This is a genomic window from Isoptericola croceus (genome assembly GCF_029382255.1).
GTDB classification, from domain to species: domain Bacteria; phylum Actinomycetota; class Actinomycetes; order Actinomycetales; family Cellulomonadaceae; genus Isoptericola; species Isoptericola croceus.
Genome location: NZ_JARLLG010000009.1, coordinates 56,665 through 113,225 on the forward strand (window position 1 = coordinate 56,665; position 56,561 = coordinate 113,225).

The window sequence follows — 56,561 nt, forward strand, 5'->3', positions numbered from 1 at the left end:
CACGATGGACGGGCAGCTTCCCAAGGAGGTCGTCCAGGAGCGTTTCGAGCGGCTCCTCGCCCTGCAGGAACGCATCAGCGGTGAGGAGTCGGCGCGCCAGGTCGGCCGGACGCTCGAGGTGCTGGTCGCCGAGGGGTCGGGCAAGAAGGACGGCACGACGCACCGCCTCAGCGGCCGGGCACGGGACAACAGGCTCGTGCACCTGGCCCTGCCGGCCGGTGTCCTGCCCGCGGGCGACGTCCTGGCCGACCAGCCCACCGGTCTCGACGACCCCCGGCTGGCCGACGCCGCAGACCTGGACCCACGCCTGCCTCGCCCCGGGGACATGGTCACCGTGGAGGTCACGCGCGCCGCACCCCACCACCTCATCGCGGACTCCGCAGCCCACGGCGGGACGTATGCCGTGCGCCGCACCCGTTCCGGTGACGCCTGGGTGCAGCGCGAGACCACGCGGCTCGGGGGCGGCGAGGGCGAGCACTCGCACGGTGCTCCGGCGCCGGGCGGGCCGGTCGTGCTCGGCATGCCGACGCTGCGCGGCTGACGGAGCTCGGGCCCTGCGAAGCCCGTCCCGTCCCGCCGCCGGGACGGCGTGCCCGGGTCAGGGGGACGCGGACGGGTCGGTGAGGGGGCCGACGCTGGCGAAGAACTGCGACGCCGTGACCAGTCCGCACGACACCGTCTCGGCGAGCTGGGTGTCCGTCGCCCCGTGCTCGAGGTCGACGGACACCTCGGTGTAGAGCGCCAGCCCGGCGTTCTCGGGCCGCGTGTAGACCTTCGGCCAGATGCGCTCGCGGTTCCAGTCGTTGCACGCCTGCAGCACGGCCGCGCGGGCAGAGTCGGGCACCGTGCCCGCCCAGCGGCCACGCACCTGCAGGATCTCCTCCTCCTCGCCCAGCAGGAGGAACCAGAACCGGTTGCCGTCCCAGGTGCCGGTGATGTCACCGTCGTCGTCGGTGCGGAACCGGTAGCCGCGGCGTGCGAGATCGTTCCCGACCCGGGCCAGGGACACGGGTGTCGGGAGCGCGGGAAGGACACCCGTCGACCCGCCGCGACCGCGGCGCCGTGCGGCCTGGATGACGGCGTCGGTGGCCCGCCGCAGCGGGCCGCTCACGGGGTGCTCCGCAGCGGGTCGGAGAAGACCTCATCGAGATGCTCGAAGAACATGGCGGCCGTCGACAGCCCGCACTGCAGGTGCTGGGCGAGCTGGTCGTCGTTCGCGCCGTGCTCGACGCTGACGGTGACCTCCGCGCAGACCACCACGGCGCCGTCGTCGCGGACCCGGGTGTACGTCTTGGGCCAGATCCGCTCGGCGTTCCACTCGTTGCACACCTCGAGGACCTCGCCGAGGCGTTCGATGGTCGCCTCGCGGTGCCACTGCCCGCGGACCTGGAGCACCTCCCCGTCCGAGCCCAGTGCGAGGAAGTAGAAGAGCCTGCCGTGCCACAGCCCGCCGAGATCGCCGTCCGTGTCGACGAAGTACGTGAACCCTGAGGCGTCGAGCCACGCGCTGATGCGTTCGCGGGAGACCGGGGCGGGAACGGCACCCACCGCCTCGCCGACGGGACCGGCGAGCAGGACGTCCTGGACGTCCGTGCGGAGCCGGTCCGGTTCACCGCCGTCCGACACCGGTGGGACGGACGACCTGGCGGCCCGACGTGATCCGAAGAACCTCACACCACCCACGCTACACGGCCGGTACCGTGGGACGGTGCCTGTCCGCGCCGTGGTCCTGCCCGCCACCGTCCTGCTCGTGCCGGGTGCCGCCGGACTCGCTCCGCCCCTGGAGCCCGTGCGAGCGGCTGTGCTGGCCGAGGTCGCGCGGTGCGTCGGGCCCGACGGCGGCGCACCCGCCCGGTGGGGCGTGCTCGCGGCTGCCGCGCGGGACTCGGTCGGCCGGTGCAGACCGTCGCTGGCGGGCGCGGGCATCGCCGACCGCTGGGTGCCCGGACTGGACGACGGCTGGCCGGCCGCCCGGGCCGCTGTGCTGTGCGGCGTGCCGGCATCGGTGGCGCTGCTGGTGCTGGCGGAGGCGGCCGGGAGGGCCGCCGCGGTGGAAGCGCTCGTCGTGGAGCTCGCACCGACCGCTGCCGAGGATCGGCTCGCCGCGGCGGTGGACGCACTGGCGGACTGTGACGCGGTCCTGGTCGCCGCGGGGGCCGCCCACCGGGCCGTGGCCGGCCCGTCCGCCGGTGATCCCGCCGTGACGGAGGTCCAGGAGCGGCTCGCCGAGCGCAGCGGCTGGGTGGCCACGAGGCGGCCGGTCCCCGCGGCCGGTCCGCACCTGCCCGGCCGGTACGACGTGGTGACGTGGGGGACCCCGGCGGGACCGTCCGGTCAGAACAGGGTCTCGGCGAACCAGTCCACCCCGGCGAGCAGCAGCCAGAACCGTGCTGCGCGACCGACCAGGACCGTCGGGACGTAGAGGGACAGCGGCACCCGCAGGGAACCGGCGACCACCGCGATGATCATCAGCGGCGGGAACCCGGCGAACGCCGAGGCGAGAAGGACGGCGGCCGAGACGACGGGGCGTCCGGAGACTCGGTCCCGCCAGCGCTCGAAGCCCCGGCGCCATCTCTCCTGGGCGAGCTTGCGCCGCAGCCAGGGCGTCTCCATGGAACGCGCCGCGACGAGGTACCAGACGACCTTCGCCAACGTCTGGCCGACACCCGCAACCAGCGCGAGCGCTGCACGCAGCGCCGGGGAGCCGGCCGCATCGGTGGCTGCTGCCACCCCGCCCAGGTACACCTCGATGCTGACGAACGGCACCAGGCCTGAGAGCAGGCTCACGGCGAAGGCGGTCAGCAGCAGCACCCGCGGAGCCTATCCCGGGAAGGCGCGAGGAGACCGGCATCGAGCCGACTACCGTGGGAGCGTGATCGTCGCCGTCGTAGGACCCACCGCCACCGGGAAGTCGGACCTGGCCCTGGACCTGGCCGAGGCCTTGTCGCGCCCGGACGCGCCCGCCGAGATCGTCAACGCGGACGCCTACCAGCTCTACCGGGGGATGGACGTCGGGACTGCCAAGGTGCCGCCGGCCGAGCGGCGGGGGATCGTCCACCACCAGCTCGACGTCCTCGACCCCGACCAGGACGCGTCGGTGGCTCGATACCAGTCCGCGGCACGTGCCGACCTCGACGCGATCGCCGAGCGCGGTGCGCGCGCGGTCGTCGTCGGAGGGTCTGGGCTCTACGTCCGCGCCCTGCTCGACCACCTGGATTTTCCCGGCACGGACCCCACGGTGCGCGCGCGACTGGAGCTGCGCGCCGAGTCCGAGGGTCGACGGGCGCTGCACGACGAGCTCGGGCGCCTGGACCCGGCGGCGGCGGAGTCGATCGGCCCGTCGAACACGCGTCGCATCGTGCGTGCGCTGGAGGTCATCGAGATCACCGGGCAGCCGTACACCGCGAACCTGCCCCGCCAGGAGTACGTGCGCCCCGCGGTGCAGATCGGGTTGGACTGCGACCGCGAGACGCTGGACGCCCGGGTGGCCGGTCGTGTGGACCGCATGTGGGCCGCCGGGCTCGTGGACGAGGTGCGGCGTCTCGCGTCGGCCGGCCAGGGCGGTACCGGGCCGGGCCTGGGCACCACGGCCGCCCGCGCCGTCGGCTACGCCGAGGTGCTGCGCTGGTTCGCCGGGCAGAGCACCGAGGACGAGGCGCGGGCCGCCGTCGTCGCGAACACCCGCCGCCTGGCCCGCAAGCAGATGGGCTGGTTCGGGCGCGACCCGCGCGTGCAGTGGCTCGACGCGGGCTCGCCGACGCTGCGAGACGACGCTCTCGCCGTCGTGCGGGCGGCCGAGACCGGAGAGCTGTCCGCCCCCGGCGCAGGCCTCGTACGCCGTAGTCTGGGCTCATGACCTTGCGCTTCACCAAGGGCCACGGGACCCACAACGACTTCGTCCTGGTCGCCGACACCCGGGGGGACCTCGACCTCACGCCGGCGCAGGTGCAACGGCTGGCGGACCGCCGCGGGGGGATCGGGGCCGACGGGGTCATCCGCCTGGCGCCCACGGCGGCTATCGCGCGGGCGGGGGAGCGGGCGGCCGACGCGGTGCTCGCCGAGGATCCGGACGCGATCTGGTTCATGGACTACCGCAACTCCGACGGCACGGTCGCCGAGATGTGCGGCAACGGCGTGCGGGTCTTCGCGGCCTTCGCGGAGCACCTCGGGCTCGTCGACCTGTCTGACGGCGCCGAGCTGGCCCTCGGCACCCGCGGCGGCGTCAAGCGGGTGCGCAAGGAGCCGGACGGCTGGTACGCCGTCGACATGGGGCCGTGGTCGTTCCCGGGCGGGGACGCCGCGGTCGAGGCCGGTGCGGACGCAGCCGTCATGGCTGCCGGGTGGGACGCGCCCCGCCCGGCGCTCAGCGTCGACCTCGGCAACCCGCACACCGTCGTCGCGCTGTCCCGGCCCGCCGAGCTCGACGCCCTCGACCTCACCCGCACACCCGCCGTCGACCCACCACCCGAGCACGGCACCAACGTCGAGCTGGTCGTGCCGCTCGGGGAGGAGACCACGCCCGACGGCGCCACGGTGGGCCGGGTGCGCATGCGGGTGCACGAGCGTGGCGTGGGCGAGACCCTGTCGTGCGGGACGGGTGCCTGCGCGGCGGCGCTCGCGGTCCGCGCCTGGGCCTCGCACGGCGCGACCGACCCCGACCAGGTCCCGACCACCTGGTTCGTCGAGGTACCTGGCGGCGAGGTCCGGGTGCGGCTCCTCGACGGAGGCCACGTCGAGCTCGCGGGTCCGGCCGAGCTCGTCTTCACCGGCGACGTCGAGCTGTAGCGGCGGTCCCCCTGCCGGTGGGCCGGCCGCGGTCGGCGCCGTCAGCGGGTCGTGTGCAGCACGCGGAACCCCTTGGACGACGTGACGCGCTCGGTCGGCAGGCCGAGGTCCGCCTCGATCCACCGGGCCAGGGAGTCCGACCCGAGGTTCTTCTGGACCACCATCCACGCGCCGCCCGGTGTGCCGCCCGGTGACAGCCGGGGCAGCCAGTGGCGGAGCATGTCGTGCAGCGCCGCCTTGCCGACCCGGATCGGCGGGTTCGACCAGAGCGCGGTGAACGTCACGCCGTCGGGCACCTCGTCCGGTGTGACGGCGCGCACCTGTTCCGCGACGCCGAGGCGGTCCGCGTTGCGGCGGACCAGGTCGAGCGCACGGAGGTTGACGTCCACGGCCCAGACCGTCGCCCCGGGATTCCGGAGCGCCATCGTCAGGGCGATCGGCCCCCAGCCGCAGCCGAGGTCCAGCACGTCGCCCGCCGGTGGCGCAGGCACCTCGTCGAGCAGCACCCTGGTGCCCTTGTCGATGCCGCCGGGCGAGAAGATCCCGCCGGCGACCTCGACCTCGGCCGCCCTGCCCGCGAGGTCGACGGCGACCAGCCGTCGTTCGGCGTCGGACGCCGGCTCGGACGTGAAGTAGTGGTCGCTCACGGTGGACATCGTAGAGTGCGCCGAAATTCGCTTCGGCCGGGACGAATCCGCGTGGGATCCTTGTTCTACCGACGTACCCCCCAGAGAGGACCATCTTGACCCACATCCCGACCGATCCCGAGAGCACCTCCGCAGCCACCGAGCCGAGCGCGTCGCGTGACGCGCAGTCGATCGCGAACGACGTCGTCGCGCGGGTGCTGGCGCGGGCCGGGACCGCACGGGCCGAGGGCACGACGGTCCACACCTCCCACGACGGCGAGCAGCTCGACCTCGCCGAGCGCGCCGCGCTGCGCCGCGTGGCCGGCCTGTCGACCGAGCTGGACGACGTCACCGAGGTCGAGTACCGCCAGCTCCGCCTCGAGAAGGTCGTGCTCGTCGGCCTCTTCCCGGGTGGCGAGGCCGCCGCGCGGGAGGCCGACGTCTCCTTGCGCGAGCTCGCGGCGCTGGCCGAGACGGCCGGCTCGCAGGTGCTGGACGGCCTGCTGCAGAAGCGCGCCAAGCCGGACCCCGGCACCTTCCTCGGGTCCGGCAAGGCAGCCGAGCTCGCCGAGATCGTCGCCGCCAGCGGTGCGGACACCGTCGTGGTCGACACCGAGCTCGCCCCGTCCCAGCGCCGCGCGCTGGAGGACATCGTCAAGGTCAAGGTGGTCGACCGCACCGCGCTGATCCTGGACATCTTCGCCCAGCACGCCAAGTCGCGGGAGGGCAAGGCACAGGTCGAGCTGGCGCAGCTCGAGTACCTCCTGCCACGCCTGCGCGGCTGGGGCGAGTCGATGTCCCGCCAGGCCGGCGGCCAGGTCGGTGGCGCGGGGGCAGGCATGGGCTCGCGCGGCCCCGGTGAGACCAAGATCGAGCTGGACCGGCGGCGCATCCGCAATCGGATGGCCAAGCTGCGCCGCGAGATCGCCGCCATGTCGCCCGCCCGCGAGACCAAGCGGCACGACCGCAAGCGGCACGCCATCCCCAACGTAGCGATCGCCGGGTACACGAACGCCGGCAAGTCGTCGCTGCTCAACGTCCTCACGGATGCCGGCGTCCTCGTGGAGAACGCCCTGTTCGCCACCCTCGACCCGACCGTGCGCCGGGCCCGGACCGAGGACGGCCGGGTCTTCACCTACGCCGACACCGTCGGGTTCGTGCGCCATCTGCCGCACCAGCTCGTCGAGGCCTTCCGGTCCACGCTCGAGGAGGTCGGTGACGCGGCCCTGCTGCTGCACGTCGTCGACGCCTCGCACCCGGACCCGGAAGGGCAGATCGACGCGGTGCGCGAGGTGCTCGCCGAGATCCCCGGCATGGACGACGTGCTCGAGGTGGTCGTGCTGAACAAGGCCGACGTGGCCGACCCGGCCGTCGTCGGGCGGGTGCAGCGGCGCGAGCGCCACACGGTCGTCGTCTCGGCTCACTCGGGGGAGGGGATCGCCGAGCTGCGGGCGCTGATCGCCGACGAGCTGCCGCGACCCGCCGTCGAGATCGACCTCGTCGTGCCGTACTCGCGCGGCGACCTCGTCCACCGTGTGCACGAGAACGGTGAGCTCTTCGCCGAGGATCACCTCGCCGACGGCACGCGGCTGCGTGGCCGGGTCGACGCGGCTCTCGCCGCGGAGCTGGAGAGCGTCGCGGTCTGAGCCGGCGCGCGGGCGGCGTCCTGTGAGCTGTGGACGCTGCACCCGACGGGGGCGGGGCGCCCGTAGGATCGTCCGGTGAACTCGTCCGCCGCGTCCGCCGACCCGCCCGAGAGCGTGCCCGAGGTCACCGAGCTGCTCGACCTCGCGGTAGCCGCCCTGGGCGGTTCGCGACGTGCGGGGCAGGACGAGATGGCCGAGGCCGTGACCGACGCGGTCGGGGCCGGCCGGCACCTGCTCGTGCAGGCGGGCACCGGCACCGGCAAGTCGCTGGGCTACCTCGTGCCCGCGGTGCGGCACGCCGTGACCGCTCAGGAGCGCGTGGTCGTCTCCACGGCCACGCTCGCGCTCCAGCGCCAGGTGATCACGCGCGATTTGCCCCTGGTGGCCGACGCCGTCGCGCCGCGCCTGCCGCGACCGCCCCGCGTGGCGCTGCTCAAGGGATGGCACAACTACCTGTGCCGGCACAAGGTCACCGGAGGCTACCCGGTCGACGGGGCGACGCTCTTCGACCTGCCGCCCGACCCCGGACCGGGTGAGGGCTCGTCCGCGGAGCAGCATCCGCCGTCGTCCCCACGGGGCCGGTCGGACGACGGCGCACGCCTCGCCGACCACGTGCGTCGCCTGCACTCCTGGGCCCAGGAGACGGACACCGGTGACCGCGACGACCTGGTGCCCGGCGTGCCGGACCGGGCCTGGCGGCAGGTCTCCGTGACGTCCCTGGAGTGCCTGGGACAGCGGTGCCCGCTCATCGACGAGTGCTTCGGCGAGCAGGCACGCAACACCGCTCGTGAGGCGGACGTCGTCGTGACCAACCACGCGATGCTGGGGATCGCGGCGTCCGGCAACCCGAACGTGCTGCCCGAGCACGACGTCCTGGTGGTCGACGAGGCGCACGAGCTCGTCGACCGCATCACCGCCGCCGCGACCGTCGACCTCTCCGGAGGAGCCGTGGAGCACGCGGCCCGCCTGGCACGCCAGCACGGCGGGATGCTCACCGACGACCTGGACGCCACCGCGGGGACGCTCGCGGAGATGCTCGCGCGCGTCCCGGCGGAGCGCTATCCCCAGGGACTGCCCGACGAGCTCCGGACGGCCGTCGCTGCGGTGCGGGACGCCGCGCGGTCGCTGCTCACCGACCTCAAGCCGGAGAAGGGCGCCGAGGCCGACGCGGGGCTGAAGATGGCGCAGTCCGCCGTCCTGCAGCTCTTCGAGGTCGCCGAGCGCATGGCGGCCGAGGACACCAGCGACGACGTGCTCTGGTGCTCGCGCCCGCCCGCCGACGCGTCGTGGGGGGACGGCGTCGGGAGGCTGCACGCCGCTCCGCTGGGTGTCGCCGGCCTCATCAGCAGCCAGCTGCTGGCCGAACGCACCGGCGTGCTGACCTCCGCCACCCTCGCGCTCGGCGGCACGTTCGACCCGGTGGCACGTTCGCTGGGTCTCGCGGCGTCCACGGGCGACGACGACACCGTCTGGCGCGGCCTGGACGTCGGGAGCCCGTTCGACTACCGCCGGCAGGGCATCTGCTACGTCGCCAAGCACCTGCCCGCACCGGGACGTGAGCCGACGACCACGGCACAGCTGGACGAGATCGCCGGCCTGATCGAGGCAGCCGGTGGGCGGACGCTCGGCCTGTTCTCCTCGCGTCGTGCTGCCACCTCCGCGGCGGAGGCGATGCGGGAGCGCCTGGACGTCCCGGTGCTCTGTCAGGGTGACGACCAGCTGCCTACGCTCGTGGAGCAGTTCGCCGCCGATCCGGAGACCTGTCTCTTCGGCACGTTGTCCCTGTGGCAGGGCGTGGACGTGCCGGGCGACGCCTGCCGGCTCGTCATCATCGACCGGGTGCCCTTCCCGCGCCCGGACGACCCGGTGAAGGCGGCGCGGGCACGTGCCGTCGAGCAGGCCGGTGGCAACGGGTTCATGCAGGTGGCCGCCACGCACGCGGCGCTCCTGCTCGCCCAGGGTGCGGGCCGCCTCATCCGATCGACGGCCGACCGGGGTGTCGTCGCGGTGCTCGACCCCCGCCTGGTCACGGCGCGGTACGGCACGTTCCTGACGCGGTCCATGCCGGACTTCTGGCGCACGACCGACACGGGCCTCGTCCGCTCCGCGCTCCGGCGGCTCGCCGAGGTGTGACGTTCATGGACGACCACGTCCAGCCCTGGCGCCCCAACAGCGCTCGCCCTAGCCTGGTCCCCGTGACCGCACCTCGCAGCACGACCAAGCTCGCCGTCGTCGGGGCCGGAGCAGTGGGCGCCACCCTCGCCTTCACCGCGCTGGCGCGTGGCACCGCCCGGACCGTGGCCCTGATGGACATCAACAAGGCCAAGGTCGACGCCGAGGTGCTCGACCTCCAGCACGGTGGGATGTTCGTCCCGCAGGCCGAGGTGATCGGCTCGGACGACATCGAGGTCTGCCGCGACGCCGACGTCGTGGTCGTCACGGCCGGGGCGAAGCAACGACCGGGACAGTCGCGGCTGGACCTCGCCGAGGCGACCATCGCGCTGACCCGCACGATCCTGCCCGGGCTCGTCGAGGTCGCCCCGCACGCCACGTTCCTGATGGTGACGAACCCGGTCGACGTGGTGACCTATGCGGCGCAGCAGATCTCGGGCCTGCCGGCCGAGCGCGTCTTCGGCTCGGGGACGGTGCTCGACTCGTCCCGCCTGCGTGCCGCGCTGGCGCAGCACTGCGGGGTCGCGACGGGAAACGTGCACGCCTACATCGCCGGAGAGCACGGCGACTCAGAGATCGTGCTCTGGAGCTCGGCGACGATCGCAGGCGTCCCGCTCCTGGAGTGGGAGGCGCTCCCGGGGCGCCCGCCCCTCGACGCGGCCGTCCGCAAGACGATCGCCCGCGACGTCGTCGAGTCGGCCTACCGTGTCATCGCGGGCAAGGGAGCCACCAACTACGCCGTCGGTCTCGCGGCGACCCGGATCGTCGAGGCCGTGCTGAACGACGAGCATCGCGTGATGCCTGTCTCCACGCGTATCGAGGGCTTCCACGGCATCGGGGACGTCTGTCTGTCGTTGCCGACCCTGGTCGACGCCCGCGGTGCAACGACCGTCGTCGACACGCCCCTGTCGGCGCAGGAGGAGGAGGGCCTGCGGTCGTCGGCCGCGAGCGTTCGTGCCGTGCAGCAGCGGTTCGGCCTGTAGGCCTGCTCGCTACAGGCTGCGCAGCACCGCCACCACCCGGCCGAGGACCTGTGCCTCGTCGCCGGCGATCGGGTCGTAGGCGGAGTTCTGCGGCATCAGCCACGTGTGTCCGCCGGTCTGCTTGAACGTCTTGACCGTGGCCTCCCCGTCGAGCATCGCGGCGACGATCTCGCCCTGCTCCGCGACGTTCTGGCGACGCACAACGACCCAGTCGCCGTCACAGATCGCGGCGTCGATCATCGAGTCGCCCGAGACCTTGAGCAGGAAGAGCTCTCCGTCGCCCACGACCTGGCGGGGCAGGGGGAAGACGTCCTCGACGACCTGCTCGGCCAGGATCGGGCCGCCGGCAGCGATGCGCCCGACGAGAGGGACGTACGACGGTGTCGGGGTCTCGCCGTCGGTACCGTCCGGGGTCGGCATGCTCAGGTGCGCCACCGAGGCCTTGGGCGCGGGGGCCGCGCCGGCCAACGGGTCGACGACCTCCATCGCGCGCGGCCTGTTGGGATCGCGGCGCAGGTAGCCCTTGCGCTCGAGCGTCGTGAGCTGGTGCTTCACCGACGACGGGCTGGCGAGTCCGACCGCCTCGCCGATCTCCCGCATGGTCGGTGGGTAGCCACGACTCTCGACCGACGCACGGATCGTCTCGAGGACGCGTCGCTGACGTGCCGTCAGGCGGTCAGGTCCAGGGGCGAGCTCTGAGACGGACGCGAGCGTGCCGTCGTGCGTGCCGGTCCCGGCGCCGTCGGTCCCGCGTGTCGTCGTCATGCGCTTCTCCCGTCAAGAACCAGACAAACCTGCCATCACTCCCGTCAGCGTAGGCCAGATCGCGGTCCACATCAAACATCTGTTCGAGATCTCTCGACGCGTGTCGGCGGTCCGTGGTACCAATGGGTACAGGTGTTCGACGAACGCATGTATGACGCACAGATGTTCGAGACGGCCAGGGTTGAAGACGGCTCGACGCTTGTCCGAGGGAGAGGGCGGAGCAATGGCATCGATCGCAGTGGTCCCCGGAGCAGCTCGGGGCACCCAGGGTCTGCACGGTTCGCCGGGCCCGCTGGGGCTCGGTGGACTCCGGCTGACGGTGCGCGGGCGCCGGGTGCTGGTCGCTCTGACCGTCCTCCTCCTGGCGGCCCCGACGCTGGCCTGGGGCGCCAGGGCTGTCGCCGATGCGCCGGACCAGGCCCTGGAGGTGCGGCTCCAGACCGTGGCCCCCGGCGAGACGCTGTGGCAGTACGCCGCCACCGTGGCGGAGCCGGGGGAGGACCTGCGCGACGTCGTCGCCGCGCTGCAGGATCTCAACGGGATGCGCAGCGCGGAGCTCCAGGTCGGGCAGGTCCTCGTCCTGCCGCGCGAATAGCGGCACGTGGTGTTGCACGGAGGCCGGGCTGGCGCATACTTTCGTCGGGCAGCCGGGCACGGGCCCGGCCTCGACCGCGGGAGACCCTGGATGCACTGCCCGTTCTGCCGACATGCCGACTCACGCGTCGTCGACTCGCGTACCGCCGACGACGGCTCGTCGATCCGGCGTCGTCGCCAGTGTCCTTCCTGCCAACGACGCTTCACCACCATCGAGACCGCGAGCCTCTCCGTCGTGAAGCGCTCCGGGGCCACGGAGCCGTTCAGCCGGGACAAGGTGGTCTCCGGTGTCCGCAAGGCGTGCCAGGGCCGGCCCGTGAGCGCTGACGACCTGGCACTGCTGGCGCAGCGTGTCGAGGAGACGCTACGGGGATCGGGCAGCGCGGAGATCGACGCCTACGAGATCGGGCTGGCGATCCTCGGGCCGCTCCGCGAGCTCGACGAGGTCGCTTACCTGCGGTTCGCCTCGGTCTACCAGTCGTTCGACTCGCTCGACGACTTCGATGCCGCCATCACGTCGCTGCGGATGGAGCGCGCGGAGCGGGAAGCCTCCGCAGGGCCGGCTGACACGTCGTGAGAGATATGTCCGCCCTTCCGGCTCCAAAACCCCTCGCATGTGCCGACAGGTGGGCGCATGCTTGTCCCATGACTGACGACAAGAGGACGACCGCACCCGGCGACGAGGCCAAGGCACGTTTCAAGGAGGCCCTCGAGAAGAAGAACGCCGCCCACCACCCCACGGCCGCGGGGGAGCGGAACACCGGATCGGTGCACGGCTCGGAGACGAGCGGTCCCGTGCAGCCGATGTTCCGGCGCAAGTCGGGCTGACGGCGCACCACCGGACGACGGAGGGCACGCACCATGACGGTGCGTGCCCTCCGTGTCGTCGGGGCCGGTCGGGCTCAGCCCGCGGCGGGACCGGGGGGAAACTCGGGGCGGTCGAACGCGTCGCGGATCCGCAGCCGCACCGTGGTGTCCATCGCCATGAGCTTCTTCGACGCACCGCGCTGGGTGACGTCCGAGATGTCGGTGACGACGTAGCCGAGCTCGCCGCGGGTGGCGAGCATCTGTGCCTCGATGTTGGCGCCGTGGTCGGCGAAGACCTGGTTGACGGCGGCGAGCACGCCCGGGACGTTGCGGTGCAGCAGGGCGATGCGTCCCACCCCGGTGTGCTCGAGCTGCAGGTTCGGCAGGTTCACCGAGAGCGTCGTCGAACCGGTCAGGAAGTAGTCGCGCAGCTTCTTGGCGACGAAGTGGCCGATCGACTCCTGTGCCTCGAGGGTCGAGCCGCCGACGTGCGGGGTGAGGATGACGTTGTCGAGCCCGCGCAGCGGCGAGTCGAAGTGGTCGCCACGCTTCTTGGGCTCGGTCGGGAAGACGTCGACGGCCGCGCCGGCGAGATGACCGGACAAGATGTGCTCGCGCAGGGACTCGACGTCGACCACGAAGCCGCGCGAGAGGTTGAGGAAGACGGCCCCCGGCTTCATCCGGGCGAACATGTCTCCGGTGAACAGCCCGGCGTTACCGGCCCGGCCGTCCACGTGGATCGTCACGGCGTCGGCGACTTCGAGCAGCTCGCCCAGCGTCTCGACGCGCCGGGCGTTGCCGAGGGCCAGCTTCTCGGCGGAGTCGTAGAACACGACCTTCATCCCGAGGTTCTCGGCGAGCACCGAGAGCTGGGAGCCGATGTTGCCGTACCCGATGATGCCGAGCGTGCGCCCGCGCACCTCGTGCGAACCCTCGGCCGTCTTGTCCCAGACCCCGTCGTGCAGGGCCTTGTCGCGCACGGAGAGGCGCCGGGTCAGCGCGATGATCTCCGCGACGGCCAGCTCGACGACGGAGCGGGTGTTGGAGAACGGGGCGTTGAAGACCGCGACACCGTGTGACGCGGCGGCGTCCAGGTCGATCTGGTTCGTCCCGATGGAGAACGTGCCGACGGCGAGCAGGCCGGGGACGGACTCCAGGACGTGTCGGGTGACCTGAGTCTTGGACCGGATGCCGAGGATGTGGAAGTCGGCGAGCGTCTCGATCAGCTCCGCCTCGTCGAGCGCGCCGGAGCGCGTCTCGACCTCGATCCCCGCATCACGGAGGATCTCGACGGCAGCAGGATGGACGTTCTCGAGGAGGAGGGCGCGCAGCACGGACCTATGGTGCGCCACCGGGCCCCGCGTCACAAACCCGTCTCACCCACCGTGCACGAAGCCGGTCGGCAGGTCTCTGGCGTGGAGGACGACGAGACGCTGCGTCGGGCGGGTCATCGCCACGTACAGGTCACCCCAGCGGCCCGGTCCGGCGGCGACGTCGACGGGCTCCACGAGCACGACGGCGTCGTACTCCAGGCCCTTCGCCTCGCGGGGCGACGTCACGACGACCTGGGCGTCCTCGGGACGCTGGCCGGCGAGCCGTGCCGACTCCGCCGGTCCGAGCACGTCGGTGATCGCCGCGGCCACCCGGGTGCGCAGCGCGGCGACCGTGTCCTGCGTGGCGATGATCGCCACGCGGCCGGACCCGTCGGCCGCCACGTACTCCCGGGCGAGGTCTGCCGCCCGCCGGGCAGCGGTGCCGACAGGATCGGCGACCCGGTCGATCTCGAGCGCGTCGGGCACGTCGCGTGCGGCGGTGAGCGGTGAGACGGGAAGCCCTGCCGCTGTTGCGACGCGCTGGGCGGCGTCGGCCACGGCCGCCGGCGTGCGGTAGCTGACGGTCAGCTCGCTCAGGCGCCAGCCGTCGCGCAGGACCGAGTCGAGAGCGTCGGGCCAGGAGCTCGCGCCGGCCGCCGACGAGGTCTGCGCGACGTCGCCCACGATCGTCAGGGAGCGCGAGGGCACGCGGCGCACGATCGCGTGCCACGCCATCGGGCTCAGCTCCTGCGCCTCGTCGACCACCACGTGACCGTAGGTCCACGACCGGTCCGACGCTGCGCGCTCGGCGGTGGTCAGGACGGGGCCGGACTCGGCGAACCGGGCAGCGAGCGTCTCGGCGTCGACCATCCCGCCCCCGGCGCCGGTGGACTCGAGCACGGAACGGGCGTACTCCAGCTCGGAGGCGCGCTGCGCCTCGGCGGCACGCGCCTCCGCCCGGGCCACCGAGTCGTCGACGCCGAGCAGCTCCGCCGCCTCGTCGAGCAGCGGGACGTCCGACTCGGTCCAGGGCGCGTCGGGGGAGCGGCGGAGCAGCCTGCGCTCCGCGGGGGTGAGCTCCGGCGCGGCCTCCGACAGGCGGTGCGGCTTGGCCCACAGGTCGGCCACGAGCTTCTCCGGTGTCAGGGGGAACCACGCCAGGTTGACGGCCACCCGGACGTCCCGGTCCGCCCGCAGGTCCTCGTTCAGCACCGCGACGTCGTGGTCGGACAGCTCGGAGTCGGTCCGTTCGCGGTACTGGTCGACGAGCCGGGCGAGCATCTCGCGCACGAACGTGGCGCGCGCCTCGTTGTGGGGCTTGTGCGTACGGCGAGCGCGGGAGATCGCCTCGCGCACGTCCCGCCGTCGGATCTCGAGGTCGACGCCGTCGACGCGCACCGGCACGTCCTGGGCCGGGACGCGCTCGCGCGCCCGGACGGCCCGGTGGATCGCCGAGCGCCACAGGAGCCGTCCCTTGATCTCCGCGACGGGGCCTTCGTCGACCCCGTCCGCCCGCAGGCCCGGCAGGAGCTCGGCCACGGTGGTCGAGACGACGCCGGTCTCGCCGAGCGACGGCAGCACCTGGTCGATGTAGCGCAGGAAGGCGCGGCTCGGTCCGACGAGCAGCACGCCGGACCGCTCCAGGACCCTGCGGTGCGCGTAGAGGAGGTAGGCCGCACGGTGCAGCGCGACGGCGGTCTTGCCGGTGCCTGGTCCGCCCTGGACCACGAGGGCACCCCCGAGGTCGTCGCGGACGATGCGGTCCTGCTCTCCCTGGATGGTCGCGACGATGTCGGCCATGCGGCCGGTGCGCCGGGTCGCCAACGAGGCGAGCAGCGCGCCCTCGCCGGAGAGCGAGGAGACCTCGATCCCGTCCGTCACGGCATCGAGGTCGAGCACCTCGTCCTCGAACCCGGTGACTGCTCGCCCGGTGGTGACCACGTGTCGACGACGGCGGACCCCGTCAGGGTGCAGCGCCGTCGCCCGGTAGAAGGCCTGGGCCGCGGGTGCCCGCCAGTCGGTGAGCAGCGTGCGGTGCTCGTCGTCGGCGAGACCGAGCCGGCCGACGTAGCGCACCTCGCCGCCGTCGAGGTCCAGCCGGCCGAAGGCCAGCCGGTCCTCGACGGCATCGAGCTGCGCGACGCGGTCTGCGTAGAGCGTCGCGAACGCGTCGCGCTCGCTCCGGTTCTGGGGCGAGCCGGACGGGCCCTCGCGACGTACCTCGGCGAGCCGCTCGCGTGTGGTGGCGCGCAGCTCGTCCAGGCGGTCGTACAGCCGCGTCACGACCACCTGCTCGCGCACCAGCTCATCCTGCCTGCCCGCCACGCGTCCTCCCGGTGCTGCTCGATGTGCGGCCGACCATCATTCCATGCGCAGCGGGTGGTGCGCGCCGCTGCCCACCAGGCGGTGCGCGACGCGCCGGGGTCGTGTGCGGTGACGCGGGCGAGCCCGACGACATAGGATCACGGGCATGATCAGCGGCGACGGGGGACCCGCCGGGTCCGGGTTCGACGCGTCGGCAGGGCCGGCCGTCGTGCTCCTCGTCGAGGACGACGACGGCGACGCGCTGCTGGTGACCGAGCTGCTCGCCGACGCCGAGATCGATATCGATGTGCGTCGTGCGACCTCGGTCGCCCAGGCCGCGGAAGAGCTCGACCGGACGGCGGTCGACTGCCTGATCATCGACCTCGGGCTGCCGGACGCGGTCGGTCTCACCGCAGTCGAACGCCTCCGCAGCTCGACCCAGCGGCACTCGGTCCCGCCTGCCCTCGTCGTGCTCACGGGACACGCCGGTATCGACCAGGGGGTGCGTGCCGTGGCGGCGGGTGCCGACGACTATCTCGTCAAGGGTGAGACGGGGCCCGACCTGCTGGGTCGGTCGCTGCGTTATGCCCTGCAGCGCCGGCAGTCGGCCGCCCAGCAGCGGGCGCTGTACCGCAGTGAGGTGCGTGCGGCGGAGACCGCCCGCCTCGAGCGGGCCCTGCTGCCGAAGCCGCTCGTCGAGGACACCGCGGTCTCCGTCATGGTCGGGTACCTGCCGGGCGGCAACGGCCTGCTCGGAGGTGACTTCTTCGACTCGGTGGAGATGTCCGACGGCACGGTGCTGTCGATGATCGGCGACGTCGCGGGTCACGGCCCGGACGAGGCCGCGCTCGGCGCGACGCTGCGTACGGCGTGGCGGACGCTCGTCCTCACCGGTACGCCGCCGGGCGACGTGCTCGGGCACCTGGAACGGGTCCTGGTCACGGAACGGGCCCAACCGGAGACGTTCGTGACGCTGTGCCAGGTGGCCGTGGCCGCCGATCGCCGGGGGATCGACGTCTACCTCGCGGGGCACCCGGCGCCGATGCTCCTGACGGGCCCGGTCGGTGGCGTCCGCTGCGACGAGGTGATGCCGACCGCCCGGGGGCGGGCGCTCGGCATCCCGGTCGAGGGTGGCTGGCGCCCGCAGCTCCTGGACGTCGACGGTCCCTTCGCCGTGCTGATGTACACGGACGGACTGGTGGAGGCCTCCGTCTCGGAGGCCTGTCGCGAGGCCCGCACGGCGGGGCGCGGAGCACCCCGCGTCGGGGTCGACGGCCTGCGCGGCCTCGTGCAGGACGAACTCGACGAGTCGGGCTTCGTGGGTGTCGTCGAGCGGGTCCTGCGGCGTGTGCGCGCGTTGCACGGCGGTCCGCTCGTCGACGACGCGGCCGTGCTCGTGGTCGGATGGACGGGAGCCCACGGTGTCGTGGGGGAGCGTTCGTCGACGTTGGCGGACTCGGCGGAGTGGGCACGCTCGTGAGCAGCGACCCCTCGGTGCTGAACGGCCTGCGCCGGCTGCTGCGCGGAGCCGGCCTCGTGCTCCTGCTGATCCTGGTCGTGGCCTTCGTCGCCATCCTCGTCTCGCTGCGGCTGCTGACGGCCGGGGCCGATGCCGAAGCCGTCGAGCTGGCGCACCGGTGGAACGAGGTCGTGCTGATCGTCGTCGGCGTGCTGGGCGTCGTCGCGGTGGTGCTCGGCTGGGTGGTCTGGCAGGCGGTGCAGCGCGGTGTGACCAAGCCGCTCGGCACGCTCGCGGCGGAGGTGCGCAAGGCCAGCACCGGAGAGCACGACCACGAGATACCGAGGGTCGGCACCGGTGAGGTGGCGGCGCTGAGCCGCGACGTCGAGGACATGCGCCGCGAGCTGGTCCAACAGGTCGCCGAGGCGCGGGAGGCGCACGCCGAGGCCGAGGACGCCCAGACGCGCCTGCGGGACCAGGCCCGTGAGCTGGAGCGGTCGAACCGTGACCTCGAGCAGTTCGCGTACGTCGCCTCGCACGACCTGCAGGAGCCGCTGCGCAAGGTCGCCAGCTTCACGCAGCTGCTGCAGAAGCGCTACGGCGACCAGCTCGACGAACGGGCCGACCAGTACATCGCGTTCGCCGTGGACGGTGCGCACCGCATGCAGCGCCTGATCCAGGACCTGCTGAGCTTCTCCCGCGTGGGACGGTCCGGCGAGAAGCAGGAGGACGTCGACCTGGAGGCGGCGATGCGCCAGGTGCTGGTCGACCTGTCGGAACGCATCGAGGAGGTGGCGGCGGAGGTCACCCATGACCCGCTGCCGGTGGTGCGCGGAGAGCGTGGACCGCTGACGATGCTGCTGCGCAACGTCGTCGGCAACGCGCTCAAGTTCCGGCACCCGGACCGTGCGCCCCGCGTCCACGTGTCGGTGGCCCCGAGCGCTGACAGCGCCACGGAGTGGGAGCTGTCCTGCAGCGACAACGGGATCGGTATCGACCCGCAGTACGCCGAACGCGTCTTCGTCATCTTCCAGCGGTTGCACCCGAAGGAGGTGTACAGCGGCACCGGCATCGGGCTCGCCCTGGTCAAACGGGTGGTCGAGCACCACGGTGGGCGCGTCTGGATCGACACCGCGGCCACGCAGGGGACGACGATCCGGTGGACGCTCATCCGGTCCGCTTAGGGTGGCGGCATGACGGAGCAGCAGGTTGGTATCGAGGTCCTCCTGGTCGAGGACGATCCCGGGGACGTCCTGATGACACGCGAGGCCTTCGCCGAGCACAAGGTTGCCAACCGGCTGTCGGTCGTGGCCGACGGAGTGAGCGCGATGGAGTTCCTGCGCCGCGAGGGCGCCTACGCGGAGGCCCCTCGTCCGGACCTCGTCCTGCTGGACCTCAACCTGCCCCGGATGGACGGCCGTGAGGTGCTCGCGTTGGTGAAGGAGGACCCGGTCCTGAAGCACATCCCCGTGGTCGTGCTGACGACGTCGGAGGCGGAGGAGGACGTGCTGCGCTCGTATGCCTTGCACGCCAACGCCTACGTGACCAAGCCCGTGGACTTCGAGCGGTTCATCGAGGTCGTGCAGCGGATCGACGAGTTCTTCGTGTCCGTGGTCCGGCTGCCGCGGCACTGACGGCGGGAAGATCCAGGGAGGTGCCCTGGTTGACACCCGTGTGACGCTGCTGCGTCGTGGGAGTCGAGACGAGGAGGCATGGTGCTGGACCCGCAGGGGATCTACGAGGTCGACGACGAGGCGCTCGCGCGGACGTTGGGCGACGAGCCGGCGACGAGCGCGGCGCCCGTCCTGGTGCACGCGCTGCAGGGCTTCGTCGATGCGGGCGCGGCCGGGGAGATCGCCGTCGCGCACCTGCTCGAGCGGTTCACGGTCACGCGGCTGGTCACCTTCGACGCCGACCAGCTCGTCGACTATCGGTCGCGTCGCCCACCGATGACGTTCGACGCGGACCGGTGGACGGAGTACGACGAGCCGTCGCTCGTCATGGACCACCTGATCGACGACGAGGGTGCGGGGTTCCTCCTGCTGCACGGTGTCGAGCCGGACGTCCAGTGGGAGCGTGTGGTTGCCGCTGTGCGTGAGCTCGTGGAGCGGTTCGGCGTCTCGCTGACGATCGGGATCCATGGGATCCCGATGGGCGTTCCGCACACGCGGCCGCTGTCGTTGACCGCTCACGGCACCCGCTCGGGCCTGGTGGAGGACTACACCTCGTTCTTCGGCCGGGTGCGCGTGCCGGGTTCGCTCGGCGCGTTGCTGGAGCTGCGTCTCGGTCAGACCGAGCACGACGCGCTCGGTGTGACGGTGCACGTTCCGCACTACCTGGCGCAGTCCCGCTATGTCCCTGCTGCCGTGGTCGCTCTGCAGCACCTGGAGAAGGCGACGGGCCTGGCGCTCGGCACCGAGGGTCTGTCCGAGGCCGCCGGGGAGGCACAGGTGGAGGTGGCCGAGCTCGTGTCCCAGAACGACGAGGTGGCCGCACTGGTGCATCAGCTCGAGGAGCAGTACGACGCCTTCACCCGGTCCGTCGGCCGGACGAACCTCCTCGCCGAGGACGCGTCCCTGCCGACGGCTGAGGAGCTCGGCGCGGAGTTCGAGAGGTTCCTCGCACAGCACGACGACGGCTGACGTCCAGGGCGTACTCCGTGCGCCCGGGAGTGCTCCGTGTCACACTGTTCGGCGTCGTGCCTGCTCGTCGGCGTAGGGACCGGTGCAGGGGGCGCGACGGCGGGTGCCCGTCCGGTGCACCCGTGCACCGGACGGAAGGTCGAAGGATCAGCATGGCGCAGGGTTCCGTGAAGTGGTTCAACTCCGAGAAGGGCTACGGGTTCATCGCCCAGGACGGCGGCGGCGCCGACGTCTTCGTCCACTACTCGGCGATCCAGACACAGGGGTACCGCACCCTCGACGAGGCCCAACGGGTCGAGTTCGAGATCACGCAGGGGCCGAAGGGCCCGCAGGCGGAGCAGGTCGTCCCGCTCTGACCCCTCCCTCTCGACGGGGGCCGCCGCCCGGGCCGGGTGGCGGCCCTCGCCGCGTCAGCCGGTCGACGCCTGAGCGAAGCGTGCGCGCCAGGCAGGAGCGGGATCCCCACCGCGCTCGGTCCAGTACTCGGTCCCGGCGATCACCTGCCCTCCTCGCACCGTCCAGAACGACGCGGCGCGGAACACGCCGACGCCGAGCTGGGGCACCTCGACCTCCGAGACCACGTCCTCCCCGGCGGCGATCACCCGCAGGACGCGGATGTGCCACCCCTCGGGGTACTCGCGGTTCACCGCGACCACGTTCCCGCGGCCGACGAACCGCTCGCCGGTGACCGGCCACTCGACGACGACGTCCGGGGCGAGAAGCTCGGCGAGTCCTTCCCAGTCGCGTCCCTCCATCCGCTCCCAGAGCGCCGTGACGACCTCCGCCGGGTTCTGGGGTTGCGCCGTCCGCGCTGCGTGTGTCATGCCGAGAGGTTGTCACGGCCCGCCGACACGGGCAGGCCTCAGCCCAGGCCGGCGAAGCGAGCGACCTCGCCGTCGGTCAGGAGCCGTGCGGGTACGGGAAGGCTGCGCAGGGCGCGGGCGAGGGACGCCTCGCGCAGGTCGACCCGTGCGCCCGGGCTGCCTTCCGAGCCGCCCGCGCGAACGGCGGCGAGCACGACGTTGCCGTACCGGCGGCCCTTGAGCACACCCGGCTCGGCGATCAGACCCAGCCGCCCCTGCGGTGCACAGCCCGGACCGAAGGTCTCGGCGAGCGCGACGGCCTCGCGGCGGGCGAGGTCCAGCGGTGGGCGGTCGGCACAGTTCGCCAGGAGCACGCCGCCGGGGCGCAGGACGCGCAGTGCGGCGGCGGCGAAGTCCTCGCCCACCAGGTGGTCGGGTGTCCGGTCGCCGTCGAACGCGTCCCTGACGACGACGTCGAAGGACCCGGCCGGCAGGCTCGCCAGTGCGCGGCCGCCGTCGTCGGCACGCAGGCGCAGCCGGGGGGAGCGGGGTAGGGAGAACCACTCGCGCACGAGCGTCAGCAGGCGGGCGTCGATGTCGACGCCGAGCTGACGCGACGCGGGTCGGACGTGCTCGATCTGGCGCGGGAGCGCGCACCCGGCGGCGCCGAGGTGGAGCGCGCGCACGGGACCCGCGGGCAGCAGGTCGACGACGGCGGCCATCTGCTGGAGGTACTCGAAGGCGAGGAAGCCGGGGTCGTCGAGGTCGAGGCACGAGCTCGGCACCCCGTTGACGTGCAGCGTCACCCGCGCGGCATGGTCGGGGTCCGGTTCGACGTGTGCGGTGCCGGTGTCGATCGGGACGGGACCGGTGGGGAGTGTCGGTGCCACGCGGGAGGATCGGTCCTGACGGATCGTGCGAGAGCGTCTGGCCATGTGAACATCCTCTCCCGCGCAGACGTCTTGACAGGATCGAACAGGCGTTCGAAGATGCGAGGGTGGGATGGTCCCCCAGTGGTCAGGAGGTGTGCGATGACAGCACGAGGTGGTGCACCCGTGCCGGACCGCGTGGACAGGCTGCTGGTGCGGGCGGACGCGGAGCTGGCCTCCGCGGTCCTGGCTACCGACCCGGGGGAGCGCTTCGTCCACGCTCATCTGGCGGCGCTGCGCTCCGCCGCTGCGGTCGTGGCGCTGCACGGCGACGCGCCGCGCGGGCGCGCCCGCGCCGTGTGGGACCTTCTGACCCGCGTCGAGCCCGAGCTGGCGGCGTGGAGCGTGTACTTCGCGTCCGGGGCGCGGCTGCGGGCCGCCGTGGACGCCGGGCACGGTGAGGACGTAACCCCGGCCCGCGCGGACGAGCTGCTCGCGTGCGCCGAGGACTTCCGCGACGAGGTCGGCCTCCGGCTGGACCCGGGCGCCGGGTTCTCCCTCCGGGCCTCGCGCGACGCCGTGACGGCGGCATCGTGAGCCGCGGCCCGCGGGCCTCGATGGTGCGACGCGACTGGGGCGACGACGAGGACGGGGCGTCGATCCTGCACGTGGACATGGATGCGTTCTTCGCGTCGGTCGAGCTGGCGAGAAGGCCGTCCTTGCGGGGGCTGCCGGTGATCGTGGGTGGCCGGGAACGCGGGGTCGTGCTCGCCGCCACCTACGAGGCACGGGCCTACGGCGTCCGTTCGGCGATGCCGATGGTCCATGCGCTGCGTCGGTGCCCGCAGGCGGTCGTGGTGGCGCCCGACCAGCGGCGCTATCGAGATGTGTCACGCTCGGTGATGGCGATGCTGAGTGACGTCACGGCGGTGGTCGAGCAGGTGTCGGTCGACGAGGCGTTCCTCGACGTGTCCGGTGCTCGGCGCCGCCTCGGTCGGGCGACGACGATCGGCGCAGCGCTGCGAGAGCGCGTGCAGGATGAGCACGGCATCACGTGCTCGGTGGGGATCGGACGGAACAAGCTCGTCGCGAAGCTGGCCTCGACCCACGCCAAGCCCGACGGCATGCTCCTGATCCCGGCGACAGCGACCGAGTCGTTCCTGCGCGCGCTGCCTGTCGGCGCGCTGTGGGGGGTCGGTGAGAAGACCGAGCAGGTCCTGGCTCGCTGGGGTATCACCACCGTCGCGGAGCTGGCGGACACGGACGTCGACGTCCTGCAGGCGGCCGTCGGCAGGGTCTCCGGAGCGCATCTGCACGATCTCGCCTGGGGGCGGGACTCTCGCCCTGTCGTGGCGGGTCGTGCCGAACGCAGCATCGGCGCCGAGTCCACGTTCGGCCAGGACGTGCGCGATCTCGACGAGGTGGCACGACGCCTGCACGAGCTGAGCGACCGGGTGGCCGGCCGGATGCGACGCCAGGGTGTCGTGGCGCGCACGGTGGCACTGAAGGTGCGTACCAGTGACTTTCGGACCATGTCGCGCTCTCGCACGCTCGAAGTCCCGACCGACGTGGCCCAGGAGATGTACGGGGTCGCCCGCGACCTGCTCGCGGGCGTCGATCTCCACGGGCTGCCGGTCCGCCTGGTCGGGGTCCGGGGGGAGAACCTCCGCGCCCGTACGGAGCTCACGTCACAGCCGACGCTCTTCGAGGAAGGTGACCCGCACACGGGCGCTCGCCGCGACGCCGAGCTGGCGGTGGATGCCGTCCGGGAGCGGTTCGGGTCGGCGGCGATCGCTCTCGGTGCGTCGCCGACTACCGTCCAGCGCCCAGCGGGCATATCCTAGGGGCAGGCCACGAAACTACAGCGAGATCGGGGGGCCCGATGCCTCTGTCCGAGTACGAGCAGCGCGTGCTGGAGCAGATGGAGCGCGCGCTCGAGAGCGACGACCCCCGGCTGGCCACCACGCTCCAGCGGTCCAGCCGTCGTTCGCCGCTGCGCTACGTACTCGCGGGGCTCTGCGTCGTGCTGGGTCTGGTCCTGCTCGTCATCGGTGTGGCGTCGTCACTGACGCTGCTGGGCGTGGCTGGATTCGTCCTGATGTTCACTGGCGTCGTCTACGCCTTCTCGGCGCCGCGCAAGAAGGGGCCGCAGGGCGTGGTCAACGCCGACGGTACCGTCGAGCCTTCCGGGCCGCACGCCAGGGCTGGTAAGCGGTCCACCGGTAGCGCTGCGCCGACGAAGGGCCCGGGGTTCTTGGCCCGTCTCGAGGAGCGGTGGGACCGACGGCGCGAGCAGGGTCGGTAGTCCTGCAGGTTCGGTAGTCCTGCCTTGTGGCGACCGAGCCGTCGTCACGTCCGGGCAGACAGCCTCTCCGTGACCCGCGCCGCGACATCGGCGAGGTCTGCCTCCGACCCGTCCTGCCCTCCGGGTTCGCTCGGCTCGTCCGGTCCCGCGTAGCGCGACCGTTCGACGGCCTCCGCCAGTGTCGTCAGGTCGTCGCGCACCTCACGGGGCGGTTCCGTGCCGCGTGCTCGGGCGACCGCGTCGACCACGGCCTGCGGTGCCTGTCGAGGCGTCGTGGGTGGGGGCAGCGTCACACCCTCGCGAGCGAGCGCGGTGATCACCCGCTGCCAGGCGCTCTCGGCGTCGACCGGGACGGCGTCGCGCCGGCGGCGCAGCAGGAAGAAGGCTGTGGAGCCGGCGCCGGCGAGGAGTGCTGTCACCACGACGACCCAGGCCCAGACAGGCAGCGTGCTCTCCGGCTCGGGCTCGACGGCGACGGCCGGCTCTGTCGGTTCTGCCGGTCGATCCGTCTGCTCGGGCTGCTCCGCGGCGGGCGTGGGTACCTCCCGCGGTTCCGCGGCGTCTGCCGGCGCGTCAACCACGTCGGTCGTGTACTCGGGCGCCGCTCCCGTCTGCGTCGCAGGAGTCGGCTCGAAGCGGACCCAGCCGACTCCCTCGAAGTACAGCTCCGGCCAGGCGTGCGACTCCTTGCCGGTCACCTGCCACCGGGTCTCGTCCGTGCGCGGGTTCTCGACGGCGTCGCCCGGGAGGAACCCCACCCCGAGCCGTGTGGGGATGTCCAGGGTGCGCGCCATGACGGACATGGTCGTCGCGAACTGGACGCAGTAGCCGGTGCGGTGCTGCAGGAAGTCCCACACCGGGTCGCCGGTGCCACCACGGGGGAGCTGGGTCGAGTAGGTGAACTCACCCGGGTCGCGGAGCCACTGCTGCAGCGCGACAGCCTGGTCGTAGGCGTTGCGCGAGCCGCCTGCGATCTCCGCGGCGAGCGAGGCCACGTCCTCGGAGTGCGCTGTCTCGGGCACCGTCAGGTAGGCGTCCTCGGCGATACCGGGGCCGGCGTCGCGCAGGATCTCAGGATCGAGGTCGCGGGGGCGCACGCCGAGCGTGTAGACGTCGCCGACGTCGGTCCGGTCGCCGACCACCTCGTCGCGCAGCGGGTCGTAGCCCCAGGTCCCGCCGACGTCGACGCGTCGGGGCTCCAGGCTGACGGGCAGCTGGTCGTCGCGCAGCGCGCCGACGGTGATCGACAGGTCCTGGCGCTCCCCGAGCCCACCGGTGTCCAGGTCGCCGGGCCAGAGCACCTCCTCCGGGGTGAACGGCTGGCCCGTGCGCTCGTCGCCGCGCTGCCACCGCCGGCCGTCGAACGCGGTGGCGGTGTAGGTGCGCAGCGGCCCGACGTGGTCCTCGACGCCCGTGTACGTGAGTACGACCTCGTCGGAGCGTTCCGTCAGGCTGCTCAGGACATCGAGGTCCTCCGCGAGCTGGATCGTGTCGCCGGTCGTCGTGAAGCTCTGGTACCAGGCGCCCGCGTACCCGGGCAGGTTGCTCGACACCGCGGCGACGAGCCCGGCGGCCAGCGCGACCACGACGGCCGCGGCGGTGGTGACGACGCTCCGCGCCCCCTCGGCACGTCGTACCGACGCCGGGGGGCGTTCGGGTCCCGGCCGCCTGCGGTCGGCACCCGCGACGGACAGCAGCAGGAGCAGCGCCGTGACCACGGCGACGAAGACGAAGGTGGGTACCTCGCCGACGAGCACGAGCGGGGGGCACCACAGGGCGAGCAGCGGCAGCCCGACCGCTGCGGGCCAGCGGAGCCCACCGGCCAGGGCGTCGGCCAGGAGCAGGACGGCGAGGGTGCCACCCACGGTCAGCAGCGCGATCGGCAAGGTGCCGGGAACGGGCGCGACCTCCGAACGGATGATCTCGCCGGCGTCTCCCAGGCGTTCCAGCACGCGGCCCGCACCGTCCGGACCGACGATGAGCTGGGCCTGGGACGTGGGTGCGCCGTAGCGGGACAGCACGTACCACGCTGCGACGGCGGTGCCCGCGAGCGTCGGGACGACCGATCCGCCGGCGGTGTCCTGGTACCGGCGTCCACGGCTGCGTCGCTCGAGCAGCGCGCGGGTGAGACCCGTGGCGCCGGCCACGAGAGCGATGCCGACGAGCCCGGTACGGACCCAGTCACCGGGGAGCACGAGCGCGGTGAGCGCGAGCATGGAGGCCGCCACGGCGACGGCGACCAGGACGGTCGTGGCGACGAGGCGAGCCGTCGGTCCGGCGTAGGCGGGGATCATGCGGCGCGCTCGGTCAGGGCGGACCAGGCTCGTTCCGCGGGGGTGTCCGGCGTGCAGGCCGCCACCCTCCACCCGGCGGCTCGCAGGTCGTCGGCCGTGGGGTCCACGTCGTGTCGCGCCCCGCTGGCCCGGGGGACCACCAGCAGCGCCCAGGCGACGCCGTCGGCGCCGAGCGAGGCGACGGCATGCCGCTGTCCGGAGCCGAGCGGTCCGAGCACGGCGACGACGACCTCGGACCGGACGCGGTCGGCGCGCAACGCCCGGACGGTCGTGGTCAGGGCCTCGTCCGCCTCGCTGCCCCGCAGCCCGCTGAGGTCGACCGTCGCGTCGAGCAGCTGCGCGCGGCCGGTGCGGCGGCCGGCGGCGTGCTCGGTACGGACGGGTGTGGTGGTCGTGGCGATCAGACGTGTCGGGTGCCCGGCCTCGAGGAACGACGTCGCCACCGAGGCTGCCAGCTCGACCGCCCACTCGCCGTCGTCGACCACGGTGCGGGCGGGGGCGTGCGCGCCGGACCGTTCCTCGGGGGGTGGGGCGAGGAGCCGCCGGTCCAGCAGGACCGTCACGGGGCGCAGCCCGGCACTCTCGTCGGCGCGCACCATGAGGCGTCCCTGCCGGGCGGAACCCGCCCAGTGGACGCGGCGGGGGTCGTCACCGGGGACGTACTCTCGCAGCACCGAGTCGTCGCTGGAGGCGAGGCGGGCCCCGACGGCCGCGCGATCGATGTCTCCGAGCGCCGCGGTGCGAGCCGCCAGGAGGGTGGTCCGTGGCCACACGGAGACCCTCGTCGCTCGGCCCAGCGGCTGGGTGGTCCGGGCGAGCCCGAAGGCATCGGTGCGTGTGGTGAGCACCGGTCCCAAGGGCCAGCGCCCCCGCCGCACGGGGGACAGGGAGTACTCGACCGCGATGCGGTCCGGGTGCGCGCGCACGTGCGCGCGGATCCCGGACGGCCCGGCGAGCTCGTGGGCCGCCTGCTCCGACAGCCGCAGGCGGGCGAGCCGTTCGTAGGCGGCCCCGGTCCGGGCTCGGGCCCGGACCGTGAGGCGGGTCGTCGCCGGGCGGCCGGCGACGACCGGGTCCGGCTCGATGTCACGCTCGACGTCGAGCGCCCCTCGTCCGGCGTCGAGCCGCTGCCATCCCAGGGTGGCCCACGCGGCGGCCACGGCCAGGACCCCGGCGGCTCCGAGCCCGACGACGTCGGGCAGGTCGAGGACCACCCCGGTGGCGATCAGCACGGTACCGGCGCAGATCAGCGCCCCGCCACGTCCGGTCACGCGTACCCGCGCCAGGCGCCGCAGCGCCGACCCGGCTTGCTGTCGCGTCATGTCAGTGGCTCGGGTTCGCAGTCCTGCCGACCGTCGAGCGTCGTTGGATCGCTGCGGGTGACGTGACGCCGGCCGGCACGACGGTGCGGTCGACGACGTCGCGCACGATCTCCGCGGTGGTGACTCCGGCCAGCCGGGACTCCGTGGACAGGATGAGACGGTGCGCCAGGACGGGGACGGCGAGTGCCTGGACGTCGTCGGGCAGCACGTGCTGGCGACCCGCCATCGCCGCGTGGGCCTTGGCGACCCGCAGGAGCTGCAGGGACGCGCGCGGAGAGCCGCCGAGGCGCAGCCCGGCGTGGTCGCGTGTGCCGACCACAAGGTCGATGACGTACTGCTTGACGGCGGGTGCGGCGTGGACGGCGCGAGCCCAGGCCGCGTAGCGGGTCATGGCCTCGGCGGTGGTGACGGGTTTGAGGTGCGCGAACGGGTCGGTGGCCTGCTGGGAGTCCAGCATGTGCATCTCGGCGTCGTTGTCGGGGTACCCGACCGCGAGCCGGGCCATGAAGCGGTCGCGCTGCGCCTCCGGCAGCGGGTAGGTGCCCTCCATCTCGACGGGGTTCTGTGTCGCCACGACGAGGAAGGGGCGCGGCAGCGTGTACGTCGTGCCGTCGACGGTGGTCTGGCCCTCCTCCATGCACTCGAGCAGGGCGGACTGCGTCTTCGGCGAGGCGCGGTTGATCTCGTCGCCGATGACGACGTTGTTGAACACCGGGCCGGGGCGGAACTCGAACTCGCCGGTCGACGAGCGGTAGATGTTCACCCCGGTCAGGTCGCTCGGCAGGAGGTCCGGTGTGAACTGCACCCGACCGACCCGGCAGTCGATGGTCCGGGCGAGTGCCTTGGCCAGGGTGGTCTTGCCGACCCCGGGGACGTCCTCGACGAGCAGGTGGCCCTCGGCGAGGAGCACGGCGACGGTCAGGCGGGCGAGGTCGGGCCGCCCCGTCACCACGGACTCGACCGCCGCGCGGACCCGACCCGTGGCGGCGACCAGCTCGCCGAGCCCGGCGCGCAGGGCCTCGGGACCGGTGCCCGTGCGCGAGGTCGAGGCGCGACCGTCGCTGACGGCACTGGTGGCGTGGTCGGTCTGCACAGGGTGGCCTCCGGTCGTCCGTCAGGTACTGCGAGCAGCCTAGTCCGTTCGTGACCTTCACGTGACCTCGATCACGTGGCAGCTGCGAAGGTCCTCCACCACGCTCCACCGTGCGCCTGGTCCGTTGACCTGCACGGACGGTGTTCCGTGGGCGCGGATGGGGAGTTCTCCCCGTGTCCGGACGCGCTCGGTGGAGGAAAGTGGAGTAGCGTGGAGGGAGCGGGAGCCCGAGGGGAGGTGCGGACCGTGGCAGGAGCACTGGGGGACCAGTTCCCGGGAACGGGGCTGCTCCTCGGCACGTACACCCCTCGGCTCGACGAGAAGGGCCGGCTCATCCTTCCGGCGAAGTTCCGTGCCCGGCTCGCCGCAGGGCTCGTCATGACGCGGGGCCAGGAGCGATGCCTGTTCCTCCTGCCGATGGACGAGTTCTCCCGCATGTACGACCAGGTCCGGCAGGCGCCGGTCACCAGCCGGCAGGCACGCGACTACTTGCGCGTCTTCCTGTCGGGGGCGAGCGACGAGGTGCCGGACAAGCAGGGTCGCGTGGTGATCCCCGCGGCGCTGCGCGAGTACGCCGGCCTCGACCGGGACGTCGCCGTGATCGGTGCCGGCACCCGCGTCGAGGTGTGGGACGCCCAGGCGTGGGAGACCTACCTGGCCGAGCAGGAGTCGTCGTACTCCGACGTGGCCGAGGAGATCTTCCCCGACCTGCAGTTCTGACCGGCACCACAGCAGGACGACGACAGCAACGACAGCACACGGGCGGTCCGCACGACGAGGCCTCCTCCCGCGAGGGTCTGGCGCACTTCCCCGGCGCCAGAACGACGCGGAGGGAGACCTGGCCGGGCGGGTCTCCACGACCGAGGAGCTCCGAGGAGAGGGGGCAGCATGAGCACGTACGACGACGACGGGACACGTCCCGCGCAGGACCGGCACGTTCCCGTACTGCTCCAGCGCTGCGTCGACCTGCTCGCCCCGGCGCTCAGCGAGCCAGGCAGCGTGCTCGTGGACTGCACCCTCGGGATGGGCGGGCACACCGAGGCCGTGCTCGAGCAGCTCCCGGCCGTCCGAGTGGTGGGCATCGATCGCGACCGACAGGCTCTCGAGCTTGCGTCAGCCCGGCTGGCGCGGTTCGGCGACCGGTTCACGCCCGTGCACGCCGTCTACGACGAGATCGCCGACGTCGTCGACGCGCACGCGGGCGGCTCGGCCCAGGGCGTGCTCATGGACCTGGGCGTGTCGTCCCTCCAGCTCGACGAGGCCGACCGCGGCTTCGCCTACGCCCAGGACGCCCCGCTCGACATGCGGATGGACCAGTCGCGCGGGCTGACGGCCGCGGACGTGCTCAACACGTACGACGAGCGCGACCTGGCGCGGATCCTGCGCGTGTACGGCGAGGAGCGGTTCGCGCCGCGCGTCGCGCGTGCGCTGGTGCGCCGGCGTGAGCAACGGCCGTGGGAGCGGACGGCGGAGCTCGCCGAGGTCGTGCGCGAGTCCATCCCGGCAGCGGCGCGCCGGACCGGGGGCAACCCTTCCAAGCGGACGTTCCAGGCCCTGCGGATCGAGGTGAACGGCGAGCTGGAGGTGCTCGAGCGTGCTGTACCGGCTGCGATCGAGTCGCTCGCCGTCGACGGGCGGATCGTCGTGGAGTCCTACCACTCGCTCGAGGACCGGATCGTCAAGCGTGCGATCGCGCGCGGCATCACCTCGAGCGCACCTCCCGGGCTCCCGGTGGAGCCCGAGACGCACCGGCCGTACCTCGAGGCCCTGACGCGGGGCGCCGAGGCGGCCGACGAGGTCGAGCTCGAACGCAACCCGCGGTCGGCGTCCGTCCGGTTGCGGGCCGCCCGTCGGCTGCGCCCCACGCCGGACCACCTGATGAGCCCCACCCGGAAGGAGTCGCGATGAGCGCGCTGCGAGCACCCGCCACGCTGCCGGAGCGCCGCGGCGAGCCGACGCCGCGGCGCGCCCCGCTCACCGCCCTCGAGGGCGGTGCGGGCCGCCGCCTCGACGCCGTCCGTGCACCCCTGCAGGCGACCTCGGGGTTGCCGTTCATGGTGCTCTGCGCGCTGGTGCTCGTCACCGCCCTGCTCTCCGCCCTGCTGCTCAACACGACGATGGCTCGCGGGTCCTACGAGATGTCGCGGCTGCAGCGCGAGGTCGGTCTGGTCGCGCAGGACGTCCAGGAGGTCCAGGCGGAGCTGTGGGCGGCCGAGTCGTCCCTGGCGGAGCAGGCCAAGCGGCTGGGCATGGTCCCTGCCGCGGACATGACCATGCTCTCCGTGGTCGACGGTGAGATCGTCCCGGAGCCCGTGGAGGGACCCTGAGCACGACACGCCCGGCGAGGCCCCGCACCTCGGGCCCGGCCCGGGCGCAAGATCGAGGGGTGAGGAAGCAGCCCTCCGGACGCAGCCGGACCACCAGCAGCGGCTCGGCCGGTCGGGGATCCGGGAGCGGACGGGGGGCGCCGGCCGCGTCGGGCCGCGTCACGCGCCGACGTCGGGTCGCGCCGACGGCGAAGAAGCCGGCGAAGAGGCCGGCGCGTCGGGAACCGGGGGACCCGGCCCGCCGACAGCGGTGGCTCATCGTCCTGGCGGCGATCGTCGTGACCGTCTTCGTCGGACGGCTGATCCAGGTGCAGGTGGTGCAAGGCCCCGCGCTGGCCTCCGACGCTCTGCAGGCCCGGCTGGCGACCCAGGTCACCATGGCCCACCGCGGCGACATCCTCGACGTGAACGGCACGGTGCTGGCCACCTCCGTCGACCGGTACACGATCATCGCGAACCAGGACACGATCCAGACGTTCCGGGGCAACGGTCGGTACGACGCCGAGGGCGAGCCCGTCCAGGACGGTGCGCTCGGCATCGCCCAGCTCCTCGGTCCGGTGCTGGGCGAGTCGAAGGCGACGCTCGCGGCGCGTCTGAACGGCGAGAACCGCTACGTGAGGCTCAAGAAGGACGTGGTCCCCGAGGTGCAGCGGGCCGTCGCCGAGCTGGGCCTGCGGGCGTACGTGAGCAGCGAGCTGACCTCCGAGCGGACGTACCCGGCCGGGGCCGTCGCCGGGCCGCTGCTGGGTTTCGTCGACGTGGACCAGGACGGCCAGGGCGGCATCGAGGCGGCGTTCGACGACGTGCTGGCGGGGACCGACGGTACCCACACCTACGAGCGGGGCCGCGACGGGGTGCCGATCCCGGCGTCGGCGATCGAGTCCGTCGCCGCGGTGCCCGGTCAGGACGTCCGGCTGACCATCGACGGTGACGTGCAGTGGAAGGCGGAAGAGCTGCTCGACGACGCGGTGCGGGACACCGGTTCCGCCTACGGCATGGCCATCGTCCAGGACGTGCGCACCGGCGAGATCGTGGCCATGGCCGACTCGGGCGAGGTGGACCCGAACGACCGCTCCACGGCTGCCGTCGCGGACGGGTCGCGAGCCGTGAGCGTGGTCTTCGAGCCGGGGTCGACCGGCAAGGTCATCGCGCTGGCCGCCGCCCTCGAGGGCGGCTACTGGGAGCCGACCGACCAGTTCGAGGTGCCGGACACCTACACCGTCGACGGCGAGACCTTCCGAGACTCCCACTCGCACCCGGTCGAGAGGTGGACGCTCGCGGGCATCTTCGCGCAGTCGTCCAACACCGGCACGGTCATGATGGGCGAGAAGATCCCGTTCGCCGTCCGCTACGACTACCTGCGCAAGTTCGGGTTCGGCGAGCGCACGGCGCTCGGGCTGCCGGGGGAGAGCTCGGGCCTGCTGCCGGCGGAGAACATCAACGAGGTCGAGAACCGCACGCCCTACACGATCCTCTTCGGCCAGGGCGTGGCGGTCAGTGCGATCCAGGCCACCCAGGTCTTCTCGACCATCGCGAACGGTGGGGTGAGCATGCCCGCGGCGATCCTGGCCGGGACGCAGACGGCCGACGGCGTCGTGACCGATGCGGACGCGGGCGACGGCACGCGCGTGGTCTCCGAGGAGACGGCCGCCGACGTGCTGACCCTGATGGAGGCCGCCACCAGCGAGGAGGGCACCGGCTCGAAAGCCCAGGTGCCGGGCTATCGCGTCGCCGGCAAGACGGGGACGGCGCAGATGTTCGAGGGCGGCGGTACCACGTACATGGCCTCGTACATCGGTGTCGCGCCGGCGGACGACCCGCGCTACACGGTGTCCGTCTTCCTCAAGAGCCCGCGGTCGTCGATCTTCGGTGGCGTGGTCGCCGCGCCCGTCTTCAGCGAGCTCATGGGGTACACGCTGCGCAAGGAAGGCGTGCCGCCCTCGACGGAGCCGGTCGACCAGTTCCCGCTGACCTGGTGACCTGCCCGCAGCAGGTAGGTTCTACCCCGTGACATCCCCGACCGCTCGTCTCCGTCCCGCGGATCCCGTCCCGCGTCGGTTGGCCGACCTTTCCGTGGTGTTCGGTCTCACCGTCGCGACGCCGGTGCAGCCGGCCGACGTCGTCGTGACGGCCGTCGCCAGCGACAACCGGTCAGTGGTCCCCGGCGACCTGTTCGTCGCCCTGCCCGGTGCCCGCAGCCACGGTGCGGCCTTCGCGGGCGACGCCGTCCGGCGCGGTGCACCGGCCGTGCTCACCGACGCCGCTGGTGCCGCCGTGCTGACGGACCTCGAGGTGCCGGTGCTGGTCGCGGACGACCCGCGCACGGTGCTGGGGCCCGTCGCGGCCTGGGTGCACGGCGAGCCGGCCGACCACCTGACGACGTTCGGCGTGACCGGGACCAACGGCAAGACGACGACGACATACCAGGTGGACCATCTGCTGCGCGCCCTCGGGCACCGCGGCGGGCTCGTCGGCACCGTGGAGACGCGTGCCGGCGACCAGGTGCTGCCCAGCCGTCTGACGACCCCCGAGGCCGCCGACCTGCAGGCGCTGCTGGCCACCATGCGGGAGGTCGGCGTCGACGCTCTGACCATGGAGGTCTCCTCGCACGCGGTCACGATGCGACGGGTGGACGGCATCGTCTACGACGTGGCCGGGTTCACCAACCTCAGCCAGGACCACCTGGACTTCCACGGGGACCTGCCGACGTACTTCGCGGCGAAGGCCGAGCTGTTCACCCCCGAACGGTCGCGCCGCGGTGTCGTCGTCGTGGACGACGCCTGGGGGGAGCGCATGGCGGCGACCGCCAGCGTGCCGGTCGAGACCGTGCGCACCCTGCCGGCACAGGGCGACGTGCCGGCGGCCGACTGGACCGTGTCCGACGTCACCCCGCACGGGACGGGGTCAGCCTTCACGCTGAGGCACGTCGACGGTCGCGTGCTGCGGACCTCCACCTCGCTCCCCGGCGGGTTCAACGTGGCGAACGCAGCGCTCGCCGTCGTCATGGTGCTGGCCTCCGGCGCGGCCCTGGAGGACGTCGAGACGGCGCTCGCCGCCGCGGACGGGCTCTCCGCGCGGGTGCCGGGCCGCATGGAGGTGGTCGGGACGGGCGGCGACGGGCATCCGCGGGTGATCGTCGACTTCGCGCACAACACCGACGCCCTCGAGCTCGCGCTGGCAGCGTTGCGTCCGACGACGGCGGGTCGCCTCGTCGTGGTGTTCGGTGCCACCGGGGACCGTGACCCCGGCAAGCGGCCGGCGATGGGCGCCGCGGCCGTGGCGGGCGCCGACGTCGTCGTGCTGACGGACGACGACCCGCACGACGAGGACGCCGCCAAGGTTCGTGCCGAGGTGCTCGCGGGGGCGCAGGCCGCCCGTGCGACCGCCCGCACGGCGGGACGGGACGTGGCCGTGCACGAGGTCGCACCGCGCGACGACGCCATCCGCCGTGCCGTGCTGGAGGCCGGCCCGGCCGACACCGTGCTGGTCGCCGGGCGCGGCCACGAGACCATCCAGGAGGTCCGGGGCGTCGACGTCGTCCTGGACGACCGTGTCGAGGCACGCAACGCCCTGCGTGCCCGTGCAGAGAGGACCCCATCCGCATGATCGAGCTCACCGCCGCCGAGGTCGCCGCCGCGACGTCCGGGACGCTGCGGGCCGACGCCGGGACGCCCGTGACCGGGCCCGTGGTCGTCGACTCGCGCCTCGTGTCGCCGGGGGCGCTGTTCGTGGCGGTCGCGGGCGACCGTGTCGACGGTCACGACTTCGCTGCCGCCGCCGTCGAGGCCGGCGCTGCCCTGGTGCTGGCCACCCGGCCGGTCGACGGGGTGCCGTGCGTGGTCGTGGAGGATGCTCAGGTCGCTCTGGGCGAGCTCGGCCGGGTCGTGCTGGAGCGGTTGCGCGCCGCCGGTGAGGTGCGGGTCGTCGCCGTGACGGGTTCGGTCGGCAAGACGACGACCAAGGACCTGCTCGGGCAGCTCCTCGAGCCGGAGGTCGGGCCCGAGGCGATCGTGGTGCCCGCCGGGTCCTTCAACAACGAGATCGGCCTGCCGCTCACGGTCCTGCGGGCCACGCCCGCCACGCGCGTGCTGGTCCTGGAGATGGGCGCCGACGGACCGGGCAACATCGCCGAGCTGACCCGGGTCGCACCCCCCGACGTCGGCATCGTCCTCGCGGTCGGCACGGCGCACCTGGGGCGGTTCGGCGACGTCGAGACGATCGCCCGCACCAAGGGCGAGATGGTCGAGGGGGTGCGTCCTGGCGGCACGGTCGTGCTCAACGTCGACGACTCCCGCGTCGCGACGATGGCGGACCGGGCCGGCCCGTCCACCGACGTGGTCACCTTCGGGACGATCCCCGCCGCGGGCGTCCGGGCACGGGAGGTCACCGTGGACGGAGGACGCGCCCGCTTCGCGCTCGCCACCGCCGAGGGATCCGCCCAGGTCGCGCTGCGTCTCGTCGGCGCCCACCACGTCACCAACGCCCTGGCCGCCGCGGCGGCGGCCCTCGAGCTCGGTGTGACGCTCGAGGCCGTCGCGTCGCGGCTCTCGGCGGCCACGCCCTTGAGCCCGCACCGCATGGCGGTGACCGAGCGCGCCGACGGCGTGACGATCGTCGACGACTCGTACAACGCGAACCCCGACTCGATGCGAGCGGCGTTGCGTACGCTGGCGGTGATGGCGGGTCGCACCCGCCGGTCGGTCGCCGTCGTCGGTGAGATGCGCGAACTCGGCGACGTCGCGCGCGTCGAGCACGATGCGATCGGGCGGCTCGCGGTCCGGCTCAACGTCAAGCGCCTCGTCGTCGTCGGTGAGGGGGCGTACCACGTCCACGAGGGGGCCCAGCAGGAGGGCTCCTGGGGAGAGGAGTCGGTGTTCGTGCCCGATCTTGAGGCCGCACGAGAGGTGCTCGCCGCCGAGCTGACCGAGGGTGACGTCGTCCTCGTCAAGGCGTCCCAGGGCTCCGGCCTGTGGCGTCTCGCCGACCAGCTCGTGGAGGCCGACGCGTGATCGCGGTCCTCGCAGCCGCCGGCGTCTCGTTGCTGGTCGCGCTGCTCGGCACACCCCTGTTCATCAAGTTCCTGGTGCGGCGCAACTACGGTCAGTTCGTCCGCCAGGACGGCCCGACGGCCCACTTCACCAAGCGCGGCACGCCCACCATGGGCGGCGTGGTCATCATCGGTGCCACCCTCGTCGGTGTGGCGGCGTCGATGATCCTCGCCGGCCGGCCACCCAGCGCGTCGGCGCTGCTGGCGCTCTACCTCATGACGGGCCTCGGGCTCGTCGGCTTCCTGGACGACTTCACCAAGATCCGCAAGCAGCGGTCGCTCGGGCTGACGGCGCGCGCCAAGATCGCCGGCCAGGGGTTCGTGGGCATCTCGTTCGCGGTGCTGGCCCTGCAGTTCCCCAACGCGAACTCCAGGACACCTGCCTCGACGCGAATCTCGTTCCTGCGCGACACGAACCTGGACCTTGCCTTCGCCGGTGCGACGGTGGGCCTGATCCTCTTCGTGATCTGGGCGAACTTCCTCATCACGGCCTGGTCGAACGCCGTGAACCTCACCGACGGCCTCGACGGGCTGGCCACGGGCTCGTCGCTCATCGTCTTCGGTGCCTACGTGCTGGTCGGCATCTGGCAGCTCAACCAGTCGTGCCAGCGGGCCGCTGCTGCCGGGCCGGGCTGCTACGAGGTGCGCGACCCTCAGGACCTGGCGATCGTCGCCGCCGCGATCATGGGAGCCTGTGTCGGCTTCCTGTGGTGGAACGCGAGCCCCGCGAAGATCTTCATGGGCGACACCGGCTCGCTCGCCCTGGGCGGGGCGCTCGCCGGGCTGTCGATCCTGAGCCGCACGGAGATCCTCGCGGCGATCATCGGTGGCCTGTTCGTCATCATCGTGATGAGCGACATCATCCAGATCGGCTCGTTCAAGCTGACGGGCAAGCGCGTGTTCAAGATGGCACCGCTGCACCATCACTTCGAGCTGTCCGGGTGGGGCGAGGTGACGATCGTCATCCGCTTCTGGCTCATCGCAGGGTTCTTCGCGGCCCTCGGGATGGGTGTGTTCTACGCCGAGTGGGTCGTCAGTTGAACGAGCCCGTCCTCCGGTCGGCGGACGGCGCCCGCGTGGTGGTGGCCGGGCTGGGTGTGACGGGCCGCGCCGTCGTGGCAGCGCTGGTCGGCCGTGCCGCATCGGTGGTGACGGTGGACGCACGGGCCGCCGACGCCGACATCTCCGGGCCGGATGCGTCCGACGTCTCCGTCGCGGCCCGGCTCCTGGCCGCGACGGACCTCGTGGTGGTCTCCCCGGGGTGGCCGCCGTCGGCGCCCCTGCTCGCGACGGCCCGCGCTGCGGGCGTGCCCGTCTGGAGCGAGGTCGAGCTCGCCTGGCGGCTGCGTGCCGGGGCGCCCTGGCTGGCGGTGACCGGCACGAACGGCAAGACCACCACAGTCCAGATGCTGTCCTCGATCCTCGTCGCCGCTGGGCTGCGCACCGCCGCGGTGGGCAACGTGGGGACGCCCGTGCTGGCCGCGGCGCAGGACGCGAGCCTCGACGTGCTCGCCGTCGAGCTCTCCAGCTTCCAGCTGCACCACACCGTCTCGATGTCGGTCGAGGCCGGCGCCGTGCTCAACGTGGCGGCGGACCACCTCGACTGGCACGGATCGCTGGACGCGTACGCCGCGGCCAAGGGCCGCGTGTACCGGGGGGCGCAGGTGGCCTGCGTCTACAACGTGGCCGACCCCCGCACCGAGCAGCTGGTGCGGGACGCCGACGTCGCCGAAGGGGCCCGCGCCGTCGGCTTCACCCTGGGCGCGCCCGGCCCGGGACAGCTCGGCGTCGTCGAGGGCGTCCTGGTCGACCGCGCCTTCCACGCGCCCGTCGACGCCCGCGACAGGCTGCGGACCGCTGCAGAGCTGGGTACCCTGGACGACCTGGCCCACCTGGGGTCGGCCGGCGCGCCGCCGCACGTCGTGGCGGACGCCCTCGCCGCCGCGGCGCTCGCCCGTGCCCACGGGGTCGAGGCGCGTGCCGTGCGGGACGGTCTGCGGGCCTTCCGTCCGGATGCGCACCGTGCTGCCGCCGTGCGCACGCTCGACGGCGTCGCCTACGTCGACGACTCGAAGGCCACCAACGCCCACGCCGCCGCAGCGGCCCTGGCCGCGTGCGCGGCCGGGACCGCCGTGTGGGTCGCGGGAGGACTGGCCAAGGGAGCCTCCTTCGACGACCTGGTCGCGAGCCGCGCCGACCGGCTGCGCGCCGCCGTCGTCATCGGGACGGACCCGACCCCGTGGACCGACGCACTGGCCCGACACGCACCCGAGATCCCGCTCGTGGTGATCGATCCCGGCGACACTGGCACGGTGATGCTCCGGGCGGTGGAGGCCGCGCGGGCGCTCGCCGTCCCCGGCGACACCGTGCTGCTGGCTCCGGCGGGGGCGTCCATGGACCAGTTCTCGTCCTACGCCGAACGGGGTGACGCCTTCACCGCCGCGGTGCAGGGCCTGGCGTAGGGAGCAGGATGGCGGTCACCTCGGGGGTGCGACGAGCCACGGACCGGCCGTGGCTCGGGCAGTGGAACTCCGCCGCCACGAGCTACTACCTGCTCGTCGGTGCGACGGGGCTGCTGCTGGTCATCGGGCTGGTCATGGTGCTGTCGAGCACGACCGTCACCTCCATCGCCGCCGGGGACTCGCCGTACGCCGCTGGTCTGGTGCAGGCACGCTTCGCGTTGATCGGCATCCCGTTCATGGTGGTGGCCATGCGCCTGCCGGTGCGCTGGTACAAGCGGCTCGCCTGGCCGGGCCTCGTCGTCGCCGCCGGCCTGCAGTCCCTGACGCTGGTGCCGGCCTTCGGCCTCGGCCAGGGCGGCAACGTGGGCTGGGTCCACCTGGGTGGCGGTGTCGTCATGCAGCCCGCCGAGGTCAGCAAGCTGGCGCTGGCGGTGTGGCTCGGTGCCGTGCTCGGCCGCAAGCAGCACCTGCTGGGTTCGTGGGGGCACGCGTTCCTCCCGGCCGTACCTGGCGCGATCGTGCTGCTCGGTCTGGTCCTGGCCGGCCACGACCTGGGTACCGTGCTGGTGCTGGCGGGCCTCGTGGCCGGTGCCCTGTGGGTCTCGGGAGCGCCGTCCAAGATGCTGGCTCTCGGCGGCGCAGCCGCCGGGTTCGTCGTGGTGGCGTTCTTCGTGGTCGGCAACGAGAACCGCGTCGGTCGCATCATGACGACCTACGGCGGCTGCACGGACACCCAGGGGGCCTGCTACCAGTCGCTGCACGGCCAGTACGGGCTCGGCACGGGTGGCCTCTTCGGGGTCGGGCTCGGCGCGAGCCGGGAGAAGTGGCGGTACCTGCCCGAGGCGCACAACGACTTCATCTTCGCGATCATCGGTGAGGAGCTCGGGCTGCTCGGCACGCTGCTGGTGCTGGCCCTCTTCGCCGTCCTCGGCGTGGCGATGGCGCGCGTCGTGCGCCGGCACCCTGATCCGTTCGTGAAGATCGCCACGGCCGGGGTCGCCTGCTGGGTCGTGGGCCAGGCGCTGCTCAACATCGGCGTCGTCATCGGGTTGCTCCCCGTGATCGGGGTACCGCTGCCGCTGGTCTCCGCGGGCGGTTCCGCCCTGGTCACCACCATGGCCGCGCTCGGCATGGTGATCGGGTTCGCGCGGTCGGAACCGGGTGCGCCCGAGGCCTTCGCCGCCCGGGGCGGGGTGGTGCGGCGCTCGCTGACGGTGCTCGGGCTCGGTCGCCGCGCGGGCCGGTAGTGTCCGGCATGTGAATTCCTCCTCAGTGCGATCCGTCGTGCTGGCCGGCGGCGGGACCGCCGGCCACGTCAACCCCTTGCTGGCTGTCGCGGACGAGCTGCGGGCCCGCGAGCCCGAGGCGTCGTTCCTCGTCCTGGGCACCGCGGCCGGCCTCGAGGCCGACCTCGTCCCGGCCCGCGGCTACGAGCTGCGCGAGATCCCTCGTGTCCCGCTGCCGCGTCGCCCCAGCGTCGACCTGCTGCGCCTGCCGGGGCGGCTGGGCTCCGCCGTCCGGGCCGCCGAGGCAGCCATCGACGAGATCGGGGCGCAGGCCGTCGTCGGGTTCGGTGGCTACGTCTCGACCCCCGCCTATCTCGCGGCCCGCCGTCGCGGCGTGCCCGTGGTCATCCATGAGCAGAACGCGAGGCCGGGGCTGGCCAACCGCCTGGGTGCACGCTGGGCGGCCGCTGTCGGGACGACCTTCGCCGAGACCGCGCTGCCGGGCGCGACCCGCGTCGGGCTCCCGCTGCGGGCCGAGATCGCCGCACTGGTCGACGAGCGCGAGCAGGACGCCGTGGCCGCGCGGCTGCGCGCGGCGGACGTCCTCGGGCTCGACCCGACGCTGCCGACGCTCCTGGTCACCGGCGGGTCGTCGGGGGCCGTCCGGGTCAACGAGGCCGTCGCCGGGTCCGCCGAGGCCCTGCTCGGTGCCGGTGTGCAGGTCCTGCACCTGACCGGCCGTGGCAAGGATGCCGCGGTGCGGGACGTCGTCGACCGGGCGGTCGCCGCCGGCGGTCACGAGGCGGCGCGCTACCAGGTGCGCGAGTACCTCTCCGAGATGCACCTGGCGCTCGCGGCGTGCGACCTGGTCGTGGCGCGGTCCGGCGCCGGGACCGTGTGCGAGCTCACCGCGCTCGGCCTGCCTGCCGTCTACGTCCCGCTGCCGATCGGCAACGGTGAGCAGCGGCTCAATGCGGCCGACGTCGTAGAGGCGGGCGGTGGGCGGCTGGTGGACGACGCTCAGTTCGACGCGGCCTGGGTCGCGGGCCACGTGCCGGGCCTCCTGGGTGACCGGGGGCGGCTCGAGGCGATGGCGGCGGCGGCCGGCTCGGTCGGCGTGCGGGACGCCGCGGCCCGGATGGCGGATCTCGTCGCCCACGCCGTGGCCGGAGCGACGCGATGAGCCCGGCACCCCAGCGGCGTGCGCCGGTGCCGGTGGACGCCCTCGGCAGGGTGCACCTCGTGGGCATCGGCGGGGCGGGTGTCTCCGTGGTCGCCCGGCTGCTCGTGGCACGCGGCCTCGACGTGCAGGGTTCCGACGCGGCCGAGAGCCCTGCGCTCGCGGCGCTGCGGGCCGACGGCGTGCGGGTGTGGGTGGGCCACGACGCGGAGCACGTGGTGGACGCGGCGGGGACGCCTCACGTCGACACCCTCGTCGTCTCCTCCGCGGTGCGCGAGACCAACCCCGAGCTGGCGGCCGCACGGGCGGCCGGGCTGCGGGTCCTGCACCGCTCCGAGGCGTTGGCCTCGCTGATGGCCGGCCAGCGGGCCGTCGCGGTGGCCGGTGCGCACGGCAAGACCACCACGTCGGCGATGGTGGCGACCGTCCTGCGCGCCGGTGGGCTCGACCCGTCGTTCGCGATCGGCGGCACGGTGCGGGTCCGCGACTCCGACGGCGAGCACGCGGTGCCCGGCGGCCACGCGGGGGCGTCCGACGTGCTCGTGGCGGAGGCCGACGAGTCCGACGGCTCCTTCCTCAACTACGCACCGACCGTCGCCGTGGTGACGAACGTGGAGGCCGACCACCTCGACCACTACGGCTCGCAGGAGGCGTTCGAGCAGGCGTTCGTCGACTTCGCGGCCCGGATCACCCCGGACGGCTGGCTCGTGGCGTGCGCCGACGACCCCGGATCGGCGGAGCTCGCGGCCAGGCACCGGGAGGGTGGCCGGCGGGTGACGACCTACGGCACGACCGACGACGCCGACGTCGTCGTGGGCGACGTGGTGGTCGGCGCGGGGACGGTGCGAGCCACGGTGGGCGGGGGACCGCTCGGGGCGACACGCCACGTGCTCGACCTCGCCGTGCCCGGGGCGCACAACGTGCTGAACGCCACGGCCGCCGTCGTCGTCGCCGTGCTCCTCGGGGTGCCGGCGGCCGACGCCGTGCGCGGTGCCTCGAGCTTCGTGGGGACGGGACGTCGTTTCGAGCCCAAGGGTGAAGCCGACGGCGTGCGTGTCTTCGACAGCTACGACCATCACCCCACGGAGGTCGAGGCGCTGCTGCGTGCGGCCCGTCCTGTGGCCGGGGACGGCCGGGTCGTCGTGCTCTTCCAGCCGCACCTGTACTCGCGGACCCGTGCCTTCGCCGACCGGTTCGCGAGGGCGTTGGAGCTGGCGGACGAGGTCGTCGTCACCGGTGTGTACCGGGCTCGCGAGGACCCGGACCCGACGGTCACGGCGCGCACCGTCACCGACCTCTCCCGCGGCACGCTCTCGGGAGGCTCCCTGCGGCCGGTCGAGGACCGGCTCGCGGCGGCCCACGTCGCGGCGGACCTGGCGCGCCCGGGCGACCTGCTGCTCACGGTCGGCGCTGGTGACGTGACCGAGCTCGGGGGGGTGATCCTCGCCCGGCTCGCCGCGCGGCACGGCGTGGCGCGCCCGGGCGAGGGGGCCCACGGCGCGACCATGGGGTGATGCGTCCACCACCACGCCCCCGTACGCCTCAGCGCCCGTCGCCTCCTGCGTCGAGCGAGGGCTCGGTGGCGAGCCCGGAGCGGCCGACGAGGACGCCCGGACGGTCGCTCGAGCGCGCCGCGGGGAGGGCGCGGGGCGCGGCGAGCGCCGAGTCGCCCGCCCGGGTCTCCTCGACGATGGCCGACCGGCTCGCGGAGCGCTCGGCGATGCGGCGGCACCGCTCGTGGCGGACCGTGGTCGCGGTCGTGCTCGTCGCCGCCCTGGTGGGTGGTGCGGGGTGGGTCGTCGGCTGGTCCGACCTGCTTGCGCTCGAGAGCGGTGAGGTGACCGTCTCGGGGGAGGGCAGCACGGTGGACGCGGACGCGGTGCGCGCCCTGGTCGTGGCTGCGGCCGGCACACCGCTGCTGCGTGTCGACACGGCCGCGATGCAGAGCGAGATCCTCGCCCTGCGAGGCGTCAAGGACGTGACGGTGCAGCGGTCCTGGCCGCGGGGGATCGACGTCGTCCTGACCGCCCGTGAACCGGTGGCGGCGGTGCCGGACCGTGGCCGCTACGTGCTGCTCGACGCGGAGGGTGTCCGCGTGGGTACGCGCAAGGCGGCGCCGAACAGTCTGCCTGTCGTCTCGGTCCCGCTCGACGACGAGTCGGCCGGGAGCCTGCGCGCGGCGCTGGCGGTGGTCGCCGCGCTGCCGGCGGAGCTGGCGGTCGAGGTTGAGCAGGTCAGCGCCCAGACCCAGGACGACGTCGAGACCGTGCTGCGCGACGGCGTGAGCGTGCGCTGGGGCGGGCAGGGGAGCCTCGCCCTGAAGGTGGAGGTCGTCCAGACGTTGCGCGAGGTCGCCGAGGACGCCGGGGTGATCGACGTGTCGTCGCCCGAGCTGCCGGTCACCCGGTGAGTGCGAGCGCTCGCGACACGCCGGGCCACGTCCGGCGAGCGCTGGTCCGGGCGACCTACCGTCGTCACAGCAGCAACCTGACATAACGCTCACCTTCGACTATAACCTGAAGGTTGTGGCGGAGGCGGGGTCAGGACCCGGAACGACCCGAGAGGCAACGACGTGGCAACTCCGCAGAACTACCTGGCAGTGATCAAGGTGGTCGGCATCGGCGGTGGCGGCGTGAACGCCGTGAACCGCATGATCGAGGTCGGCCTCAAGGGCGTCGAGTTCATCGCCATCAACACGGACGCGCAGGCACTGCTGATGTCGGACGCCGACGTCAAGCTCGACGTGGGCCGCGAGCTCACCCGCGGCCTCGGTGCCGGTGCCGACCCCGAGGTCGGACGCAAGGCGGCCGAGGACCACGAGGAGGAGATCGAGGACGTCCTGCGTGGGGCGGACATGGTCTTCGTCACGGCGGGCGAGGGTGGTGGTACGGGCACCGGCGGTGCCCCCGTCGTGGCCCGCATCGCCCGTTCGCTGGGCGCGCTGACGGTCGGGGTGGTGACGCGGCCGTTCACCTTCGAGGGTCGACGCCGGTCGGTGCAGGCCGAGCAGGGGATCGAGGCGCTCCGCGAGGAGGTGGACACGCTCATCGTGATCCCCAACGACCGGCTCCTGTCCATGTCCGACAAGAGCGTCTCGGCGATCGCCGCGTTCCACTCGGCGGACCAGGTGCTGCACTCCGGCGTCCAGGGCATCACCGACCTCATCACCACGCCGGGCCTGATCAACCTCGACTTCGCCGACGTCAAGTCGGTGATGCAGGGCGCGGGCTCGGCGCTGATGGGCATCGGCTCGGCCCGCGGCGAGGACCGGGCGGTCCAGGCCGCGGAGCTGGCGATCTCCTCGCCGTTGCTCGAGGCCTCGATCGACGGCGCGCACGGCGTGCTGCTGTCGATCCAGGGCGGCAGCGACCTCGGCCTGTTCGAGGTGCACGAGGCCGCGCGCCTCGTCCAGGAGGCGGCGCACCCGGAGGCGAACATCATCTTCGGCACCGTGATCGACGACGCGCTCGGCGACGAGGTGCGTGTCACGGTGATCGCTGCCGGGTTCGACGGCGGCCTGCCGAAGGCCCGGGAGGACTCCCGTGCCCTGGGTCAGGTCGCGGGGGCGGGCACGGTCCCGAACCCCGGCGACAGCGCGCGCACGGCGCCGGCCGCCTCGGGAGCGTCGCCGGTCGGAGGGTCTCCGGCGACCGCGCCGGTACCTGCCGCGGAGCCGGCGCACGCCCGCCCCCGGCCCATCCCGGCGGATCCCGACGACGTCCCGGCGAGCCTTCAGCCGGTCGGCTCCGGCCAGGCGCGTCCCGCCTTCACCGTGGTCGAGAACGGTGAGGGCGTGACCGTGGAGCGTCCGGTCGAGGTCCCCCGGGTGGCCGAGAGGCCACGGCCGGAAGTGGAGCTCGACGTGCCCGACTTCCTCAAGTGACGTCGTCGGCCACCTGGGCCCAGGAGGCACTGTTGCCCGCGGACCTCGGGGCCGGGCTGCTGCGCACGGACCTCGGTCCGGGGGTCGTGGCCGGCTTCACCACGCGGCACGGCGGCGTCTCGCCCGCCCCGTGGTCCTCGCTCGACCTCGCGACGTCGACCGGGGACGAGGAGGCCCGGGTGCGCCGCAACCGCGAGCAGGTCTCGGCCTGGGTCGGGGCGCCCGTCGCCTTCGCCACCCAGGTGCACCGGGACGGCGTCCTGGTGCTCGGTGGTCCCGAGCGGGCCGCGTGGGACTCCCTGACGCCGCCGCTCACCGTCGGCGAGGCGGACGGGCTGGTCACGGCCGAGTCGGGGCTGGGCCTGGGCGTGCTGGTGGCGGACTGCGTCCCGGTGCTCCTCGCCGACCCGGTGGCGCGGGTCGCCGGCGTGGCGCACGCCGGTCGCCAGGGGGTGGTCGCCGGCGTGGTCGATCGCGTGGTCGAGACGATGTTCGCCCGCGGAGCGCGTCCGGAGGACCTGCGGGCAGCTGTCGGGCCGGCCGTGTGCGGGTCGTGCTACGAGGTGCCGGAGTCGCTGCGCGACGAGGTGGCCGCCGTCGTCCCCGAGACCTGGGCGACCACCGACGCCGGGACCCCGGCGCTGGACCTGCCCGCCGGGGTGCTCGCCCGGCTCGCCGCGCTCGGCGTGGCGGCGACCCGGCTGGAACGGTGCACCCGCACCGACCCCGACCTCTACTCGCACCGGCAGGCGACAGCCGCCGGACAGGTGACGGGCAGGCAGGCCGGGGTGGTCGTCCTCGCCTGAGTCCGGCGTGTGCCCGGCGTGTCGCACGCCGCCTACCGCGTGGCGCTGGTTACCGTCAAGTCACTGACCTACCGACGAAACGGAGCAGGGCGATGGGCGGAGCGCTTCGCAAGACGATGCTGTACCTGGGGCTGGCCGACGACCAGCGCCCCGACGGGGAGTACCTCGACGAGTATGACGAGGAGCTGGAGCCGGTGCGTGAGGACGACTACCAGGCCGAGGTCACGCCCCTGCACCGCGACGGGGCGCCGATGGGCGCGTTCGCCGGTGGGGACCTGCGCCGGATCACCACCATCCACCCCCGGTCGTACAACGACGCCCGGCTCATCGGCGAGGCCTTCCGTGGCGGTACGCCGGTCATCATGAACCTGTCCGACATGGACGACGCGGACGCCAAGCGGCTCGTCGACTTCTCGGCGGGTCTCATCTTCGGCCTGCACGGATCGATCGAGCGTGTGACGAACAAGGTCTTCCTGCTCTCGCCCGAGCACGTCGAGATCACCGGCGAGGAGCAGGTCGCCGAGAAGCCCGACCCCCGTGCCGGGGCCTTCTACAACCAGAGCTGACGACCTCCACGACGCGCGGCCCGGGAACGCCCCCCGGGTCGCGCGTCGTGCGTCCGGTAGGTTGCCCTCGTGAGTGTGATCTTCGGCGCCGTCTACTTCGCCCTGTTCCTGTTCCTCGTCTGCCTGATCGTCCGGCTCGTGTTCGACTGGGTCCAGGTGTTCGCCCGCGACTGGCGCCCGCGGGGCGTCGTCCTGATCCTCGCCGAGGCGGTGTACACGGTCACGGACCCGCCGCTGCGCGCGCTGCGCCGCGTCATCCCGCCCCTGACGCTGGGCAGCATCCGGCTCGACCTGGCGTTCCTCGTGCTCTTCTTCGCCACGTCGATCCTCATGCGCGTGGCCGGTGGGCTCGCGGTGCAGTTCTGAGGTGCCTGACCGGGCCGGCGACACGCGGGACCAAGTATCGCCGGACCTGTGAAGACACCGTGAGCGCGGTCCCCCCGGGGGGCCGTCGCAGCGGGTGTCGGCTACCGTGGTCATCCACGGACGCTCCGGGTCCGTGCACTGGACCGCGCTACGGCAACGAGGTGACGACACGATGGCACTGCTGACGGCAGAGGACATCCTCAACAAGAAGTTCTCGGCGACGAAGTTCCGCGAGGGCTACGACGTCGAAGAGGTCGACGACTTTCTCGACGAGGTCGTCCGCACTCTCACGTCCGTACAGGAGGAGAACGAGGACCTGCGCGCCAAGCTGGCCGCGGCCGAACGCCGCGTGGGTGAGCTGAGCCGCAGCGAGGCCGCGCAGCAGTCCACCGAGCAGCCGGACGTCGCGGCGCAGGTCCAGGCCGCGGCCGCCGTGGCCGCCGCGGCTCCCGCGGTCGGCGAGCAGCCGCACGCGGAGCCGGAGTCGGCGACCGGCATGCTTCAGCTGGCCCAGAAGCTGCACGACGACTACGTGCGCTCGGGCCAGGAGGAGGGCGACCGCCTGATCTCCGAGGCGAAGTCCGAGGGCAGCCGGATCGTCCGCGAGGCCGAGGAGACCAGCCACCGCACGCTCTCGCAGCTCGAGCAGGAGCGCTCGCTCCTGGAGCGCAAGATCGACGAGCTCCGACTGTTCGAGCGGGACTACCGCACCCGCCTCAAGAGCTTCCTGCAGAACCTGCTCGGCGACCTCGACGCACGCGGCTCGGCACTGCCGCCGCAGCGTCAGAACGCCGGCGGTGGTCGTCCGCAGGACCTCTGAGCGACACCCCGGAGCGGTCCTGGCGCGGACCGACCCCATCTCAGGACACGCCACGTCGGCGCGTGCTGTTGTGCGGGTCGGTCCGCGCACTTACGCTGCGGTGACCTCACGAACGGAAGGGCAGCGAATGGCCAAGCTCTCCACCTCCCAGCGGGCGACGATCCGCGAGGAGTTCCCGCACCTGGCGCGGGACGTCAAGACGTTCCCCGTCCGCGACGGGGAAGACCCCTGGACGCTCCAGGAGGTCTCCGAGCTCGCGTTGCTCCTCCTCGAGGACCGTGAGCGCTACACCCGCGAGCTGGCCGCCGCGGACGCCGAGCTGAGCGACCTGCTGCGCAACTCCGGCGACGGCGCCGGGGACGACCAGGCCGACTACGGTTCGAGCGCGCTGGAGCGCGAGCAGGAGCTGACGCTGGTGAACAACCTGCGCGACCTGCTGGCACAGACGTCCCACGCGCTCGGCCGGATCCGCAACGGGACGTATGCCACCTGCGAGATCACCGGGAGCCCGATCGGCAAGGCCCGCTTGCAGGCGTTCCCGAGGGCCACGCTCTCGGTCGAGGCGAAGGCGCGCGAGGAGCGGCGCTGACCGTAGACTCGGGCGCGATGTCCTCCACGCCTGCCGGCGCAGACCCGGCTTCCGAGCTGCCCCCTGACCGTCCGGACGACGGAGCCGTCTCCGACGTGCCTGCGACTGCCGCCGGTCCGCAGGTCGCCCGACGGCTGGGGATCTGGTCGCTCGGACTGGCCGCGCTGGTCCTGGCGATCGACCAGCTGACGAAGTGGTGGGCGCTCATGGCGCTCGCACCGGGTGTGCCGGTGCCGCTGCTGGGCGAGCTGCTGCAGCTCCGACTCGTCTTCAACCCGGGCGCCGCATTGTCGCTCGCCACGGGATACACCTGGGTCCTGACGATCGTGGTGGTGGCCGTCGTGGTCGTCATCCTGGCGGCGCTGCGCCGCCTCGGCTCGCGCGGCTGGGCACTGGCGCTCGGGCTGCTGCTGGGAGGTGCGCTCGGCAACCTGGTCGACCGGCTCGTCCGTGATCCCGGGTTCGCGCGCGGTCACGTGGTGGACATGATCGACTACGCCGGCTTCTTCGTCGGGAACGTGGCCGACATCGCGATCGTGGCCGCTGCTGCCCTCATCGTCGTGCTGTCCTTCCGTGGGATCGGGCTCGACGGACGTCGCCACGTCGCCGACGAGAAGGACGCCCCGAGCACGTCCGAGCCGTCCGGCCAGGACGGACGCTCCGAGGGCACCGCCTGATGGCGTCGCGCACCCTGCCGGTACCCGACGGTCTGGCCGGCGAGCGGGTCGATGTCGCCCTGGGGCGCATGCTGGGGTTCTCGCGCACCCAGGCCGCGGACCTCGCGGCCGCGGGAGCGGTGCGGCTCGACGGCCGGGAGGTCGGCAAGTCCGACCGCGTGACCCCGGGTGGCTGGCTGGAGGTCGACGTGCCCGAGCCGCCGTCGACGACTCCGGTCGTCGCGGAGCCGGTCGAGGGCATGGCGATCGCCTACGAGGACGACGACGTCGTCGTGGTCGACAAGCCGGTCGGCGTGGCGGCGCACCCCTCACCGGGGTGGACGGGGCCCACGGTGGTCGGCGCCCTGGCCGCGGCGGGCTACCGCGTGTCCACCTCCGGTCCTGCCGAGCGGCAGGGCATCGTGCACCGCCTGGACGTCGGCACCTCCGGGCTGATGGCCGTCGCCAAGAGCGAGGCGGCCTACACCGGGCTGAAGCGCGCGTTCAAGGAGCGCACCGTCGACAAGGTCTACCACGCGCTCGCCCAGGGGCACCCCGAGCCGACGACGGGGACGATCGACGCGCCGATCGGCCGGCACCCCCACCACGACTACCGGTTCGCGGTCGTGGCAGAGGGCAAGCCGTCCGTGACGCACTACGAGGTCCTCGAGATGCTGCCGGCGGCATCGCTGGTGGAGGTGCACCTGGAGACGGGACGCACGCACCAGATCCGCGTGCACTTCTCGGCGCTGCGACACCCGCTCGTCGGCGACCTCACCTACGGTGCGGATCCGGTGCTGGCGTCGAAGGTCGGTCTCGAGCGGCAGTGGCTGCACGCGATGCGGCTCGGGTTCGAGCACCCGTTGACCGGTGGTCGGGTCGAGGTGACCAGCGAGTACCCTGCCGACCTGCAGGCGGCGCTGGACCTCGTCCGCGGCGCCTACGCCTGACCTCCTCCTTGTCCCGTCTCACCGGGAAGGGCTACTCTCGCGACCACGGGTGACACGAGTCACTCGCGACCTCGACGAGGAGGACGCATGTCGACACCTCACGCACGGGTACGGACCTTACGACGGCGGCGCCGCCGGCTCGTGCCCACCGTCGCCGCAGGAGCTGCCCTCATGACCGCCATCGCCGGCCTGCCCGGCGCGCAGGCCGCGCAGCCCGACCGAGACCGCGTCGACCCGACCGACCCGGACTTCGGGCCGCAGGTGACGGTCTTCGGGCCGCACACGCCCCAGGACGAGATCCAGGCGACCATGGACGCCCTGCACGCGCAGCAGGTCGACGCCGAGATGGGTACCGACCGGCACGCCGTCTACTTCCTGCCGGGCACCTACGGCTCGGCCGAGGACCCCCTCCAGTTCGGCGTCGGGTACTACACCGAGGTCTCGGGGCTCGGCGCGTCACCGACCGACGTGACCGTGGAGGGCGCCATCGAGGTGCGCAACCGATGCCTCTCGGACGACCCCGCGAACCCGAACTGCATCGCGCTGGTCAACTTCTGGCGGACGATCTCGAACCTGTCGCTCGACGTGAACACCGCGGGCCAGGGCGGCTGCGAGGCCACGACCAACTTCTGGGCGGTCTCCCAGGCGGTCTCGATGCGTCGGCTGGACGTGCGCGGCCCGCTGTCGCTCATGGACTACTGCTCGGCCGGCCCGCAGTACGCCAGCGGCGGCTTCATCGCGGACTCCCGGTTCGACACCGAGGTCACCAACGGTTCGCAGCAGCAGTGGCTCACCCGCAACAGCGAGCTCGGAGGTGGCTGGTCCAACGCCGTGTGGAACCAGGTCTTCGCCGGGGTCGTGGGTGCGCCGTCCGAGGAGAATTTCCCGACGGAGCCCTACACCACGCTCGCCACGACGCCGGTGAGCCGGGAGAAGCCGTACCTGTTCGTCGACGACGCAGGCCGCTACCACGTGCGCGTCCCCGCCGCGCAGACCGAGACCAGCGGCATCTCGTGGGCCGACGGCGTCGCTCCCGGCCGGACGGTGCCGATCACGGACTTCTACATCGCGAAGCCAGGTGACTCCGTGGCGAGGATCAACGGCCAGCTGGCCCGCGGCAAGAACCTGCTGCTCACGCCCGGCGTCTACGACGTCGACCGGAGCATCGCCGTCAAGCGCGCCGGCACCGTCGTGCTGGGCATGGGCCACGCCACGCTGACCGCCGTGGAGGGATCCGTGCCGCTGACCGTGGCCGACACCTCCGGCGTCGTCGTGGCCGGGGTCTCCATCGACGCCGGTACCGAGGAGTCCCCGGCGCTGCTGCGGGTCGGCAAGAAGCACGGCAAGAACCACCGGTCGGACCCCACCGACCCGGTCACGCTGTCCGACGTGTACTTCCGGGTCGGCGGGCCGCACGTCGGCAAGGCGGACGTCGCCCTCGAGGTGAGCTCGCATGACGTGCTGGTGGACCACACGTGGGTGTGGCGCGGCGACCACGGCGTGGAGGGCTTCGCCACGGACGGCTCAGCGGGCGTCAACGGGGACACCGAGCGCTGGGCCACCAACACTGGCCGCAACGGCGTGGTGGTCGACGGCGACCGGGTCACCGCCACCGGGCTCTTCGTCGAGCACTTCCAGGAGCACAACACGATCTGGAACGGCGAGGACGGCACCGTCGTCCTCTACCAGAACGAGCTGCCCTACGACCCGCCGACCCAGGCGGACTGGACCCAGCCGGACGGCACCCTCGGCTGGGCCGGCTACAAGGTCGCCGACGACGTCGAGCGGCACCGGCTGTTCGGCGCGGGGGTGTACGTGTTCAACCAGAACAACCCGGAGATCGTCACCGAGGACGGGTTCTCGGTGCCGCGGGCACCGGGCGTGCGGTTGCACCACCTCATGACGGTCAACCTCAGCGCCGGGACGATCCAGCACGTCGTCAACGGCGTGGGCGACGCCGTGTCCCCGGAGACCTCCGGCACCCCGGAGTACGTGGTGGACTACCCGGCGCCCTGACCGACGCCGTGCCCTGCCGCACGGCCCCGCCCGCGTCCCGGTGCGGGGCCGTGCGTCGTCACGTGGAGGCGCGGACGACGACGCGGGCCGGGTCGTCCGGCCAGGGCGGCGCCTCGTGGCCGTCGAGCACGGCGAGCACGCTCGTCGCGAGATGCTCCGCCTGGGGTGTGACGGGCTGGGCCACCGTGGTCAGCGCGGGTGCCGCGACCCGGGCGGCCGGAGCGTCGTCGACGCCGACCACCGCCAGGTCGTCGGGCACGATCAGACCGGCCGCCCGTGCACCGGCGAGCACGGCGAGCGCCACCTCGTCGTTGTACGCGGCCACGGCGGTGACGCCCTGGGCGTGCCAGGACCGGACGGCCTCCGTGGCCGGCTCGTCGGCCCGGACCGGGACCTGCGGCGGTCCCGGCAGCCCTCGCGCGGCGCACGTGTCGCGGACGCCGGCGAACCGGGCGGCGCCGAACCGCCGCAGGCGGTCGTCCGTCGTCGTGGCGAAGGCCACGGAGCGGTGCCCGCGGGTCACCAGGTGGTCGACCTGGAGCACGGCTAGGTCGTGCTGGGAGCGGTCGAACGCGCTGCTGTCGGCGGACTCCGCCGTGCCCACGACCTCGATCCCGGCCTGCCGCATCGCCCGGACGTCCGCGGCGGGGAACGGGGCGAGGCCGACGACGGCGCGTGGCGTGACGGCTCGCCACAGGTCCGCCAGCGCCCGCGAGCCGCGGTGGTGGTGGACGAGCACGAACAGGCCCCGCTCGGCGAGCACGTCGGTGAGGTGGTCCAGGAGGGCGTCCACGACGGGGCCGGTCGGCCAGTCGGGCAGCACGCAGACGACCAGGTCGCTGCGGCCGCGTCGCAGCGTCCGCGCGGCCGCCGACGGCGCGTAGCCCAGCCGCGCGGCCGTCGTCCGGACGTGCTCGCGGGTCGCCTCGGAGACCGATGCTCCCGGGGTGTCGTTGAGGACGTAGCTGACGGTCGTGCGGGAGACCCCCGCAGCGCGGGCGACGTCGGCGCTCGTCACTGAGGCCACGGCTCCTCCTACTCCGGGCGGGCGTTGGGAGCACTGTACGCGGACGCCTGTGCGGGCCTCCGGCGGAGGGTCGTCGAGGTCCGCGCGGCTCGACCGGGATGTCACCGGCGGGACCTAGACTCGTGGCCATGTCGGACGTCGCTGCACCCACCGGACCTTCCACCACCGGCCAGAAGGCAGACGACTTCGTCCACCTCCACGTCCACACCGAGTACTCGATGCTCGACGGCGCGGCGCGGATGAACGACCTGTTCACCGAGGTCGCCCGGCTGGGGCAGAAGGCCATCGCGATCACGGACCACGGGTACCTGTTCGGGGCCTTCGACTTCTGGAGCACGGCGCAGAGGTTCGGGGTCAAGCCGATCATCGGCGTCGAGGCGTACGTGACCCCGGGCACGAGCCGGCACGACCGGACGAAGGTCCAGTGGGGCGAGCAGCACCAGCGGCGCGACGACGTCTCCGCGGGCGGCGCCTACACCCACATGACGCTCTGGGCGCGCGACAACGTCGGGATGCACAACCTGTTCAGGGCCTCCTCGCTGGCGTCGCTCGACGGCCAGATGGGCAAGTGGCCACGCATGGACCGCGAGCTGCTGGAGACCTACGCCGAGGGGTTGATGGCCACGACGGGCTGCCCGTCGGGTGAGGTGCAGACACGGTTGCGCCTGGGCCAGTGGGACGAGGCGGTCCGGGCGGCCGGTGAGCTGCAGGACCTCTTCGGCAAGGAGAACTACTTCGTCGAGCTCATGGACCACGGGATCGAGATCGAGTCCCGGACGTCCAAGGACCTGCTGCGACTGGCCGAGCACATCGGCGCACCCCTGGTGGCGACGAACGACCTGCACTACACGAAGCAGGAGGACTCCCACGCGCACGAGGTGCTCCTCGCGGTGAACTCCGGCTCCACCCTCGACGAACCCACGTATGACCAGGGAGGCAGCCGGTTCGCCTTCAGCGGGGACAGCTTCTACGTGCGATCGGGCGCTGAGATGCGGCGGCTGTTCGCCGAGATGCCGGAGGCCTGCGACAACACGTTGCTCATCGCGGAGCGGTGCGAGGTCTCCTTCGACACCGGCGCCAACTACATGCCGAACTTCCCGGTGCCGGACGGCGAGGACGAGATCTCCTGGTTCGTCAAGGAGGTCGAGCACGGCCTGCACCGGCGGTACCCGGCCGGGGTGCCGGACGAGGTGCGCAAGCAGGCGACGTACGAGACCGAGGTCATCATCCAGATGGGCTTCCCGGGCTACTTCCTCGTGGTCGCGGACTTCATCAACTGGGCCAAGGAGCAGGGGATCCGCGTGGGTCCGGGCCGCGGCTCGGCGGCAGGTTCGATGGTCTCCTACGTCATGGGCATCACGGAGCTCGACCCGCTGGAGCACGGCCTCATCTTCGAGCGGTTCCTCAACCCGGAGCGGGTCTCGATGCCCGACGTCGACGTCGACTTCGACGAGCGTCGGCGCTCCGAGGTCATCCGCTACGTGAGCGACAAGTACGGCGACGACAGGGTGGCGATGATCGTCACCTACGGGTCCATCAAGGCCAAGCAGGCGCTCAAGGACGCCTCACGCGTGCTGGGCTTCCCGTTCGCGATGGGGGAGAAGCTCACCAAGGCGATGCCGCCGCCCGTCATGGGCAAGGACATCCCGCTGTCGGGGATCTTCGACCCTGCGCACGACCGTTACTCCGAGGCCGCCGAGTTCCGCCAGGTGCACGACACCGACCCCGAGGCGCAGCGCGTCGTCGAGACGGCGCGCGGCATCGAGGGCCTCAAGCGGCAGTGGGGTGTGCACGCCGCCGGCGTGATCATGTCGAGCGAGCCGCTCATCGACGTCATCCCGATCATGCGGCGGCCGCAGGACGGCGCGGTCATCACGCAGTTCGACTACCCGACGTCCGAGGGCCTCGGCCTGATCAAGATGGACTTCCTCGGGCTGCGGAACCTGACGATCCTCGACGACGCGCTCGAGAACATCACGATGAACGGCAAGGAGGCCGTCGAGATCGAGCACGTGCCGCTCGACGACGTCGCCACCTACGCGCTGCTCGCCCGCGGGGAGACACTCGGGGTGTTCCAGCTCGACGGCGGCCCGATGCGGTCGTTGCTGCGTCAGATGCGCCCGGACAAGTTCGACGACCTCTCGGCCGTCATCGCGCTGTACCGCCCCGGGCCGATGGGCATGAACTCGCACGTGAACTACGCACTGCGCAAGAACGGCATGCAGAAGATCGAGCCCATCCACCGCGAGCTGGCCGAACCGCTGTCCGAGGTGCTCGACGAGACCTACGGCCTCATCGTCTACCAGGAGCAGGTGCAGCGCGCCGCCCAGATCCTCGCGGGCTACTCGTTGGGCCAGGCCGACCTGCTGCGCCGCGCCATGGGCAAGAAGAAGCCCGAGGTGCTCGCCAAGGAGTTCGTGAACTTCGAGGCCGGCTGCAAGGAGCGTGGCTACTCCGACGCCGCGATCAAGGCGGTCTGGGACGTCCTGGTGCCGTTCGCCGGGTACGCGTTCAACAAGGCGCACTCCGCCGGGTACGGGCTCGTCGCCTACTGGACGGCGTACCTCAAGGCGAAGTACCCCACGGAGTACATGGCAGGGCTGCTGCAGTCCGTGCGGGACGACAAGGACAAGATGGCGCTGTACCTCGGCGAGTGCCGCCGGATGCGCATCACGGTCCTGCCACCCGACGTCAACGAGTCGGCGGCGAAGTTCACGGCCGTCGGGGACGACATCCGGTTCGGTCTGACGGCGGTGCGCAACGTCGGTGCGAACGTGGTCTCGGCGATCATCGCCGCGCGCGAGGAGCACGGCGACTTCACGTCGTTCACCGATTTCCTGGACAAGGTGCCGGCCGTGGTGTGCAACAAGCGCACGATCGAGTCGCTGATCAAGGCCGGGGCCTTCGACTCGCTCGGACACCCGCGGCGCGCCCTGCTGGTGGTGCACGAGCAAGCCGTGGACTCCGTGATCTCCGTCAAGCGCGAGGAGGCGAAGGGGCAGTTCGACCTCTTCGCCGACCTGGGTGCCACGGACGAGAAGATGACCTTCAGCGTCGACGTGCCGGACCTGCCGGACTGGGACAAGAAGCAGCTGCTCGCGTTCGAGCGCGAGATGCTCGGTCTGTACGTCTCGGACCACCCTCTGTCCGGCATGGAGCACGTGCTGGCCCGCGCCGCCGACACCTCGATCGCGACCCTCATGGCCGACGAGGGGCGGGCGGACGGCTCGTCCGTCACGGTCGCCGGGCTGTTGACCTCCGTGCAGCGCAAGATGAGCAAGAACGGCAACCCCTGGGCCGCTGTCACCATCGAGGACCTGGAGGGCTCCGTCGAGGTGATGTTCTTCGGGGAGACCTACCTGGCCTACTCCACCGTGCTCGCCGAGGATCAGGTCGTCACGCTCAAGGGTCGCGTCCGCCGTCGTGACGAGCAGATGCAGCTGCAGGCACAGGAGGTCTCGCTGCCGGACACCTCGGCGGTGGCCGACGCACCGGTGCAGGTCACCGTGCCGCACACGCGGTGCGTCGAGCCCGTCATGGTGCGGCTGCGCGAGGTCCTCGCCTCGCACCCGGGGCCCGCCGAGGTCCATGTCCACGTGGCCGAGCCGGGCAAGACGACGGTGGTCCGGGCGGCAGGCCGGTTGCGGGTGGAGAAGTCGCCGGCACTGTTCGGTGACCTCAAGGCACTGCTCGGCCCGAGCTGTCTGTCATGAGCGCCGACTGGGACGACGGCAGCGCGGACCACCGGTTCCGCGTGGTGCCCGCCGCCTATGTGCTGCTGCGCCGCGAGGGACAGGTCCTGCTGCAGCTGCGCGCCGGGACGGGGTTCATGGACGGGTACTGGGCCGCCGGTGCGGC

The 56,561-nt window shown here is 72.8% G+C and carries 54 protein-coding genes (2 of these 54 only partly in view); 41 read left to right on the top strand and 13 right to left on the bottom strand.

Going from position 1 to position 56,561, the window contains the following annotated elements; translation table 11 throughout:
* Positions 1-541, top strand: partial view of a tRNA (N6-isopentenyl adenosine(37)-C2)-methylthiotransferase MiaB gene (miaB, locus tag PZC42_RS16930; protein WP_438802962.1) — the 3' end only. The gene continues 1,100 nt to the left of window position 1, outside the view; 541 of the gene's 1,641 nt are visible here — the last part of the coding sequence; the start codon falls outside the window, past its left edge; it ends in the stop codon at positions 539-541.
* 57 nt (positions 542-598) lie between these two features.
* On the opposite strand, the gene PZC42_RS16935 is transcribed toward miaB, so the two are convergent.
* Both PZC42_RS16935 and PZC42_RS16940 read right to left on the bottom strand, forming a co-directional pair.
* Positions 599-1,111 carry a type III secretion system chaperone family protein gene (locus tag PZC42_RS16935; RefSeq protein WP_438802963.1) on the bottom strand — a complete coding sequence of 171 codons (513 nt, stop codon included), beginning with the start codon at positions 1,109-1,111 and terminating at the stop codon, positions 599-601.
* A complete protein-coding gene (locus PZC42_RS16940) occupies positions 1,108-1,674 on the bottom strand; it encodes a type III secretion system chaperone family protein (RefSeq protein WP_308199847.1) in 567 nt (188 codons plus the stop codon). The genes PZC42_RS16935 and PZC42_RS16940 overlap by 4 nt, the downstream gene beginning before the upstream one ends.
* A 34-nt stretch (positions 1,675-1,708) precedes the next feature.
* On the opposite strand from PZC42_RS16940, the gene PZC42_RS16945 reads away from it, so the two are divergent.
* Complete coding sequence (locus PZC42_RS16945; protein ID WP_277212775.1) at positions 1,709-2,422, top strand: hypothetical protein; 714 nt, start codon at positions 1,709-1,711, stop codon at positions 2,420-2,422.
* Here the strand turns inward: PZC42_RS16945 and PZC42_RS16950 are convergent.
* A complete protein-coding gene (locus PZC42_RS16950) occupies positions 2,335-2,811 on the bottom strand; it encodes a YqaA family protein (protein WP_277212776.1) in 477 nt (158 codons plus the stop codon). The two genes, PZC42_RS16945 and PZC42_RS16950, sit on opposite strands and share 88 nt — an antisense overlap.
* Before the next feature lie 61 nt (positions 2,812-2,872).
* On the opposite strand from PZC42_RS16950, the gene miaA reads away from it, so the two are divergent.
* Together miaA and dapF are read left to right on the top strand one after the other, a co-directional pair.
* A complete protein-coding gene (miaA, locus tag PZC42_RS16955) occupies positions 2,873-3,856 on the top strand; it encodes a tRNA (adenosine(37)-N6)-dimethylallyltransferase MiaA (protein WP_277212777.1) in 984 nt (327 codons plus the stop codon).
* Positions 3,853-4,785 (top strand): diaminopimelate epimerase, encoded by a 933-nt coding sequence (dapF, locus tag PZC42_RS16960; protein ID WP_277212778.1) that lies wholly within the window; start codon positions 3,853-3,855, stop codon positions 4,783-4,785. Before miaA ends, dapF begins: the two co-directional genes overlap by 4 nt.
* Before the next feature lie 41 nt (positions 4,786-4,826).
* Here the strand turns inward: dapF and PZC42_RS16965 are convergent, their stop codons facing one another.
* Positions 4,827-5,441 (bottom strand): class I SAM-dependent methyltransferase, encoded by a 615-nt coding sequence (locus PZC42_RS16965; RefSeq protein ID WP_277212779.1) that lies wholly within the window; start codon positions 5,439-5,441, stop codon positions 4,827-4,829.
* Positions 5,442-5,527: 86 nt separating this feature from the next.
* Here PZC42_RS16965 and hflX point away from each other — a divergent pair, with 86 nt between their 5' ends.
* The 3 genes from hflX to PZC42_RS16980 all read left to right on the top strand — a co-directional run bounded on the left by hflX (position 5,528) and on the right by PZC42_RS16980 (position 10,212).
* Positions 5,528-7,057: a GTPase HflX gene (hflX, locus tag PZC42_RS16970; protein ID WP_277212780.1), complete on the top strand. Its 1,530-nt coding sequence runs from the start codon at positions 5,528-5,530 to the stop codon at positions 7,055-7,057.
* Between the two features lie 75 nt (positions 7,058-7,132).
* Entirely contained in the window at positions 7,133-9,190 is a 2,058-nt protein-coding gene (locus PZC42_RS16975; protein WP_277212781.1) for an ATP-dependent DNA helicase, read from the top strand.
* A 62-nt stretch (positions 9,191-9,252) separates the two neighbouring features.
* The gene (locus tag PZC42_RS16980; protein ID WP_277212782.1) at positions 9,253-10,212 is read left to right on the top strand and encodes an L-lactate dehydrogenase; all 960 of its coding nucleotides are present in this window, start codon (positions 9,253-9,255) and stop codon (positions 10,210-10,212) included.
* A 9-nt stretch (positions 10,213-10,221) separates the two neighbouring features.
* On the opposite strand, the gene lexA is transcribed toward PZC42_RS16980, so the two are convergent.
* Positions 10,222-10,977, bottom strand: a complete 756-nt coding sequence (gene lexA, locus PZC42_RS16985; protein ID WP_277212783.1) for a transcriptional repressor LexA — start codon at positions 10,975-10,977, stop codon at positions 10,222-10,224.
* 223 nt (positions 10,978-11,200) lie between these two features.
* Here lexA and PZC42_RS16990 point away from each other — a divergent pair, with 223 nt between their 5' ends.
* From PZC42_RS16990 to PZC42_RS17000, 3 genes are all read left to right on the top strand, one after another.
* Complete coding sequence (locus PZC42_RS16990; protein WP_277212784.1) at positions 11,201-11,572, top strand: LysM peptidoglycan-binding domain-containing protein; 372 nt, start codon at positions 11,201-11,203, stop codon at positions 11,570-11,572.
* Between the two features lie 90 nt (positions 11,573-11,662).
* Positions 11,663-12,148 (top strand): transcriptional regulator NrdR, encoded by a 486-nt coding sequence (gene nrdR, locus PZC42_RS16995; protein WP_277212785.1) that lies wholly within the window; start codon positions 11,663-11,665, stop codon positions 12,146-12,148.
* 68 nt (positions 12,149-12,216) lie between these two features.
* Entirely contained in the window at positions 12,217-12,399 is a 183-nt protein-coding gene (locus tag PZC42_RS17000; protein ID WP_277212786.1) for a DUF5302 domain-containing protein, read from the top strand.
* 74 nt (positions 12,400-12,473) lie between these two features.
* Here the strand turns inward: PZC42_RS17000 and serA are convergent, their stop codons facing one another.
* Complete coding sequence (gene serA, locus PZC42_RS17005) at positions 12,474-13,712, bottom strand: phosphoglycerate dehydrogenase (RefSeq protein WP_277212787.1); 1,239 nt, start codon at positions 13,710-13,712, stop codon at positions 12,474-12,476.
* A 42-nt stretch (positions 13,713-13,754) separates the two neighbouring features.
* On the bottom strand, positions 13,755-16,016 hold the full coding sequence (locus PZC42_RS17010) for a HelD family protein (protein WP_277212788.1): 2,262 nt from the start codon (positions 16,014-16,016) through the stop codon (positions 13,755-13,757).
* 145 nt (positions 16,017-16,161) lie between these two features.
* Between PZC42_RS17010 and PZC42_RS17015 the strand changes: the two genes are divergently transcribed.
* The 5 genes from PZC42_RS17015 to PZC42_RS17035 all read left to right on the top strand — a co-directional run bounded on the left by PZC42_RS17015 (position 16,162) and on the right by PZC42_RS17035 (position 20,452).
* Complete coding sequence (locus PZC42_RS17015) at positions 16,162-17,475, top strand: PP2C family protein-serine/threonine phosphatase (RefSeq protein ID WP_277212789.1); 1,314 nt, start codon at positions 16,162-16,164, stop codon at positions 17,473-17,475.
* Positions 17,472-18,638 (top strand): sensor histidine kinase, encoded by a 1,167-nt coding sequence (locus PZC42_RS17020; RefSeq protein ID WP_277212790.1) that lies wholly within the window; start codon positions 17,472-17,474, stop codon positions 18,636-18,638. Before PZC42_RS17015 ends, PZC42_RS17020 begins: the two co-directional genes overlap by 4 nt.
* Positions 18,639-18,647: 9 nt before the next feature.
* Positions 18,648-19,088: a response regulator gene (locus PZC42_RS17025; RefSeq protein WP_277212791.1), complete on the top strand. Its 441-nt coding sequence runs from the start codon at positions 18,648-18,650 to the stop codon at positions 19,086-19,088.
* Between the two features lie 81 nt (positions 19,089-19,169).
* Complete coding sequence (locus PZC42_RS17030; RefSeq protein ID WP_277212877.1) at positions 19,170-20,096, top strand: PAC2 family protein; 927 nt, start codon at positions 19,170-19,172, stop codon at positions 20,094-20,096.
* A gap of 152 nt (positions 20,097-20,248) precedes the next feature.
* On the top strand, positions 20,249-20,452 hold the full coding sequence (locus tag PZC42_RS17035; RefSeq protein ID WP_106267998.1) for a cold-shock protein: 204 nt from the start codon (positions 20,249-20,251) through the stop codon (positions 20,450-20,452).
* Positions 20,453-20,506: 54 nt separating this feature from the next.
* Here PZC42_RS17035 and PZC42_RS17040 read toward each other — a convergent pair whose 3' ends face one another.
* The gene (locus PZC42_RS17040) at positions 20,507-20,920 is read right to left on the bottom strand and encodes a nuclear transport factor 2 family protein (protein ID WP_277212792.1); all 414 of its coding nucleotides are present in this window, start codon (positions 20,918-20,920) and stop codon (positions 20,507-20,509) included.
* Between the two features lie 38 nt (positions 20,921-20,958).
* On the bottom strand, positions 20,959-21,834 hold the full coding sequence (locus tag PZC42_RS17045) for a spermidine synthase (RefSeq protein ID WP_277212793.1): 876 nt from the start codon (positions 21,832-21,834) through the stop codon (positions 20,959-20,961).
* Positions 21,835-21,930: 96 nt separating this feature from the next.
* Between PZC42_RS17045 and PZC42_RS17050 the strand changes: the two genes are divergently transcribed.
* From PZC42_RS17050 to PZC42_RS17060, 3 genes are read left to right on the top strand one after another with little or no spacing between them, the layout of a single operon-like run.
* On the top strand, positions 21,931-22,365 hold the full coding sequence (locus PZC42_RS17050; RefSeq protein WP_277212794.1) for an SAV_6107 family HEPN domain-containing protein: 435 nt from the start codon (positions 21,931-21,933) through the stop codon (positions 22,363-22,365).
* Positions 22,362-23,612: a DNA polymerase IV gene (locus tag PZC42_RS17055; protein ID WP_277212795.1), complete on the top strand. Its 1,251-nt coding sequence runs from the start codon at positions 22,362-22,364 to the stop codon at positions 23,610-23,612. Before PZC42_RS17050 ends, PZC42_RS17055 begins: the two co-directional genes overlap by 4 nt.
* 38 nt (positions 23,613-23,650) lie before the next feature.
* Positions 23,651-24,073 (top strand): SCO2097 family morphological protein, encoded by a 423-nt coding sequence (locus tag PZC42_RS17060; RefSeq protein ID WP_277212796.1) that lies wholly within the window; start codon positions 23,651-23,653, stop codon positions 24,071-24,073.
* 44 nt (positions 24,074-24,117) lie between these two features.
* On the opposite strand, the gene PZC42_RS17065 is transcribed toward PZC42_RS17060, so the two are convergent.
* From PZC42_RS17065 to PZC42_RS17075, 3 genes are read right to left on the bottom strand one after another with little or no spacing between them, the layout of a single operon-like run.
* Positions 24,118-26,367: a transglutaminase TgpA family protein gene (locus PZC42_RS17065; protein WP_277212797.1), complete on the bottom strand. Its 2,250-nt coding sequence runs from the start codon at positions 26,365-26,367 to the stop codon at positions 24,118-24,120.
* Entirely contained in the window at positions 26,364-27,689 is a 1,326-nt protein-coding gene (locus PZC42_RS17070; RefSeq protein ID WP_277212798.1) for a DUF58 domain-containing protein, read from the bottom strand. Before PZC42_RS17070 ends, PZC42_RS17065 begins: the two co-directional genes overlap by 4 nt.
* A 1-nt stretch (position 27,690) precedes the next feature.
* Positions 27,691-28,782 carry an AAA family ATPase gene (locus PZC42_RS17075; protein WP_438802964.1) on the bottom strand — a complete coding sequence of 364 codons (1,092 nt, stop codon included), beginning with the start codon at positions 28,780-28,782 and terminating at the stop codon, positions 27,691-27,693.
* Between the two features lie 285 nt (positions 28,783-29,067).
* On the opposite strand from PZC42_RS17075, the gene mraZ reads away from it, so the two are divergent.
* From mraZ to PZC42_RS17180, 21 genes are all read left to right on the top strand, one after another.
* Positions 29,068-29,502 (top strand): division/cell wall cluster transcriptional repressor MraZ, encoded by a 435-nt coding sequence (gene mraZ / locus PZC42_RS17080; protein WP_277212879.1) that lies wholly within the window; start codon positions 29,068-29,070, stop codon positions 29,500-29,502.
* Positions 29,503-29,670: 168 nt separating this feature from the next.
* Positions 29,671-30,690 carry a 16S rRNA (cytosine(1402)-N(4))-methyltransferase RsmH gene (gene rsmH / locus PZC42_RS17085; protein WP_277212799.1) on the top strand — a complete coding sequence of 340 codons (1,020 nt, stop codon included), beginning with the start codon at positions 29,671-29,673 and terminating at the stop codon, positions 30,688-30,690.
* On the top strand, positions 30,687-31,109 hold the full coding sequence (gene ftsL / locus PZC42_RS17090) for a cell division protein FtsL (RefSeq protein ID WP_277212800.1): 423 nt from the start codon (positions 30,687-30,689) through the stop codon (positions 31,107-31,109). Before rsmH ends, ftsL begins: the two co-directional genes overlap by 4 nt.
* A gap of 59 nt (positions 31,110-31,168) precedes the next feature.
* Positions 31,169-33,088, top strand: coding sequence for a peptidoglycan D,D-transpeptidase FtsI family protein (locus tag PZC42_RS17095; RefSeq protein ID WP_277212801.1), 1,920 nt, complete (start codon positions 31,169-31,171; stop codon positions 33,086-33,088).
* Positions 33,089-33,116: 28 nt separating this feature from the next.
* Positions 33,117-34,715, top strand: a complete 1,599-nt coding sequence (locus tag PZC42_RS17100) for a UDP-N-acetylmuramoyl-L-alanyl-D-glutamate--2,6-diaminopimelate ligase (RefSeq protein ID WP_277212802.1) — start codon at positions 33,117-33,119, stop codon at positions 34,713-34,715.
* Positions 34,712-36,118 carry a UDP-N-acetylmuramoyl-tripeptide--D-alanyl-D-alanine ligase gene (locus tag PZC42_RS17105; RefSeq protein WP_277212803.1) on the top strand — a complete coding sequence of 469 codons (1,407 nt, stop codon included), beginning with the start codon at positions 34,712-34,714 and terminating at the stop codon, positions 36,116-36,118. Before PZC42_RS17100 ends, PZC42_RS17105 begins: the two co-directional genes overlap by 4 nt.
* Complete coding sequence (gene mraY / locus PZC42_RS17110; RefSeq protein WP_277212804.1) at positions 36,115-37,197, top strand: phospho-N-acetylmuramoyl-pentapeptide-transferase; 1,083 nt, start codon at positions 36,115-36,117, stop codon at positions 37,195-37,197. Before PZC42_RS17105 ends, mraY begins: the two co-directional genes overlap by 4 nt.
* Positions 37,194-38,618 (top strand): UDP-N-acetylmuramoyl-L-alanine--D-glutamate ligase, encoded by a 1,425-nt coding sequence (gene murD / locus PZC42_RS17115; RefSeq protein WP_277212805.1) that lies wholly within the window; start codon positions 37,194-37,196, stop codon positions 38,616-38,618. The genes mraY and murD overlap by 4 nt, the downstream gene beginning before the upstream one ends.
* 8 nt (positions 38,619-38,626) lie before the next feature.
* Entirely contained in the window at positions 38,627-39,865 is a 1,239-nt protein-coding gene (locus tag PZC42_RS17120) for a peptidoglycan glycosyltransferase FtsW (RefSeq protein ID WP_277212806.1), read from the top strand.
* Positions 39,866-39,875: 10 nt separating this feature from the next.
* Positions 39,876-41,027 carry an undecaprenyldiphospho-muramoylpentapeptide beta-N-acetylglucosaminyltransferase gene (gene murG / locus PZC42_RS17125; RefSeq protein WP_277212807.1) on the top strand — a complete coding sequence of 384 codons (1,152 nt, stop codon included), beginning with the start codon at positions 39,876-39,878 and terminating at the stop codon, positions 41,025-41,027.
* Complete coding sequence (gene murC, locus PZC42_RS17130) at positions 41,024-42,538, top strand: UDP-N-acetylmuramate--L-alanine ligase (RefSeq protein ID WP_277212808.1); 1,515 nt, start codon at positions 41,024-41,026, stop codon at positions 42,536-42,538. The genes murG and murC overlap by 4 nt, the downstream gene beginning before the upstream one ends.
* A 65-nt stretch (positions 42,539-42,603) precedes the next feature.
* A complete protein-coding gene (locus tag PZC42_RS17135; RefSeq protein ID WP_277212809.1) occupies positions 42,604-43,434 on the top strand; it encodes a cell division protein FtsQ/DivIB in 831 nt (276 codons plus the stop codon).
* A gap of 162 nt (positions 43,435-43,596) precedes the next feature.
* Complete coding sequence (gene ftsZ / locus PZC42_RS17140; protein WP_277212810.1) at positions 43,597-44,907, top strand: cell division protein FtsZ; 1,311 nt, start codon at positions 43,597-43,599, stop codon at positions 44,905-44,907.
* Complete coding sequence (gene pgeF / locus PZC42_RS17145) at positions 44,904-45,713, top strand: peptidoglycan editing factor PgeF (RefSeq protein WP_277212811.1); 810 nt, start codon at positions 44,904-44,906, stop codon at positions 45,711-45,713. The genes ftsZ and pgeF overlap by 4 nt, the downstream gene beginning before the upstream one ends.
* Positions 45,714-45,805: 92 nt before the next feature.
* Positions 45,806-46,279 carry a cell division protein SepF gene (locus PZC42_RS17150; RefSeq protein WP_277212812.1) on the top strand — a complete coding sequence of 158 codons (474 nt, stop codon included), beginning with the start codon at positions 45,806-45,808 and terminating at the stop codon, positions 46,277-46,279.
* Positions 46,280-46,348: 69 nt separating this feature from the next.
* Complete coding sequence (locus PZC42_RS17155; RefSeq protein WP_277212813.1) at positions 46,349-46,645, top strand: YggT family protein; 297 nt, start codon at positions 46,349-46,351, stop codon at positions 46,643-46,645.
* A gap of 172 nt (positions 46,646-46,817) precedes the next feature.
* Positions 46,818-47,465, top strand: a complete 648-nt coding sequence (locus PZC42_RS17160; protein ID WP_277212814.1) for a DivIVA domain-containing protein — start codon at positions 46,818-46,820, stop codon at positions 47,463-47,465.
* A gap of 127 nt (positions 47,466-47,592) precedes the next feature.
* A complete protein-coding gene (locus tag PZC42_RS17165; RefSeq protein ID WP_277212815.1) occupies positions 47,593-48,054 on the top strand; it encodes a TraR/DksA family transcriptional regulator in 462 nt (153 codons plus the stop codon).
* 17 nt (positions 48,055-48,071) lie between these two features.
* Positions 48,072-48,731, top strand: a complete 660-nt coding sequence (lspA, locus tag PZC42_RS17170; protein ID WP_277212816.1) for a signal peptidase II — start codon at positions 48,072-48,074, stop codon at positions 48,729-48,731.
* On the top strand, positions 48,731-49,660 hold the full coding sequence (locus PZC42_RS17175) for an RluA family pseudouridine synthase (RefSeq protein ID WP_277212817.1): 930 nt from the start codon (positions 48,731-48,733) through the stop codon (positions 49,658-49,660). The genes lspA and PZC42_RS17175 overlap by 1 nt, the downstream gene beginning before the upstream one ends.
* A gap of 87 nt (positions 49,661-49,747) precedes the next feature.
* Complete coding sequence (locus PZC42_RS17180; protein WP_277212818.1) at positions 49,748-51,676, top strand: pectate lyase-like domain-containing protein; 1,929 nt, start codon at positions 49,748-49,750, stop codon at positions 51,674-51,676.
* Positions 51,677-51,734: 58 nt separating this feature from the next.
* Here the strand turns inward: PZC42_RS17180 and PZC42_RS22610 are convergent, their stop codons facing one another.
* Complete coding sequence (locus PZC42_RS22610; RefSeq protein WP_277212819.1) at positions 51,735-52,703, bottom strand: LacI family DNA-binding transcriptional regulator; 969 nt, start codon at positions 52,701-52,703, stop codon at positions 51,735-51,737.
* Between the two features lie 128 nt (positions 52,704-52,831).
* On the opposite strand from PZC42_RS22610, the gene dnaE reads away from it, so the two are divergent.
* Together dnaE and PZC42_RS17195 are read left to right on the top strand one after the other, a co-directional pair.
* Positions 52,832-56,416 (top strand): DNA polymerase III subunit alpha, encoded by a 3,585-nt coding sequence (gene dnaE, locus PZC42_RS17190; protein WP_277212820.1) that lies wholly within the window; start codon positions 52,832-52,834, stop codon positions 56,414-56,416.
* Positions 56,413-56,561, top strand: the beginning of a protein-coding gene (locus PZC42_RS17195; protein WP_277212821.1) for an NUDIX hydrolase. The gene runs 349 nt beyond the window's last position; only the first 149 of its 498 coding nucleotides appear in the window; the start codon lies at positions 56,413-56,415; the stop codon falls past the right edge of the window. The genes dnaE and PZC42_RS17195 overlap by 4 nt, the downstream gene beginning before the upstream one ends.

What these genes read in the sequence shown, in the direction of transcription:
- PZC42_RS17065 (WP_277212797.1), bottom strand. Translation starts at nt 26,367, where the DNA reads ATGATCCCCGCCTACGCCGGACCGACGGCTCGCCTCGTCGCCACGACC.
- PZC42_RS17150 (WP_277212812.1), top strand. Translation starts at nt 45,806, where the DNA reads ATGGGCGGAGCGCTTCGCAAGACGATGCTGTACCTGGGGCTGGCCGAC.
- PZC42_RS17045 (WP_277212793.1), bottom strand. Translation starts at nt 21,834, where the DNA reads ATGGCCAGACGCTCTCGCACGATCCGTCAGGACCGATCCTCCCGCGTG.
- dnaE (WP_277212820.1), top strand. Translation starts at nt 52,832, where the DNA reads ATGTCGGACGTCGCTGCACCCACCGGACCTTCCACCACCGGCCAGAAG.
- lexA (WP_277212783.1), bottom strand. Translation starts at nt 10,977, where the DNA reads ATGACGACGACACGCGGGACCGACGGCGCCGGGACCGGCACGCACGAC.
- dapF (WP_277212778.1), top strand. Translation starts at nt 3,853, where the DNA reads ATGACCTTGCGCTTCACCAAGGGCCACGGGACCCACAACGACTTCGTC.
- PZC42_RS17015 (WP_277212789.1), top strand. Translation starts at nt 16,162, where the DNA reads ATGATCAGCGGCGACGGGGGACCCGCCGGGTCCGGGTTCGACGCGTCG.
- murC (WP_277212808.1), top strand. Translation starts at nt 41,024, where the DNA reads ATGAGCCCGGCACCCCAGCGGCGTGCGCCGGTGCCGGTGGACGCCCTC.
- PZC42_RS17025 (WP_277212791.1), top strand. Translation starts at nt 18,648, where the DNA reads ATGACGGAGCAGCAGGTTGGTATCGAGGTCCTCCTGGTCGAGGACGAT.
- PZC42_RS17035 (WP_106267998.1), top strand. Translation starts at nt 20,249, where the DNA reads ATGGCGCAGGGTTCCGTGAAGTGGTTCAACTCCGAGAAGGGCTACGGG.
- lspA (WP_277212816.1), top strand. Translation starts at nt 48,072, where the DNA reads ATGTCCTCCACGCCTGCCGGCGCAGACCCGGCTTCCGAGCTGCCCCCT.
- PZC42_RS17165 (WP_277212815.1), top strand. Translation starts at nt 47,593, where the DNA reads ATGGCCAAGCTCTCCACCTCCCAGCGGGCGACGATCCGCGAGGAGTTC.
- PZC42_RS17175 (WP_277212817.1), top strand. Translation starts at nt 48,731, where the DNA reads ATGGCGTCGCGCACCCTGCCGGTACCCGACGGTCTGGCCGGCGAGCGG.
- PZC42_RS17070 (WP_277212798.1), bottom strand. Translation starts at nt 27,689, where the DNA reads ATGACGCGACAGCAAGCCGGGTCGGCGCTGCGGCGCCTGGCGCGGGTA.
- PZC42_RS17000 (WP_277212786.1), top strand. Translation starts at nt 12,217, where the DNA reads ATGACTGACGACAAGAGGACGACCGCACCCGGCGACGAGGCCAAGGCA.
- PZC42_RS17040 (WP_277212792.1), bottom strand. Translation starts at nt 20,920, where the DNA reads ATGACACACGCAGCGCGGACGGCGCAACCCCAGAACCCGGCGGAGGTC.
- nrdR (WP_277212785.1), top strand. Translation starts at nt 11,663, where the DNA reads ATGCACTGCCCGTTCTGCCGACATGCCGACTCACGCGTCGTCGACTCG.
- PZC42_RS17050 (WP_277212794.1), top strand. Translation starts at nt 21,931, where the DNA reads ATGACAGCACGAGGTGGTGCACCCGTGCCGGACCGCGTGGACAGGCTG.
- PZC42_RS17160 (WP_277212814.1), top strand. Translation starts at nt 46,818, where the DNA reads ATGGCACTGCTGACGGCAGAGGACATCCTCAACAAGAAGTTCTCGGCG.
- PZC42_RS17060 (WP_277212796.1), top strand. Translation starts at nt 23,651, where the DNA reads ATGCCTCTGTCCGAGTACGAGCAGCGCGTGCTGGAGCAGATGGAGCGC.
- PZC42_RS17120 (WP_277212806.1), top strand. Translation starts at nt 38,627, where the DNA reads ATGGCGGTCACCTCGGGGGTGCGACGAGCCACGGACCGGCCGTGGCTC.
- PZC42_RS17180 (WP_277212818.1), top strand. Translation starts at nt 49,748, where the DNA reads ATGTCGACACCTCACGCACGGGTACGGACCTTACGACGGCGGCGCCGC.
- PZC42_RS16965 (WP_277212779.1), bottom strand. Translation starts at nt 5,441, where the DNA reads ATGTCCACCGTGAGCGACCACTACTTCACGTCCGAGCCGGCGTCCGAC.
- PZC42_RS16990 (WP_277212784.1), top strand. Translation starts at nt 11,201, where the DNA reads ATGGCATCGATCGCAGTGGTCCCCGGAGCAGCTCGGGGCACCCAGGGT.
- PZC42_RS17105 (WP_277212803.1), top strand. Translation starts at nt 34,712, where the DNA reads ATGATCGAGCTCACCGCCGCCGAGGTCGCCGCCGCGACGTCCGGGACG.
- ftsL (WP_277212800.1), top strand. Translation starts at nt 30,687, where the DNA reads ATGAGCGCGCTGCGAGCACCCGCCACGCTGCCGGAGCGCCGCGGCGAG.
- rsmH (WP_277212799.1), top strand. Translation starts at nt 29,671, where the DNA reads ATGAGCACGTACGACGACGACGGGACACGTCCCGCGCAGGACCGGCAC.